Raw genomic sequence first — 46,114 nt, forward strand, 5'->3', positions numbered from 1 at the left:
CACTGCCGGCCCGCGACGTCGTCTACGACACCGGTCAGCCGCCGGTCGTGCCCGCGCGCTCCGGCCCGATCCGGCTCGCGGTCAGCCGAAGCCGCCCGCCGGAGTTCGTCACCGCGCTGGCCGAGAAGCTGGATGCGGTGCTCGTGCCGATGGGCTCGGCCGGCGTCAAGGGTATGGCGGTCGTCACCGGCGAGGCCGACGCCTACGTCCACGCGGGTGGCCAGTTCGAGTGGGACTCGGCCGCCCCGGTCGTGGTGGCCCGGGCCGCCGGGCTGCACACCAGCCGGATCGACGGGTCACCGCTCGAGTACAACCGTGAGGACCCCAAGCTGCCCGACCTCGTGATCGCTCACCCGGACGTGGCGGAGGAGGTCCTGGCCGCGATCGGCACGCTTCAGCAGGGTTAGGCGCCGGCGACGTGTCGCCACCCAGCATGCCGGGCTGTGATGAGCCTGATTTCCGTATGGCGGGCGCGGTCGCCTAGGATTGGCAAGTTGCCTCGGCGAGGGAGACTGCACGGGCCGGACGGTCTGGCAGATCCGTGATCGACGCGGTGGCGCAGGACCGGTGTCCTGCGCGTCCGCACGTGTGATCACTCCCGTGCCGGCCCCCGCGTCGAGGCCCCATGCACCATCTTTCGTGAACCTTTCGTGAACGCAGACCTGGTGTCGGCCGAAATCGGCGGACGCCCGAATCGTAGGAGAGCCACCGTGCCTGAGTACACCAAGCTGACCGCCGAGCTCCGCACCGAGTTCGGCAAGGGCGCCGCCCGCCGCATCCGCCGGGCCGACAAGGTCCCCGCCGTCATCTACGGCCACGGGGCCGCGCCGCTGCACGTGACCCTCCCCGGCCACGAGACCATGCTGGCGCTCAAGCAGTCCAACGCCCTGCTGCAGATCGTCGTGGACGGCAAGGAGCAGCTCGCCCTGGCCAAGGACGTCCAGCGCGACGTCATCAGGCGCTTCATCGAGCACGTCGACTTCGTGACCGTCAAGAAGGGCGAGAAGGTCAACGTCGAGATCGCCGTGCACATCGAGGGCGAGGCTGCTCCGGACACCCTGGTCAACGTCGACCTCCAGGAGATCGAGCTGGCCGTGGACGCGACCAACATCCCGGAGCGGATCGTGGTCAGTGTCGAGGGTCTCGGGGTGGGCGCCCGCATCCTGGCCGGCGACCTGGCCCTGCCCGCTGGCGCGGAGCTGCTGACCGACCCGGAGTACCTCGTGGTCGGCATCTCCCAGACCATCTCCGAGGAGGCCCTGGAGGCCGAGCTGGAGGAGGCCGAGGCCGAGGCCGGCATCGAGCACGAGGAGCCGGAGGCGGAGGCCGAGGGCGACGAGAAGCCCGCCGAGGGCGACGAGAAGCCTGCCGAGGGCGACGAGTCCTGATCCCTTCGCACCCTGCACTGCCCGAAGGGCCCCGTCCGCGCGGACGGGGCCCTTCGGCATACTGACGAGCACCATGGACAGCTGGCTCATCGTCGGGCTCGGGAACCCCGGGCCGACCTACGCGGGCAACCGCCACAACATCGGTGCGATGGTCGTCGACGAGCTGGCCGCGCGGGCCGGGGCGTCGCTGCGTGCGCACAAGGCTCGGGCACAGGTCGCGGAGGTGCGACTGGGGACGTTGCCCGGCGGGGCGCCGGGACCCCGCGCGGTCCTCGCCCGTCCACTCTCCTACATGAACGAGTCCGGCGGACCGGTGGCCGGGCTCGTGCAGTTCTTCAAGATCCCGCTGGAGCGGATCATCGTCGTGCACGACGAGATCGACATACCGTTCGCCTCGGTGCGGCTCAAGCGCGGAGGCGGTGAGGGCGGACACAACGGCCTGCGCTCCGTCAGCAAGTCGCTGGGGAGCAAGGACTACCTGCGGGTGCGACTGGGGGTTGGCCGGCCGCCGGGTCGGATGGACGCCGCAGCCTATGTGCTCAAAGACTTCTCGGGCAGCGAGCGCAAGGAGCTGCCCTTCCTGATCGGCGATGGGGTCGACGCGGTGGACGACCTGGTCGCGCTCGGTCTCGAGACGACGCAGCAGCGCTTCCACTCCCGTCCCTAGCACCCGTCGTCGCTATTGTCGCTCGGCCGAACGGACTAGGTTGACCAGATCTTTACTGTTTGGCTGCGAACCCATGACCATCACGGCTAGCGTCTCCTCAGGCCTTCAACCAGGGGAGCTGAGCATGACAGACACCGTCGACGTGGGAGCGCAGGTGCCCCACGTGACGAGCCTGCCCGGGCAGCCGGCCGAGATGGTCTCCAGCACCGCCAGCACGGGGCTCCTGTCGCTGTCGCGGCCGCCGTCGCCCCCTCGGCGCACGTGGGCCGTGTCCTATCAACGCACCGCCGTGGTCCTCGACGTCACAGCCGCGGCGCTGTCTGCCGTCCTGGCTGCTCTGCTGTCGGGGGTGCTGTCCGGGCTGTTCGGCGAAGGCCATGAGGCCACCGCGCGCCTGTTCTCCCCGACCTACCTGACCATCACCGTCGTCGCCCCCTTCGCCTGGGTCGCGGGAGTGGCCCTGAGCCGTGGTTACGAGCGCCGGTTCATGGGTGTGGGGACCGAGGAGTTCCGGGCCCTGGCACGGGCGGCAGTGCGGTTGCTGGCAATCACCGGCTTCATGTCGTATGCCGTGTACAGCCAACGCCCGTTCCTCTCCCGCTGGTTCGTGGTCGTGTTCTTCCCGATCCTGCTGGGCGTGGCGCTGCTGCTGCGGTTCGCGCTGCGCAAGCACCTGCATCGACGCCGAAGCCAGGGCAAGTCCCTCCAGCGGACCGTCGTGGTCGGACGTGCGGACTCGGTCATCGGTCTCATCCACGAGCTGCGCCGAGTCCCGAGCCACGGTCTCGAGGTCGTGGCGGCCTGCACGTCGAGCCTCGACCTGGACGCGGAGGAGCCCTCGTCGGTGATCGGTGTCCAGATGTTGGGGAGTGTGCGGACCGCGCTGGACGCAGTCGACCTGGTGGATGCCGAAGTGGTGGTGGTGGCCAGTCACTCCGAGATGACGGGACCGGAGCTCCGTCGGCTGTCGTGGGGCCTGGAATCCCGCAATGTCGATCTCGTCGTGTCGCCGGGCATCATCGAGGTCGCCGGTCCGCGCCTGTCGATCCGTCCGGCCGCAGGCCTTTCCCTCCTCCACGTCGAGCGGCCCACGGTGGACGGCGGGCGGCTGCTGGGCAAGATCATCTTCGACCGCGTGATGTCGGTGCTCATCTCGCTGCTCATCCTCCCCGTCGCCCTCGTCGTGGCCCTGGCCATCAAGGTCGACTCTCGAGGCCCGGTCTTCTTCCGGCAGGACCGGATCGGTGCTCGGGGCGAACCCTTCGAGATGTTCAAGTTCCGGTCCATGGTGGTCGACGCGGAGGCTCGGCTGGCGGACGTGTCTGCACAGGGCAACGATGGCAACGGAGTGCTCTTCAAGCAGCGCAACGACCCCCGGGTCACGCGGGTGGGTCAGTTCATCCGGCGCTACTCGCTGGACGAGTTGCCCCAGCTCATCAACGTGCTCAAGGGCGACATGTCGCTGGTCGGCCCCCGTCCGCCGCTGCGCTCCGAGGTGGAGGGCTACGAGCCGGACGCGGTGCGGCGACTGCGGGTTCGGCCCGGGCTGACCGGTCTGTGGCAGGTCAGCGGCCGCAGCGACCTGTCCTGGGACGAGTCTCTCCGCCTGGACCTGCGGTATGTCGACAACTGGTCGATGATTCTCGACCTGCAGATCCTGTGGCGGACCGCGCGAGCTGTCCTCCGCGGATCGGGCGCGTACTGACAGCCGAAAGGGCGACCCCTGTCTCACATTGTGGTCATCCTTGGTGTGTCGTAAGAGACATTTCAGCTTTTCTGGCAACCGGCAGGACCACCCGGTAAGTACGTGCACCCCGGGCGAGTCGAATTGATGCGCACCGCTTCTGGCGCGGCCCTGGCCTGCGGCTCTGTGGCAAAAGAGGAGAATCTTCCGAACTGAGGTTCGGCTAGCAGAAGTTGAGTCGGTTTGGGTCAAAGTGCAGGTATGGACTTGGCAAATGTGATTTTCGCCACACTCCGTTACCGTCTTGTGATGTGTACTGTGCTCCTCCATGACCGAATTGAGCCGCCGAAGCGTGATCAAACTGGCGTCCGTGGCAGCAGTCGGAGCGGCGGTTTCGTCCCCGCTCCAGGCCCACGCCGCAACACGCGCCACAACCCAAGCAACCGCAACAAACACAGCGTCAGGAGCGCGCTGGCCGGGACATCGACCCGGCAAGATCGTCCTTGGTCTGTCGTGCCAGGGAACCCTGGAGGACACCATGCGGCGGACCGGGCCCGTCGGCCTCTACCGGACCTACTACAACTGGGACGGTGGCCGAGGTGAGAACAACCGGATTCGCAGCGACTACGCGGCCGGACGGCTGTCCTGGATCTCGTTCAAGCCGCCGTCGTCCGCACCAGGTGGCTGGAACCAGGTGTCGTCGGGGCGCTTTGACGCGGATCTGCGCGCCCGGGCTCGCCGTTACGCGAGCCTGCCCGGGCCCATCGTCGTCACGTTCAACCACGAACCGGAGAACGACCGGACGGGCACCGGTGCGGAGTTCGCGCGGGCGTGGTGTCATGTCTACGATGTGATGAAGAAGGAGACCGGGCTCAAGAACGTCGCATCGGTTCCCATCATCGGTGAGTGGACCTTCAACCCGCAGAACCGGCGTCAGGACCCCGCCGACTGGGTCACCGGCCCGATGCTGGATCGCTGCGACTTCCTGGGGCTCGACATCTACCAGAACGCGGGCGGTGCTGGGTACGACGAACGACTGGGCCGCATCCTCGACTGGATGGCGGCGCGCGGCCACAGCGACAAGATGGTCGGCGTCGCCGAGACCGGGACGACGGACGCGTACCGCTACGACCAGCCGGGCGAGTGGTGGACCCAGCAGTGGAAGTGGTCCATCGCCAACACGGACAAGCTCGGCGTCATCTCCTACTTCAACAGCCTGCGGCACAACAACTCGGGCAATAACTGGCTGCTGTGGCAGTCCCAGGCCAAGCTCAACGCCTTCAAGGCATCGCTGCAGTCATCGATGTCCGTCGGCCTCGTGTGACCTTCGTTCCTCGCCCGGCCTCCGCCTGCTTGCTGCGGCCGGGCGAGGACGGCCCCTCCCGCGCAGGGCGAGCAGCTCGTGGAGCCGCAGGACCTTTCGGCACCACCGCAAGCCGACCAGGTAGGCGACGAACCCGACCGCTACGCTGAGGAAGAGGGACCACCAGCCGGTGCCGATCAGTGCCCGTCCGACGACGGGAACTGCGCCGAAGCAGACCGAGGCCAGCACGAGCGCCGTGATCGTGCCGGGTCCGAAGGGATGCAGCCGAAGGAAGACCCCCACCTGCAGGAGCGGTATGACGTTCGCCGCCACGATCGCGACGGCCCACCCGATCGCCGCGCCGGTGATCCCGTGTGAGGGGATGAGCAGCAGGTCCAGGCCGAGGTTGATGGCAAACGCGATCAGGACGTTGACAAGGTTCCAGCTGGTGCGTCCCGCCATGGTCAGGACCATGTCGACCATCCCGCAGGCGGTGCCGAGCAGCATCGAGCTGCAGAGAATGATGACGACCATGGAGCCGGCGTCGTACTGGCTCCCGAAGATGTCAAGGACAGTCGGGGCAAAGACGATCAGCAGCAGGTAGATCGGCCAGGTCAGGCACACGAGCCACGCCGTCGACACCTGGTAGAGCTCGGACGCGGCGCCGACATCCTTGCGGGCCAGCGTCTCGCCGAGGTGCGGCTGGACGCTCTGGGAGACCGCGCCACCGGCCATCTGGCCCAGGGCCAGGAATCGGGTTGCCGCGGCATACAACGCCGCTTCGGGGATGCCGGCCAAGGCGCCCACCAAGACGACGTCGAGACGCTGCATCGCGACCTGGGCCACGCTCGCGAGGGCACGCGGCACACTGAACCGCCAGAAGTCCTTCGTCGGCCGGAACTCGTGGTCCACGGTGGCTCCGCCGGCGCGGACCCTCATCGTGGTCCAGATCCGCCACCCCACCCCCGCGAGGATGACGTACGGGACGGCCCAACCCACCGCGAGGACCGCAGACCTGCCGCCGAACACGATGGCCAACAGCACGAGGCCGACTTGCAGGACCGGCCTGCTCATCTGGTCCAGCAGCGCGTTGATGCGCATGGTGCCGAGCCCGCGGGTGCCGGACACGGCCAGGTTGAGCAGCCCGGCGCATGGGATGAAGATGGCGACCGCACGGAGGTAGCTCGTGAACTCGGCCTCGTGTCCGGAGGCCAGTACGCGTGCCAGGGGTCCGGCGAAGACGAACATGGCCACGGCCATCACCACGCCGACGACTAGCACCGGACGGAGCGCAACCCGCATGTAGGAGGCGTAGCGGTGCAGCTCACCTCGTGCCCGCGCCCCCGAGAGGAAATACACCAGGCCCGTGTTCGTCCCCAGCTGCCCGAGGCTGGTGGCGAGCAGGAACAGCGACGTGACGGAGAAGAAGATACCGGCGGTCGACTGTGACGTGAGCCGGGTCACCAGCACTGTCAGGCCGAAGTTCGCCATGGCCGCCACGACTGCCCCGGCCAGGTTGATGGTGCTTCCCCGCGCGACGCGACTCAAGTCGCGAGGGGGCGGGTGCGATGTGCCGTGCGCGGGTGTCTCGGCGGCGGCACGGGAGGCGACGCCGGACGACCTGTGCTTTGGGGAGCGCGTCGGGGGCGGTTTGATGGGGTTCATGGCTGGCCAGGATCGACGGACGGGGCGGTCCGGCTGGATGGGGGACCGGGAAGGTCGACCAGGGACGAGACCAGTTCATCCAGCTCCGAGAGCAGCCAGGTCACCAGCGGCCCCTTCTTGGCGCCGGCCTCCTCCTGGCCGTCACGAACGTGACGATGTCCGAGGTGCAACAGGTAGAGCACCACGACCGCGGGCGCCTCTGCCGTGGCGACGCGGAACGGCTCCAGGAGCTCGGGCGCTCGCACCGCCAGCTGCCTGATGGCCTCGCTGGGGGTGAGACCGTCTCGTCGGACGGCGTGGTGGAAGGTGAAGTGCAGGGCGTCGAAGCCGATGGGCACGTCACACTCGAATCGCTCCCAGTCCCACACCACGGCGGTGTCGCCCTGGGTCGTCATGTTCCACGGCGTCCAGTCGCCGTGCCAGGCACTCGGGATGATGCGGATCCGGTCTGCGGCGGCGTCGACGCGTTCGGCGAATCCCCACAGCCGGGCGCCGCCTGCACCACTGAGCGACTGCAACGAGGAGAGGAGCCGGCTCCAGTACGGAGACTCGGAGAGGGCCACGGCACGGCCCTCGAAGGTCCGAGCCAGTTCGAGCATGGCGGCCCGCCGGGTCCTGACGCCGGGGTCTCCCGACGCAACGGTGTCCACGGGGCTCAAGAGGAGGTACTCCAGACCGTCCCAAGTTCCGTTCGCGAGGACGCGGGGACTGACCAGATGGTGCAGGTGACGAGCCTCGAGCATGCGCAGCGCCTCGGCCTCCTGGCGGACGAGGCGAGCGGTGAGCTCGTTCCATCCGACCTTGGCGAAGGCGATGGTGCGACCACGGCGATCGAGGAGCTCGAGCACCGGCTTGCGGTTGGCGCGGGGTGGACCAAACCGTGCGGAGGCCGTCAATGGCAGGCGCAAGGAGGTGCTGAGGTGTTGGAGGAGGGAGCCTCTCGCGCCGGGATCCTCGACCGTCACCTGGTGGGGCCACAGTCGGAGTGCCCCGGACTGTCCCGCGATCGCGGCGACGACACCACGAACGGTCGTCGGCAACGAGGACAGGCGCGGCAGGCCACGGAGTGCCGCGGTGGTGACCCGCCGAGGTCCCAGTGGAACGAGGAAGGCCGGGCGCTGGGCCGATGGGAGCGCGGCGTAGCGCGTCGTCTCCCCGGTCCACAAGAGGGCGGAGACGGAGGTCAGGCCGTCCGGGAAAGTGGCGCCGGTCAGATTGCCACTCGGCGCGACGTCCTCCGAGGAGGAGGCCCCCCTCATCCCGCCGTCGGATCGACCGCTCGCGCGGTGACTCGGGCCTCGGCCGAGAGCCCTGTCGGCTCGGCCACCACCGTGTCACCTGCCTCGCCCGAATGGTGGGAGTCGGAACGCCGCCGCCGGCGAGGCGCGGCCGGCGCCACGGCGGCGCCGATCACCGAGGCGCCGAGCCGATCGAATCGGCCGAGGGCGTTGGACACCTGACCATGGGTGGTTCGTCCTTCGGTGACGATCATGAGGGTGTTGTCGCAAGCCGTCGCGGCAGCGTCCCCGTCGGCACTACTGGCCGAGGCCGAGGAGACGATGACGTAGTCGTGGCCCGTGGTGAGCTCCTCGATCACCGTACGCAGGCGGGGGCCTGCGTACAGCTCGCGGGAGGACACCGGCTTGAGGCCTCCTCGCAGGATGGTGAGGCCTCTGGCCTGCGTGAGCACCGCACCGATCGGTGCGTCATCTCCGAGCACGTCGGACAGCCCAGGTCCGGCGGGAATGCCCAGCTCACGCTCGATCGCGTCGTCGCCGGGATCGGCCGCGACGAGCGCGACCTGGAAGTCGGACTTGCGCAGTGCGAGCGCCAGTTGGCTGGCTACCGTTGCGGCGCTCTCGTCCGCGGAGACGCAGGTGACTGCAAGTGAGCCGGGTGCTTGGGCGTTGGCCACCACGCCGGCGCGTAGCCTGCGGTAGGCCTCGAACTCCTGCTCTTCCTTCGCCTCGCTTCCGTGGCGACGCCTCGGTTGGCGACGCAACCGGGCGAAGACGGGGATCCCGGCCATCTCGGGACCGTCCTCGGCGCGCACCAGGTCGCGGCGGCGTTCGCGTGTCACGGCCAGCACGGCTCCCATCAGGCCGCCGAGCAGTGTGGTGACGAGGATGATCAACCACGGGTTCAGTCCGTCGCGGTTGGTCGGCGTCGAGGGTTCGGTGATCACCGAACCCGGGTCGGACGCAACTGCCTGTGCGCCGCTCAGGTCATCGTTGAGGGAAGCCAGCCGGTCGGCATACAGCTGGACCTGCTGGGAGGCATAGGAGCGGGTGTCGGTGCTCTTGACCGCCTCGCTCGAAGCGGTCTTGAGGTCGGCCTGCGCGGCGTCGATCTGCTTCTTCAGGCTGTCGATCTCGGTCTTCTGGGTCGTCGCGGCCCGCTCACTGCGGTACTTCAGGTACGTGTCGGCGAATCCCTGCGCACCCTCCCGGGCCCGGTCTGCCGTGGTGCTGGTGAATTCGATCTGGATGATCTGGGCACCGGTCGGGACCTTCACGTTCAGCTGCTCACCCGGTCCGGGGACCGTGCGGCCCAGCTGTTTGCTGAGCTGGGTCGTGACCGCAGGGATGTCCACCAGGCCCGACTCCGTCGCCATGGCGACGGTCAGCTGGGCGCCGTTGGACGTTGCCGTGTCCTGGGACAACGGGTTGCCCGGCAGCGGCTTGATCAGGATCGCCGATCTCGCGGTGTAGCTCGCTGCTTGGGATCCCGTGTAAGCGACCCCGGCCGCTGCCCCGATGACCAGCATGACCAGAAGCAGTAGCACGTTACGGCGCAGGGCCCCCACGATGAGTGGAGAGCGCGTCTCAACCTCGGATGTATCCACAGACTCGGTAGCCTTCCCCAGTGATCCCGTCAGGATTGATCCCGTCAGGATTTCAGCGTAGAGCGCCGACTGATGCCTTGTGGCCGCTTTCGGCAATCCCGGGCGACGCTTGAACACGGCACGCGCGCAGACGGTTACGATGCTGCTGCCTTCACTACATCGACGATGGGAACACCATGCCCGACCGGGAACTCGGCGGCCCTGTGTCGAGCCCGTCGGCGGCGGGCCGACGCGTCCTCTTGGTGAGCTCGAGCGGGGGACACCTGGCCCAGCTGCTCACCCTGAAGCCGTGGTGGGAGACCCTGGAGAGGTCGTTCGTGACCTTCAGCACCCCGGACGCGGTGTCGCAGCTCGGGGACGAGCAGGTCGACTTCGCCTTTCACCCCACGACTCGTAACATCCCCAACCTGATCCGCAACTTCGGTGTCGCGGCGAAGGTGCTCCGGAAGCGGCGGCCGGACCTGATCGTCTCCACCGGCGCCGCTGTCGCCGTGCCGTTCTTCGTGTTCGGGAGAATCCTCGGGATCCCCACCGCCTACATCGAGGTCTTCGATCGCCTGGACTCCAGGACGTTGACCGGCCGGCTCTGTCGCCCGCTCAGTTCCCTGTTCTGTGTCCAGTGGGAGCGGCAGCAGCGCCTCTATCCCGGGTCGACGCTGATCGGACGGTTGCTGTGAGCTTGTCGATTCTGGTGACCGTGGGCTCCGACTACCACCCGTTCAACCGGTTGGTGGGCGGCGTCGAACGCTGGCTGGGACAGCCGTCCGCCGCGGGACTGGAGGTCTTGTTCCAGTACGGCACGGCCGATCGTCCGGGGCGGGGGGAATGTCACGACTACCTTGCGCACGACGAGCTGATCGACCGACTGAGCTCGAGTGACATCGTCGTGACGCAGGGCGGCCCGATGGGCATCCTCGAAGTGCGGCGGTGCGGACGCATCCCGATCGTCATGCCGCGACTGCATGACTTGGGTGAGGTGGTCGACGACCACCAGGTGGCCTTCTGCCGCCAGTTGGCCAGCACTGGTGACATCGTGCTCGTGGAGAACGAGGACGAGCTGGTCGAGGCGCTGGACAAGGCGGTCGCCGATCCGACCCGCCTGGTGCTGACGGGTTCCACGGGTGATACCGACGCCCGGCCGGCCGTGGAGGCGTTCGCCCGAGCAGTGGAGCTGCTGCCGCCTCGGCGTCGCAACCGGTGGCGCCGCCGCTGACGGCTGTGTGTGCTCAGGCCGAGGTGGGTGCCCACCAGTCGTGCCGTGACGGATGCGTGCCACGCTTCTTGAGGCCAGCCCTGCGTAGCCCGCGGGACGCCACGGCCCGTGCCGAAGAGGTCAGCTCCTGCCGGGCGGTCCGCGCCGACTGCAACATGGAGGCGAGATCCGCCGCCATCACGTCCTGTGTCACCGTGAGCCGGGGAATGGCGTACGCGTCGTCGGCTGGGGTGCTAACGAGATCGCGCACGGCGCACGCGTTCGAGAAACCCAGCTGTTCCACCAGACGCCGGACCGTCGCGTTGGCATACCCGAAGGGGTAGGCGAACGACGTCACTGCTCTCCCGAGGTGATCCTCGAGCAGGGCCTTGGACAGGCCGATCTCGCGGGTCATCGCGCGGCGGTCCAGCAGGTCCATCTGCGGGTGGGAGTGGCTGTGCGCCCCGCACTCCACCCCGTGCCCCGAGATCTCGCGCAGCTGGGACCACGACAGCAGCGACCGGTGGTCCTCCGCCTCGTCGGCCAACCAGGCGCTGCGCCCGCCGACGTAACCTGTGGGCACGTACAGCGTGGCCACCATGCCGTGGCTCGCCAGAGCGGGCAGGGCCGCGTCGGCGAAGTCGGCGAAGGCGTCGTCGACGGTGATCGCCACGAGACGCTCAGGCAAGGGTGTCCCCTGCGCGCGCATCTGCGCCAGGGCGGTGATTGTCGTCGTGGAGTAGCCGAGCGAGTGCAGCGCCGCCAGGTGCTCCGCGAACAGGCGGGGAGGGACGACGAACTCACGGAAGGCGTCCGTCGCCTCCGAGCTCACGCTGTGGTACATCAGCACGGGTACGTGCTGGGGGGAGCCGGTCACCGCACGATCACCACGCCCACCGGCTCCAGGTCCAGCCGGCGCAGGTCGCGCCGCATCCGGGCCAGGTCGTCAGCCCTGGTCCGGGGGGACGCAACGATGACCGCGTGCGAGAAGCCGGTGGACAACGTGGCGAACTCTCGATTGAGCGCCGACGCCGCGCGACAGGCTTCCCGATCACGGTCATCGCCCCAGAACGTGGAGATCGGGCTGTGGTGGGCGAGCGGCTCCGCCAGCGAGGAAACACGGGAACAGTCCTCCACCGATGTGTCCGTTCGCCGCAGGTCCACCCGCCCGATCACGGGCAGGCCGCCGAGGGCGACCGCAGACCCGCGCCGTCCCAGCCGCCGCTTGGACCCACCGGCGTAGAAGGCCCACGTCATCCCGACGAGGAGCCCGAGCATCAGGCCGCTCCCCGCCTTCTTGAGGTATCCATCCCTGGGACGGGCGACCTGGACGCCGCTGGTCACCTCACCGGCGACCGGACGAGTGGCCTGGATCCGGGCGATCGTCGCAGCGGCCTTGCGCTCCTGGAAGACGAGGCCGGCCAGCCGCTTGCGCAGCACCGGGTTGACGTTGCTCCCGGCGTCCGCGACGACCTGCCGAGTGGTGCGGACCTGCTCGGTCAGGGCAGCGTCCTTCTGCTGCATGACCTTCAGGTAGGCGCCACTGCTCGCCTTGATCGACTTGTTCCGGCTTTCGAGAACCGCCGCGACGGCGGCCTCGACCCCCGCCGTCGCACGAACGGCGTCCGTGTCCTGGTAGCGGATGTTGAGGATGCGCGTGTTTGTCTGGGCAGTGATCCTGATCCGTTCCCTGATCTGGGAAGAAGGTTCGTCGCTGCCGATCGCTGAGGCGACCGCCTCCACCACGGGGTCGGAGGTGGCGAGCTGGGCTTCGCTGTCCATGGACAGCGAGCGCACGCCAGGGAGGGCGCGTGCCTCGCCGGGGAGGAACACGGACTGCCGGGCGAAGACCGGCGGACCCTGCCAGGCCTGCAGGCCCGCACCAGCGGCCCCGCCGATCGCCGCGAGCAGCACGATGGGCACGAGACGTCTGTTGATGGGGTTGGTGAGCTCACTGAGCGGGCGGTCGATCGGAGCCGCTGGCCGGCGGTTGCGCAGCCGCGGCGCGCGCAACCATGCACCATGGCGCTCGGCGCGTTCTCGCCACAGCAGCCCGACCGCGATCATGCCGAGGAACAGTCCGGGCCCGACGGCGCCGTAGACGGGCATGGTCACGAACTGACAGACGAGGACGCACAGTCCGGCGATCGCCGTCGGCGACGTGAGCCGGATGTGGGCCCAGGCCTGGATGAGCATGAATCCCAGGTAGAGGAGGGTGCCGACCAAGCCGGTCGCGAAGAGCAGGAGCCACAGCTGGCCCTGGGTACCGAGTGGGGGAGGCGAACACTTCGGGCACTGGGCCGTCGCCCCGGCGGCGATCGAGACGAAGTTGCCCTGCACGTCACGGGTGCTGCCGAAACCGATCACCGGGGACCCGCTCAGGGCGCTCTCCGCGGTAAGGGTCCCGAGGTTGGTCCGGCCCTGGTTGCTGTGTGGGGTGTGGATCCGGTCGGTGATCAAGGACCCGAGCGGTGACACCGCGACGAGGCCACCGCCGAGCGCGAGACACACCAGCAGTGTCAACAGGGCGCGCCCACGTCCGATCAGCGCCAGTCGAACTGCCACGAACAGGCCGCTCGCGATCAGGGCCAGCCACATGCCGCGGTTGAGCGAGGACACGATGGGGATCGCGGCCAGCGCCAGGACCGCGGGCGCGGCCCAGCGACGCCAGCCGGCGTCACGGCGGAACCACTCTAGGACCAGGAACGGCATGGTGCAGGCGATTGCCAGGCCCCACTCATTGGTGAAGGTGAAGGGCGCGCTCGGGCGCGGTTCGGCGTAGCCCAGGAAGTCCTGGATCTGTGCGGTCGCCGGATGGATGAGGCTCCTGACGAATCCGTTCGAGGCCAGACCGTGGGGCAGGAGCATCTCCAGCACAGACGGGAACTGCAGGTGGGGCAGGAACACCCCCAGCAGACCGCCGCCCACCAGCACGAGGAACAGGTAGCTCAGAGCCCGGGTGATCCGACGAGTGGGAAGCGTCTTGCGTGTGTTGCCGACGTAGAGCAACGCGACCGTCGCGCACAGGTACCAGAGGGCGCGATAGGCGAACGTCACGTAGCGAGCGCTGCTGTTGCCGGGCACCGCACCCGGTGCGTCCACCTGCAGCACGAAGACGCCACTCACCAGCCAGACGAGGAAGAGCAGCCACGTGCCGAAGCCCTGGGGCACCCGGATCTGCCGCTGCCGCACCAGGTGCAGCAACATCGGGACGCTGAAGATGAGGAACGCGAACTCCTGCAGGCCAAGCAGCCACCACAGCGGCATACCGGCGAACAGGGCGACCAATGGCCAACCGGGCCGGAAGAACTTGAAGCTCGCCCGCACGGGTCGGCTTCTCTGTGGCACCAGGCGCGGGCGTGGCGGCGCCGTGGCCAGCTCGGACGCAGTCATCAGGCCGCCGGCTCGCGCGTGAGGCTCCAGGGCGGCGTCTCGTGCAGCAGCTCCGCGAGGCGCTCGTTGGCTTGCCGAAAGTGGTCCGCGAGCCTCGCGCGTGCGCTTGCGCTCATGTCCTGCACCGCCGGCCGCGCGTTGTAGCGGTCGAACCGCTGCGGGGACACGCTGCCCAGGCCAAGGAACGCGCCAAGCGCGGCGAACTCCTGCCCCGGTTGCTCGAAGAACCGCTCGCTGTACATGATGTGCAGTTGCTCGCGCGGGAAGAGCTGCAGAATCCGCTCGAGCTGGTCCGCGTAGTCACCGCGGCGGCGGTAGGCATGGTGCCGATGGGTGAAGCTCTCGTATGTCGGGTCGCGCCGCATCCGGTCGTACTCACCCAGGAGCCGCTCGTCCTCGAGGGCCAGCGCGGTGTCGAAGTCCTCGCGCTCGAACCCCCGGGCGCTCTCGTGCTTCCACGCGGAGTAGGCCCGCTCCACGGGGTCCCTGAGCATGGCGACCAGCTTGACGTCCGGCATCTCGCGCGCCAGCCTCTCCATCGCAAAGGGATGGAACATGTAATAGCCGCTCGCCTCGAAGACGACGGGGTGACCGTGTTGCCGGGTCCGCAGCCGGGCCGAGGCCCGCAAGGGGAAATGTCCGCGGTACCAGTCGAACCCGCGGTCGTAGTTGACGTCGAAGTAGTTGATGCCCTTGTGGAAGGTCGGCCGCACCACCTGCGGGTGCTCCATCAGCGCCCGGAACAGGGAGGTGGTGCCGCACCGCTGGCCACCGATCATGATGAAGTCGGGCAGCACCCGCGCGCCGGCCGTGGCGCCCCCGAGAGCGACGTATCCCCGGCGGCCGAGTCGTTGCAGCGGTTCGGGGACCGCCTTGCGCACGCTCATGATCCGCTCCACCCCCATCGTTCCATCACCGGGATGCCGAAGTCGGTCTCGAGTCTGCGGACCTCGGAGTCGAGCTGCTCGCGCACGTACATCGCGTCCTCGGCCGACAGCCGCGGGGCCCGGTCACCCAGTTGTTTGTAGAGCAGCCGATGGGTCAGCGGTGACCCCTTGACCTTGCCGACCAGCTTGGCGCCGTCGTGGTCGCGCACCACTCTTGCGGCAGTGCGGATCGCTCGGGCAAGAGGCACGAAACGTGCGCCGCTGGCGGGCAGTCTGCTCTCGAGCGCCGACTCGTCCAGCGTCATGGGGGTCAGGCCGAGCCAGCGGACGACCTGGTTCGTGAAGGCCTGTGGGTCAGCCTTGAGGTCATCGAACAGGGCGATGAGCAGTTGGTCGCGGTCCAGGTGTTCCAGGAAGCGAGACAGCTGGGTTGCGTAGCGACCGTGTTCGAGCAGCTCGGGACGGGTCTGCAGGGTGGCCCGGAACGTCGTCTCACCCTCGCCGTGCTTGAGCATGTAGAGGTAGGACGAAAAGGCCCGTTCGGCCGGCTCCCGCAGGGTCACCATCACACGAGGCCGACCAAGGTCCGCGGTGATGCGTTTCGGAGCGTCCGGGCAGGCCAGGTAATCGGGGCACACCTCGCCGACGACCCGATGCTGCGGGGTGGCGCCGCGGAACTGGGACGCGTACCAGCTCACCCCGCGGTCGTAGTAGCGGTCGAAGTAGTAGAGGTCCTTCGCGGGGGAGAGGAAGATCTGGGGGTGTTGTGCGAGCGCCATGTGCAGCCACGAGGAGCCCGCCTTGTCGGGACCCACGTAGAGGAAGTTGGGCAAGGTGGCCGAATGTGCCATCAGGACAGGCCCCTTCCCGTGAGGCGCGCAGCCTTGAGAGCGATGACCGGCTCCAGGCCGGTCGCCGCCTGCGCCACGGCGAGGTAGGCGTGGGGAGCGAGCGGATAGCGAACCAGGGCCTTCGATGCCGTCCGCAGCGCTGCCCGGCGCCGCCCCAGCGAGGACTGGGCGAACGCTATCTGCCCGAGGATGCGGGCGTGACCTCGGCGGCTCGCGCGCAGTTCCGGGTGGATCGTCAGGAGGTACTCGAGGGCCTGGATGTTGTTGTCCTGACGCGCCAGGAACCACGACTGGACGTTCTTGCGAATGTCGGCCAGCGGCTCCTTGACCACCCCGATCTGGCCAACTCTGGCGACGCGAAGCACGAATTCGTAGTCCTCCCCGTACGCGTGCGGCAGCGTCTCGTCGTAACGTCCGGCCTTGGCGAAAGTGTCCCGCCGCATCATCAACGTGGAGGAGTGCAGCTCCTTCACGCGGTTGTGGACGAGAGTGGACAAGGGGATCCGGGCGGCACGCGCCGGCCAGTCCCTGACCCGGTCGGGGAAGAGCAGTCGGATGCCGGAGCCCACCACCAGCAGGTCGGGCTGCTCGCGCAGCAGCTGCACCTGCCTGGTCACCTTGTCGGTGTGCCAGAGGTCGTCGTCGTCGCAGGTGGCGATGAACTCCCCCTTGGCCACCTCGAGTCCGCTGTTGCGCGAGCCGGCAAGGCCGGGCAGGTGCCTGTTGCTCAGGACCTTGATCTCACGGTCGACCGTTCCCCGCGCCGTCAGCGACTGGTCCTCCGGCTCCTGGTCGTGGATGACAAGGATCTCGATGGGACCGGCATAGTCCTGCGCGACGATCGTGTCCAAGGTCTCGCGGACGAGCTCCGGCCGACCGCGGGTGGAGACCACCACGGAGACCATGCCGGTGATACCGCCGGAGTCAGCTGTTGGCGATTCGGCACCTGCGGCCGGTTCGAGACGACTGTTCACAGTGATCAAGGGTTCCGTTCTCTGGGCAGAATTCGGCGTAGCGCTCGGCGTGGACGGCGACGGGTCACGGCGACTGCCGAAAGGCAGGCCGATCGTCGAGGCGATGAGCCGGTCGCGGCGGGAGAGGTGGTTGCGCCAGGCCTCGTCGAGGCGAAGCTGCACCGTGCCCTCGACGAATCTCGAAGGATTGCCGGACAGTCCGTGGCTGGACCCGAGACTGACCTCACCGTCCCGGACGTGGTCGAGCCAACCGGGCTGAGGTGGGAGGCCGACCTCGGCCAGCACACGGCTGACGTGACCCGGCGCGTCCCGCACGAGGTCCTCGTAGTGGACCAGAGCCGTCGGGATCCGCCTGGTCCGGAGCAGGCCGGTCTCGGCGTGGTTGACCGACCAGCGAGCAGCCGTGATGGCGATGCTCCGGCGTTCCATCTTCTCGACCTCGTGTGTGGCCTGGGGCCGCTCGACATCCTTCTGCATGGAATAGGCCACACCGCGGACGTCACGCACGACGTGGACCACCCGAAGGTTGATCTCGGATCCGCAGAGTGCGAGCGCCTGGGCCGGCCACTTGCTGGCGTCCACCACATGGCTTGCCCCTGCCGTCGCCAGGACGGCGGAGTACAGCGTGGCGTACAGACCGCGGTACTCCGCAGCGCGCGCGCGGAAGCCCGCGGCCCGGATCGGGCTCAGCAGCTGGGCGATGTGCCGCTGCCGCGCCACCCCTGCCTGCAGCGCCCCCATGTGGTCGAGGACGTCGGTGCTCCAGCCGCCGAAGGCACGCTCGCCGACGGAGACCCAGAACGGACACTCCGAGAAGTGCTCGCCGCAGCCGCACCGCTCGTCGCCACGCGCCACCCGGCGGGGTATGTCGATCAGCTCGCCGACGTTGACGAACCCGGGCACGCTGCCCAGCACCCGCTCGAGCAGGGTGCTGCCGGACCGGCTGGCCCCAGCAAGGTAAACGACACTCGGCGGGGCGGTTGCCCCGACGCCCTCCACGCTCATGCCGATCCTTCCCCTCAATGACCCGCCCAGCGTAGGTCGGTCCGGGGGAATTCGAAGGGCGATTCGGCAAAGTGGCACGGACCCCCTGGAAGGGGCCCTCGGGTGACTAGTCAATTCGGGCCATTTTGGGCTGATGGTCGTCTGACTTCCTCGTTTTCCTGACGCGGGGCCCTCCGAGGAGGTTCTCTGGCACCCGTACCGCCATAGGCGGTGGCCGTTGTGGCCCGAAGGGGAAGAGCGGACAAATCAGGGGCTCATGTCGATGAGCCGCTCATGGTGATGAGGTGACTGCCTTGCGCAAGACACGGCTGGCTTTCCTTTCGGTCCTCGCCCTTGTCGCCGCGCTGTTGGGGGTGGTGGCTCCAGTGGCCGTCCCCGCTGCAAGCGCGGCCACAGTGAACGACGTCCCCGGAGCGGTTCCCGTGTCCGGCACTCCGGCGATCGACGACGGCCAGGTGCTGGCCATCACGCAGGTGGGTGACACGGCCTTCGTAGGGGGCAACTTCACGACGATCAGCCAAACGCCCAGCAGTACCACCATCAACCAGCCGTACATCATGGCGTTCGATGCCAACACCGGAGCCCTCCGGACGACCTTCCGCCCACAACTCAATGGTCTGGTGCAGGCACTACTGCCGGGTCCGACCGCGGACACCGTCTACGTCGGCGGCGCCTTCACCCAGGTGAACGGCCGATCAGAGTCTCGTCTGGCCCTGCTCGACGTGAACACCGGTGAGCCGATCACCTCGTTCAACGGACCAAACATGAACGCGGGTGTGCAGGCGCTGGGTCGGCGCGGTGACCGTCTCTACGTCGGGGGCTACTTCGACCAGGTCGGCGGCGACCCGGCGGGTGGCCTCACCTCGGTCAACGCCACCACCGGCGGCGTGGATGGCTTCCTGAACGTGCAGCTCACCGAGCACCACAACACCTCGCCCGGCGGGAAGCAGGAGCCGATCGGGGTGCGGGACATGGACCTCAGCTCGGACGGTTCCCGCCTCGTCGTCGTCGGGAACTTCCGCAAGGCGGACGGCCTCGACCGCGACCAGGTGGTCCTGATCAACACCGCCGGCACGCAGGCAACCGTTCAGCCGGACTGGAACACCAACCGCTACCAGCCACTGTGCTTCTCGTGGGCGTTCGACGCCACGGTCCGTGGCGTCCGCTTCGCGCCCAGCGGCAACTGGTTCGCGATCACCGCAACCGGCGGTCACAACACGGGAACCCTCTGCGACGGTGTCGCACGGTTCGAGACCGCGGCCACGGGCACCGACATCCAGCCGACCTGGTTCTCGGCCACCGGTGGTGACACCCTTCGTGGCATCGCAGTCACCGACAAGGTCGTCTTCGTCGGCGGGCACATGCGCTGGATGAACAACACCTTCGGCAGTGACTACGCGGCGCAGGGTGCCGTCCCGCGGCCTGGACTGGCGGCGGTGGATGCACAGAACGGTGTCCCGGTGGCCTGGAACCCCGGCCGCAACCCACGTGGCGCAGGCGCCTTCGCCCTCTACGCCGGTCCCGACGGGATCTACGTCGGCAGTGACACCGAGTGGATCGGAAACCGGGATTACCGGCGCAACCGGATCGCCTATTTCAAGTTCGACGAGGGCAAGCAGCTGGCATCGACGACGTCCCCCGCGCTGCCCGGCAACGTGATGATCGGTGGTTCCCAGGGCAGCACGGCGAACAGCAACGTGCTCTACCGCGTCAACGCCGCGGGTCCGGCACTGCAAGCGGTGGACTCCGGTCCCAACTGGGCAGTGGACGACAACCCGCAGAGCCCCTACCACAACAGCGGAAACAACGCTGCCACCTATGACCCGGTGCCTTCGGTGGACGGCACGGTGCCGGCGTCGACACCGCGCTCGGTCTTCGACTCCGAGCGGTGGGACGGCGGCGGCGACCCGGAGATGGCCTGGAACTTCCCCGTGCCAGCTGGACAACAGGTCTCGGTGCGGCTCTACTTCGCCAATCGGTGCAGCTGCACCGGCACCGCCGGCCAGCGTGTGTTCAACGTCGACATCGACGGCCAGCGCGTTCTGTCGAACTTCGACATCGTTGCCTCCGCTGGTGACCAGACCGGCACCATGCGACAGTTCAACGTCACCAGTGACGGTTCGGTCGACATCCAGTTCGGACACGTCACCGAGAACCCGCTGATCAACGGCATCGAGATCGTCAAGGCCGGCGGTGGCGGCGCGACGCCGCCTCCGCCGGGTACCCTCAGCCAGGTCACCTTCGACGGCCAGACGGCCGGGACCCTGCAGCCAGTGAACGCGGGCGACCTCGACTGGAGCAAGACGCGCGGCGCCTTCATGCTCGGCTCCACGCTCTACTACGCAGACGTCAGCGGCGCCCTCTACCAGCGGGTGTGGTCGAACGGTTCCTTCGGGGCGGCGACCAAGCTCGACCCCTATCACGACCCCAAGTGGGACGGGGTGCGCACCGGGAGCGGTGACAGCGTCTACGACGGCGTGACGGTCGCCTTCTACGGGCAGTTGAGCAACCTGACCAGCATGTTCTACTGGAACGGGCGCATCTACTACACGCTGTTCGGCCAGAGCACCTTGCGCTACCGCTACTTCACGCCTGACGCGGGCATCGTCGGCCCGGACGAGTTCACGGCGTCGACCGACCCGATGTGGTCGGACGTCGGCGGGGCCTTCCGCGACGGCAACACGCTCTACTTCGTCAAGCAGTCGACGGGAGCTCTCTGGAAGATCTCCCTGGCGAACGGTACCGTCACGGGCTCGGCGACCAAGGTCAACGACCCTGCGTCCGGCGGGATCGACTGGCGCGGCAGGTCCGTCTTCATCGGGCCGCAGGCGCCGGTGAACAAGCCTCCGGTGGCGGCATTCACGTCTGGTTGCACAGCGTTGGACTGCACGTTCGACGGCACCGGGTCCTCTGACCCGGACGGCAGCGTGGCCTCGTGGTCGTGGAACTTCGGTGACGGCACGACCGCCACCGGGTCGAGGCCCTCCCACAGCTACACCAGCCCCGGCAGCTACCCGGTCACGCTCACCGTGACCGACAACAACGGCGCGACGGGCCGGGTGCAGAAGACCGTGCAGGTGTCCGCGCCGCCGAACCAGGCTCCGCTGGCGTCGTTCTCGGTGGATTGTCAGGGTCTGTCGTGTTCGTTCGATGGGTCGGGGTCGTCGGATCCGGATGGCAGCATCGCGTCGTATGCGTGGTCGTTCGGTGATGGTGGGACGTCGACGGAGGTCAAGCCGAGCCATGTGTATGCCGGGGATGGTCAGTTCACGGTGAAACTGACGGTGACCGACAACGGTGGTGCCACGGGTGTGGTGTCCAAGTCGGTGTCGGTGTCGTCGGCTCCGGTGGGTGCCGGGATCGCGTTCGTGGCTGGCCAGAGTGTCACGGTCAGCTCGCGAACGCCGTCGGTGCCGGTGCCGGACGGGGTGTCGGCTGGTGACGTGTTGGTGTTGGCGGTTGACGCGAACAACACGGCGGTGGACATGGACGCTCCGGCGGGGTGGACCGCGGTGGACACGGTGTCGATCGACGGGATGTCCTCGAAGGTGTGGTGGAAGGTCGCCGACGCCGGTGATGCCGGTTCTCCGGTGCAGGTGTCGCTGAGCAAGTGGTCGAAGTCGGGTCTGCAGGTGATGGCGTACTCGGGTGTGGACGCGTCCAACCCGGTGGGTGCGTTTGCCAGCGCGTCGGACACCACTCGGACCAACAGCCACACGGCGCCGGCGGTGTCGTTGTCGCCGGGTGACGTGGCGCTGCGCTTGTGGAGCGACAAGTCGACCAACACGACCTCGTGGTCGGTGCCGGCCGGTCAGTCGGTCCGGGGCGAGGCGTATGACGATGGCAGTGGCTCGATGAGCGTGCTGGCGGCGGACGGCGGCCCGGAGGCGGGCACCACGGCAGGTGCCGTGACCGCCACTGCCAACTCGCGCGGCTCCCAGGCCATCATGTGGACCGTCCCCCTGCGGGAGGCTTCAGCTGGTGGCGGCAACGCCACACCCCTGGCGTCGTTCTCGGTGGATTGTCAGGGTCTGTCGTGTTCGTTCGATGGGTCGGGGTCGTCGGATCCGGATGGCAGCATCGCGTCGTATGCGTGGTCGTTCGGTGATGGTGGGACGTCGACGGAGGTCAAGCCGAGCCATGTGTATGCCGGGGATGGTCAGTTCACGGTGAAACTGACGGTGACCGACAACGGTGGTGCCACGGGTGTGGTGTCCAAGTCGGTGTCGGTGTCGTCGGCTCCGGTGGGTGCCGGGATCGCGTTCGTGGCTGGCCAGAGTGTCACGGTCAGCTCGCGAACGCCGTCGGTGCCGGTGCCGGACGGGGTGTCGGCTGGTGACGTGTTGGTGTTGGCGGTTGACGCGAACAACACGGCGGTGGACATGGACGCTCCGGCGGGGTGGACCGCGGTGGACACGGTGTCGATCGACGGGATGTCCTCGAAGGTGTGGTGGAAGGTCGCCGACGCCGGTGATGCCGGTTCTCCGGTGCAGGTGTCGCTGAGCAAGTGGTCGAAGTCGGGTCTGCAGGTGATGGCGTACTCGGGTGTGGACGCGTCCAACCCGGTGGGTGCGTTTGCCAGCGCGTCGGACACCACTCGGACCAACAGCCACACGGCGCCGGCGGTGTCGTTGTCGCCGGGTGACGTGGCGCTGCGCTTGTGGAGCGACAAGTCGACCAACACGACCTCGTGGTCGGTGCCGGCCGGTCAGTCGGTCCGGGGCGAGGCGTATGACGATGGCAGTGGCTCGATGAGCGTGCTGGCGGCGGACGGCGGCCCGGAGGCGGGCACCACGGCAGGTGCCGTGACCGCCACTGCCAACTCGCGCGGCTCCCAGGCCATCATGTGGACCATCCCCCTCCGCGTCTCCCAGTAAAGGAAGTGTCATGACCAGGCGATCTTCTGCAGTCATTCTCGGATGCGTGGTGCTGACGGCCGTCGCGGGCTGCAGCAGCACTGCTTCGGACTCGGCGAGCCCTGGTCAGTCCGCCGGCGCTGGCGCGAGTGCGCACTCGACTGCGCCGGCGGCCGTGAGCTCCCCGAGCGCCGGCAACAGCACCAAGCCCACCGTGTCGTCGAAGGGGTCCGCCAAGGCCAAGACCTCCGGCAGCGCCACGCACGGCACGCCGCAGGACCAGGGCGAGACCCACGCGGCCAAGGACGATAGCGCGGTGGGGTCGACCAAGCCCGGTGGGGAGCCCTCGCTCACCGCCGCCTCGGTGCTCAACCGCCTGCCCAACCCGGCCGGATCCTGCCCGGCTGTGGGCGGCGGGCGAGACGTGCGCTCCGGCAGCATGGCGGCGGGGCCCTTCGACACGGCCAAGAAGCAGTTCGCGACGAGCCGTTCGACCTCGCCGGAGCCGACCAAGGTCCGTCTCTACTGGATCCCGAAGTCGGGCAAGGCGGTCTCGGGCGGACTGGTGCTGAAGGTCACCAAGGTGGCCGCCGGAGCCAAGACCAACACCGTGCGGGACGGGGTCGTGTCGGACGCTGCCGGGGTCAGCTTCTACGACAGCCAGGTCCCGATCGCGGGACCTGGGACCTGGCAGATCAAGGCGACGTCCGGTCAGGACACCGGCTGCTTCCGCGTCACTTTCAAGCGGTAGCCGACAACCAGATTCGGGCGGTAGCCGACAACCAGCTCGCTCAAGTGAGGAGCCGGAACCGCCGCCGGTTGAGCTCCTCGAGCACGTCCCCGGCGCCCGCTTCCAGCACCGCGACGTCGCCGGCGTCCACCTTGGCGCGCCAGGCGTTCGCGACCACGGCGGGCGAGCGGTCGAGATTGTGCAGGGCAGAGGAGTTCTCGGCCGAGGCGGCCCCACCGCCGAAGAACCGTGCGGCACTGTCGCTCCAGGTCAGTGAGACTGCTGCGAAGAGTGCCTTGGCGGCCGATTCGCCCCCGGTGGCCAACTCCTCGTGCGACACGACCATCGCCGCCGGCAGGCTGGACAGGTCCTCGAGTGCCATCCGGTAGAGCGCGGCCCACGTGGCCCCCAGATTGCCCACCTCGTCGGCCGGCCAGCGCGTGGCGCCGCCCCCGTGCGTGGACGGAATCCGTTCGAGCTGTTGGAGCTCAACGGGGTTCGCCGCCCAACCGACGCGGCGGAAGCTCGCCAACATGGCCCCCGGGTGGCGATAGACGATCACCGGCAGGGCACCCGTCACGGAGGTCAGCATGGGCAGGGACAACAGCGCGAAGGGATCCTTGACGATCATGCGCGTCGAGGGCAGGGGGGCTGCCCACTGCCGGTTGCCGTAGCGGCTGTAGACTAGGGGGTTCAACCCCCGGTATGCCGTGTTCAGCCGGCGACGTTGCTGCCTCGACGGCTCGCGGAGCCGGGTCCAGCCGTCGAGGGTGCCACCGAGTGCGTACTGGGAGCCGCGGGGGTTCATCGGCTCCCGTCCCGCCAGTGCGGTCCCCGCCGCGCAGGAGAGCAGGCGCGCCAACCACGTGGTGCCCGAGCGCGGCATACCCGTGACCAGCAAGGGAGCCGGGCGCGGGCACATCAGTCCCACGTCCATCTGGCGCGGGCGGTGAGGTCGTGCACGTCGTAGCCGTAGTCGGCCATGGCGTCCCCGAACTTGTCCTCGATGATGCGGCGGGAGCGGCGCTGCAGCGGGTTACCGGTGGCCATGCTGTCCCATCGCCGCAGGTAGGGCAACGAGCGTGCCGGGTCGAGGCGATGGTGCGGGATGTCACCAGTCAACCCCAGGAACAGCCGTAGTCGTTCCAAGGTCTCGTGCGGCTCGTGCACCAGGTCCTCGTAGCGAAGGACCAACAGGCGGTCGAGGTGCCGTGCGTCCGCCCGCAGGACCTCGTGGGCCACGACCCAGTGCCGCACGAGCTTGGGCAGGCTCGTCCAGCGAGCCCACTTCTTGGTCGAGAGCGCGACGACGACGGGGTTGCGGATCACCACGACGAGGCAACTGCCCGGGAAGACGCTCTGGAGGAAGCGGCCCATGACCAGGTTGGGCGGCGACTTCTCGACCAGCAGGTCGCGCTCGACGTCCCAGAAGGGCGTCCACGAGCGGAGCAGGTCCGCGCTCGTCGATGCGACGCGAAGGGGAGACTCCTCGGTCACGTGGGCTCGGGGGTCGAAGGCGAACACACCGGCACCGCCGTAGGACCGGGCGATCGGGTAAACGGACTGCAGGTGCTGTCCCTCGTCCTCCTCCACCCCGGTCGCCGTCAGACCAGCCACCTGAGGGTGTTCGGCCAGCATCCTCGTCAGCGGCGTCGTGCCGCTGCGGTGCAGACCACCGACGAAGACGAGTCGGCGCGGATCGATGCTCAGGTCGAGCCTCTGGGAAGCGGTGTCAGAACTCATCGTGTTTCGCCATCCTGGAGGGTCGAGGTGTTGACGTTGAGCCACGGACTGGCCCCGGCGTCGATGACGCCTTGGAGGACCGCACGGTTTCGGCCGAAGCGGTAGTCGCAGGTGTCGCTTGTCTTGCTGTCCCAGAGCGTGATGGCTTTGACCTGCGGGTACTTGCGGAGGACGGAAGGGATGGAGCGATACCAGTTCGCGGTGCGCTGAGCATCGTCCGGATAGAGCACCGAGCCGGACTCGCTGATCATCGCCGGCTTGTCCGGATCGATGCCCAGCGCGGGGCCATGCTCGTGGACCCAGTCATAGAAGGGCTTGAGCCGCTCTTCGAAGGAGCGGTAGGCGTCGTCCTTGATACGACCCGACTTGCAGCCGGACTGGTTGTAGACGTTCCAGCTGATCCAGTCGACGTAGCGGTTGCCCGGCCAGATCGATCCGGCGCGGGAGAGGTTCTGCTCACGGCCGGTCATGACCCAGACCCAGACGGCGTTCGTTGCCCCCGCGCTCTCGTAGACCTGGTGCACGTGTCGCCAGGCCGCCTTGTAGTCAGCTGCGCTGCCACGGGTGCCGAGCTTGCGCTGTTGGTTCCCCTCCTGCTCGAAGGTCAGGAAGACGGGAGTCTTCAGGCTTGCGATCCCCTCGGCCTGGCGTCGCAGCGAGTCGTCGTAGTCGCCCCGGGCGATCGACACATACGAGATCTGCTGGCTGTCGCCATACACGCGCGCCGCGATGCTCAGGTGCAGGATCATGCCCTTGGCCACCATCTGGCGCTCGGCGTCGGTCGGGATCGGTTGCTCGAGGTCGTGGTAGTTGTAGACGAGATCGAAGGGTCGTTTGACCTGCTGCTCCAAAGTCGCGAGCGCCGACTCGGACTTGGGTTGGGTGGAGACGCCCCACAGCGCGCCGCACGACGGCACGAGATCCTTGGAAAGAGTGCACTCGTTGCTGACCGGTGCCGACTGGTCGGAGGAGCAGGCCGCCGCACCCATCAGGACGAGCACGGCCAGCGCTGCCCGCCAGGATCTCTTCACCGCTGCGCCGCCACGGCCTGCTTGGCCTTCACCCGGTGGTGCGCCAGGGCTGGGAAGCCGTAGTGGCGGCGCACCAGCATCCACAGCAGAGGAGCGATGCACAGCACGCCCCCGAGTGCCATCGCCGTGGTCACGGTGGGGAGCCCGAGCATCTTCAGCGACGAGGCCAGCAGCACGAAGGCCAGTGCGCGGCGCACCAGGCCACCGGGGGCCCGGGAGGAGAGGTGTGCGCCGACCCACACACCCGGAATGGACCCCACGAGCAACGACACGGTCACGCCCAGGTGCAGGTCGCCGAAGAAGATGTGGCCCAGGGCCGCCGCCATCACGAGGGGGACCGCCTGGACCAGGTCGGTGCCCACGAGCTGGCTCGCCTTGAGGCCGGGGTAGAGCGCCATGAGGGCGATGATGATCAGCGAGCCGGCTCCCACGGAGGTCAGGCCGACGACCACGCCACCCACGATGCCGACGGCGACGGTGGACAGGATGCGGACCTTGATCACCGGCGGCCCACCGGGGAGTGCCTCGCCCTTGCCGTCCCGACGTCTGGCCCGCTCCAGCAGTCGGAGGTAGGCGCGGATCGTCAAGCCGGTCGCCGCCACGAGCAGCGCCCCACCGAGGGCGACCTGGATGACGTGCTGGACATGCTTTCCGTCTCCGAGGGCCCGCGCGATCAGCACGCCGCCGAACGCAGCGGGGACCGAGCCCACGACGAGCCACTTCACGAGGTTGAGGTTCACCGTGCCGTGGCGGAGGTGGACGAACGAGCCCACCGGCTTCATGAACGCACTGGCAACGAGGTCGCTCGAGACGGCCGCGAGCGGCGGGACACCGAAGATCAGGACGAGGGCCGGCGTCATGAGCGCCCCACCCCCCATGCCGGTCAGGCCCACGATGATGCCGATCCCGAACGACGTCACCGTCATCACTGGATCGATCACTTCACGTCCCTGCCTCCCGACCGAGGCTACGCACCGTCACACGCGGCGCACGCCTTCTCACCACCGTCGTAGAGCACCCCCGGCTCGTCCAAGCTGGCTGTCGGCGCCGTGCTGCCCCACGCAATGACGTTAACGAAATGTTGCGTGAGCGGTGTGGTGAATGCAGAAATCGCCGCAACTTCGCGTGCACGACCGGAGCGCAACCCAGGTAGGGCGTGGGGCCGGGGCCGGTCGAGCAGCTACGAAGGGTCCGTGTGTGTGGCAGAGCGTTCCGCGCGTCGGATGGCTCGTCGCGAACGGAGGTAAGCCCACGGACCCCTGATGATGCCCCTGAGTTCGGTGCGAGTCAGGTCTGCGGGAAAAAACGGGGACTTGCCGGCGTTCTTCTCCGAGCGGGGCGACAAGAGCACACGTATCGATGCCGGTGCCCGCGTGAGGAGATGGGGCAACCGAGCAGGCCGGGTCACGACCAGTTTGGTCATGTGCGCTGTCAGCCCGGTCCCGTAGGCGTAGACCTGCTGACGCAAGTGGCCGTAATCGCGCCGGTGGTGGTGACGCACCACCGCGCCTGGTTGGTAGACCATCGTGCCTCCGGAGAGGTAGATGGCTCGGAACACGTCCAGGTCCTCGCCGGCGCACGTTGATGTGCCCGGGCCCAGAGCGGGGTCGAATCCGCCGATCGCACGAAGGGCTGAGGTGCGGAAGGCCATGGAATTGCCGGAACCGAACTCGGCCGCGGTATAAGGAAATGCCACCCCGCGCCGACCAGTGACGGCAGGGCTGGGGGATCCCGCCTCATGTGCCAGGGTGCTCAATCGATCCTGAAGCGCCACATCGAGTCTGTCGGGAGACCACACTGCCAGCCTGTAACCCTTTTCGAAGCCGTTGAACTCCTCGAACCAGACCTGTTCCACCGTCTCGAGCGACAGGGGCACGACGAGACCGGTGACGCACTGGATTCGCTCATCACAGTCGAACACTTCTGTGATGCGCCGAGCCCAGTCGAGATCCGGGACCGCGTCGTCGTCGACAAAGGCGACGAGTGGCGTCCGGACGTTGGCCAACCCCGTGTTGCGCGCATGCGAGGCACCCAGCCGTGGCTCGGGCAGGATGCGCAGTCTGGTGTCGTCGATCCCCGCCAGCCGTTGTGAGACACCGTGCGACGTCGGGTCGTTGTCCACGACGATGAGCTCGTCGAGCGGCTGGTCCTGGTTCAGCAGCGAGGTCACGGCCTGGCGCAACTGTGGGCTGACCCCGAGCGTGGCCACGACGACCGACAGCCGGCGCGCCGCGGGACCCCCGCTCGTGGTGGTGGCAGCCGGCTCGGACAACGAAGCGGCGTGACTCGGCGGAGCCGAGGTGAGGACGTCAGGGGCCACGCGCCGTACAGCTTCGATCCAGTCGGCGTGGCTTGCCATTGCGCAGAGGCCGGAGACCCGCGCCTGACCCAGAGGCCAGCCATGATGGCGCAACAGCAGGTGCGCCTGGCCGCTCCGGGCCTCAGGCAGCGGTGCGGTCTCGTCGGCGACCTCGAGATCCTGCACCACAAGTGGAACGAATCCATCAGCCGGGCCTCGCGCGTCTGCGTGATGACCTCTGGCGCCCATTGCGTCTCCTCGTAAAGGTGATGTCACCACCCTGTCAGGGCGGAGCCGCCGATGACCTCCAACTACTTCCGATACTAACGTCGCGAGATCCTACGTCGACCGCTCGCGCTTGGCCGCAGTACTCGCTTGTGCTGCATTCACGAAAGCGCGGAAATGTGCAGATGCGTCATGGGACACTCCCTCTGGTCTGCTTGGCATGTCCTCCATGCAGCGGCTCGTGGATCTGACACTGGTGAGGAGGTCCTGGCTGATGCTGTCGCGCTTGCGGCGGTTGCGCGCGATCCGGTCCCTGGTGCGGCGAATCGGCGTGCATCGGGTGGTTACGCTCGCCGCGATCCTCCAGTGGCCGGTCCACCTGGCGTCGCGACGCCTCCTGGCCACGGTGCCACGCGACCCGCGACTGGTGGTCATGGGCTCGCCACTGGACAGGTTTGCCGACAACGCGGCATACCTTTTCCTACACATGTCGGAGCACGCTGACGGGCTGGAGACGGTGTGGATCAGCGGGTCCTCCGATGTGGTGGGTCGTCTTCGTTCGCAGGGCTACCGCGCGGAGCGACGTTGGTCGAGACGAGGTGTGCTGGCCACGGTGCGTGCAGGAACCTTCGTCTACGCCGGCTATCGCTCTGACATCAACGCCTGGTTGTCTCACGGCGCGAGGACGGTGTCACTGTGGCACGGGCTCCCGATCAAGCGCGTCGAGTCCAGTATCGGGAGCCCAGGAGAGTCACAGAGCCGTCTGGCCGCGCGGGTCGCTCGGATCGGGCGAGAGGCCCCGCCCGACTTCTTGCTGTCCTCCAGCGACTTCGTCACCGAGTGCTTCTCCGACTGGTTCAACGTGCCTGCCGACCACTGCTGGGAGCTGGGCTATCCGCGCAGCGATCACCTGGTGGCGGCTCCCGATAGGCCGCCCGCTGCCCTGGTCTGGCACGACGAGGTGTGGGAGCGGCTCACCGCGGGGACGCGAGTGGTCGGCCTCTTTCTTACCTGGCGTGACGACCTCGTCGACGACGTCGTCGACGAGGCCTTGGTGCGTCGTCTGGTGGACACCTGCGAACGCGAGGGAGCCGTGCTCGTCTACAAGGCGCACTACAACGTCGCTCCCACGGCCGTCCCTCAGAAGTGCGTACTGATACCCGGAGACGCCGATCTGCATGCCTATCTCGGCTTGTGCGACGTGCTGATCACCGATTACTCCTCGATCGCGCTCGACTTCCTGCTCATGCGCCGACCTGTCGTCTACTACATGCCCGACCTCGAGCACTACGCGAAGCATCGTGGCCTCGCCATCGATCCCGAAACCCTCCCGGGGATCTTGACCCGCGACCAGTCGTCGCTGCTCAAGGCGGTCGAGTCGGTGGTCCGCAATCCGGACAGTGTGCCTTGGACCGCGGCTGACGAGGGGCTCCTGACCAAGATGTGGGGTGCCTATGACGGGCACGGGTCAGTGGCGATCGTCGAGCAACTCGAGCAAACCATCGCGCCCGGGTCGGCGAACACGTCTTCAGCGATGGGCGGCTGGCCAACTCGGTGACGCCACCTCATCGAGGAGGCTCATGAAGTGACGTCTGACCAGAAGTCTGCGACCAACCGCAAGGCGGGGCGCCCGCTCTGTGATGCCGGCGTCCCGAGTCGCCCACCGGGTGATCAGGCTCAGCACCATGAGCGGTCGCAGGGCGCCCGACCATGGAGCGCCACCGTAGTAGGCATCCAGGAACGTCGCAGTGGCCCGGCGCCGTAGCCATTGGGCCTGACGCAGGCCCCCACCCGCCACGAACAGTGGTGCGTCAAAGAGCATCAGGAGGAAGCGCACCACATCAAGCTCGGCCCAGTCCTCCTGTGTGAGGTCTGGGTCAAGGCAGTACACGGTGGCCGAAGACAGAACTACGTTCTCCGGAGCGAAGTCGCCGTGCAGTAGAACCCGAGACCCCGCCGATATCGGGGTGAGTTCATGCGTCCTGGCGAACCACTGCCCATGTCCGGGCAGTCCGGCCGACTCCAGCAACCGAGCGCCACGGGCCAGCGCACGACGCTCCAGATCAGGCAGGTCCAAGTGGCTGGACTGCGGTGCCTGGATGGAATGCACCGCCCGGAGGGCCCCTGCCGCTGCACCGACTGCACGAAGCAGAGTGTCGTCGTCCAGGAGTGCGCGCGGCCCCATGAGCTCGGTGATCGCGTGGCCCGGAACGTACTCCATGGCGAAGGCCTCGATCTCGGCGAGATACGCCAGCGGGCGGGGGGCCCGGACCGCTCCACCCGCACGAGCGAGGCCATCGTGCAGACGTCGTAGGCCCTCATATTGGGCGGTTGCGTGCAGGGGTGATGCGAGGTCATCCTGTCGGATGGTGACGTTGGGCCGCTTGACGACCCAGCGACAGCTGGTCGGATCGCTGGCGAGGCCGACAAAGTACAGCACGGACCGTCGCCTCGAGCTGGTGCGGATGACCACGAGGCGCTCAAGATCGCCGTGTTTGACCTCCTCCGACAAGGCCGTCTGCAGGGAGCCAAGGACGACATCCTCGGCCACGGTGTCAGTGATCATCGAGGGCCGACCGGACCCGGGCCCGGACCAGCCCGGCGATCTCGTCGCTCGGTTGGTGCGCATCCAGCGTCACCACGGGGAAGGCCCCGGCGGCGAGGTGGTCGTAGAACTGTGCCTGCCTGGACAATTGGGCGACAGACCATTGTTCCGGCTTGCGCGCATAGGCGACCTCGGGATCAACCCGCAGGAGGAACTCGACGTCGGGTGCTGGCGCGATCAGGCCGACCACGCGGGACAGCCATGCCGCAGGCACGTCCGCGTACCAGAACTGGAGTTTCACGATCGTGTCGAGGCGATACCGGTCGAGCACGAGGAACTCCGCCTGGCTGCCCGCTGCCCGCCGGCGCAGGCTCAATCCAGCAGAGACGGCAGACAAGGTGGCCACGGTGGTCCACACGACGGACTTCACGACCTGGTGGCGCCTGCTCGCGCCCACCGCCTCAGCTCTTTCCCCTGATGCTGCCGTCCTGCGTTTGGGCCCCAGCCTGCTGCGGAAGTTGGCCGGCAGGCGGTTCAACAGCGGCTCCGGCCAGATCTTGAAGGGGATCCACAACACTTCGACAGAGTGGTCCTCTCCGACTGTGGCGACAAGCGAGTCAATCTGTCGGGTCTTCCCTGCGCCGTCGAGCCCCGAGAACGACACCCGCACCTGCCTCCTGGGAGATCCGGCGGCCGACCTGCCGACGCCTCTCATCCGTGCCGCGCCCGCCGTACTCGCCCTTTGCCAGCCCTCATACGATCGTCGGTGCGCGCGCCACAGCGCGGGGTAGATCGACCTGGCTGCCGCCCGTACCGGTTGAGCTGGTGCCGCCCTGAGCCACTCCCGACGGCGGGTCGTTCCGGCGGGTGCAGCCGATGGGGCCAGCTGCTGCCCGAGCCGGTTGAGCGCGTCCCAATCCTCGCGGCCTACCGCCTCAAGGACTCGCTCGGCGGACCAATTTGCGGGGCAGAGTCCCTCGAAGACCAGTTCACCGAGGCGGCCGCGGCTCACCTCATCGACGACCGCGACCAATTCCGCACGTCGACGGTCGTTCACGTGCTGCTTGTCGAACACACAATGCAGCAGCACCGTCCAGAACATGTCGGTGGGATCGAGGACGTTGATGCCATCGCGGCTCCTACGTCGGTCGAGGCAGGCGTCTTCCAGTCCAGTATGGATCGGTCCATTGCGTCGGTAGATGAGCTTGGTCACGACGTCGAGCTTCACGCCACGCCCGGGACGCATGCTTCCCAGGACGTAGAAGCGGTGCCAAGGGTGCATCATCCCGGGCAGCGCCACGGCGCCGAGACTATAAATGATCTTCTCCATGGAGCCGAGGTCATCTGCGCTGACAAGGAGGTCGATGTCTCGTCCCTCCTCGCCGAGCCCCGTCAGACCCCGGAGCAGCGCCCACCGGATCCCTGCCTCGTCGAGCGCCCCAAAGACCTCGGCAACCTTCGATGAGTTGGGGTTCGTCACAGTCATGAGGTGGCTCCGATCGCCGTCACGGTTTTGCGCCAGACCAACAACAGTGCCGCGGCCGCGCCGGCGACCTGAGCGACCAGCCAGGCGATCGCCATACCCTCGACACCAAGGCGCGGAGTCAGCAAGAGGCACAAGCCGATGGTCAAGGCGGCATTCTGCGCCCGGAGCCAGACGATGATCCCAATGCGGCGATGTGCCCGCGACTCGGCGATCGCAAAGGTGACCACCGCTCGCGGCACGCTGGCCAGCAGCAAGATCTGCAGTGTGAGCACTCCCTGAGCGGCGTAGCCCGAGCCGTACAACTTCAGGATGAGGGGGGCCGAGACGAGTCCGAGCAGGACCACAACACCGACAAACGGCACAACGCTGCGCAACAGCGTGCGTCGCAGCGCAGCGGGATCTCCACCGTATGACGTCTCCACAGTCAGTGCCGTGCCGACGTTGTTGGCGAGCAGGTCCATCGTGGAGGAGACCAGCCACGCTACCGCGAAGACGGATGCACGAACCGGGCCCAGGAGCCCGAGCGCCAGAACCGGCAGCAGCAGGGTCGATGACGCCTGGAAGAGATAGCCGAAGTAGTCCAGAGCCAGCTTGCGTGATGACTCCCCCCTGAGCGGGGCCGTTGCTTGTGTGCGGGGCCGGCGCCCCTGGTTGCGGAAGATGAAGCAGGAGACCACCGGCACGATGAGGAGCAAGGGAATCAACCAACTCCCGAAGATCCCGACCTCGGGCAGGCTCGCCGCAAGCAGCACCAGCAGGCCGATCTTCAGGATGCCGAAGACTGCGTTCTCGATGGGAACGGCGACTCCCCACCCGGTTGAAGCCAGGACGGCGTCTTGTAGGGCGAACATGTTGAAGGCCAACACCGCAAGGGCGAACAGCAGCATCCGGTTCGTGGTCCCCAGGATGTCCGACAGCCCGCTCAGGTGTGGAAGCACGAAGGTCAAGAACACACTCAAGATGGCGAGGGAGTACACCGTCACGACTGCGTAGATCCGCAGAACCACTCGGCGACCGTGTTCACCGGCGCGCGGCACCAGCACACTGATGCTTGGTCCCAGATTGAGCTGGGCGAAGCCTGAGAGCGTCGTCATCAGGGCGATCAGTGCGGTGTTGGTTCCGACTGCTTCCTGGTCGTAGGCGCGGGCCGCGACCACCCAGTAGGCGATGCCCAGGAAACCGTTCACGCCGGTGTTCACCACGAGGGGAAGCGAGGTCCGGACCAGGCCATCTCGCCTGAGTCGCACGGCTTGAGAGCGGAGCCGTTCGGTGGTGCTGATCTGCGTCAAAGGAGGCTCCTCCGAGGTCCTCGATGTCACAACGGTCGTATGGCGGTGAGCCAACCGGCCCACTCACGGCTTTGTGAGAATTGCCAGGTCCGGGGGCCGGTTGGTCCGGCTTGGGACAGTGGGGCGTCGTCGAACTCCTGCCGTTTCCCGTCCAGGTCCCACACCTGGGTCATCTCTTGCGGTGCCGTGATCGTGATCGATGTCGCCCCGGTGTTCAGGCCCATGCAGCCGAGGAGGACATCGTCGGCAGCGGTGGTGGTGATGCCGGGCAGGGTGGCTGTGTTTGCCGATGGGCCGGACGCGATGGACACCTCGGTCTCCGGCGCCGACGCTCCGGTGTATCGGGCGATGCCGCCCGAGCTCGTGACACTCTTGGAGTAGCCCCAGTGGTAGCTGCTGGGTTCCGAGGCACCGGCGATCTTGTAGTAGCCGTAGACGCGTGGGTTGGACTGGCTGGTCCCGGTGGTGGTGGCGATGCGAGTCCACCCGTCGGGCACGCCGGTGCCGCTGACCGAGGTGCCGTTGAGGGCCAGGCACGCCACGAGCACGTCACCGGCGGAGGTCCCGGCCGGTGGGTCGATCGTGAGTCCGTCGGCTGCTGTCGTGGCCACAGCGGTGCTGTCGCTCCCGCGGATGATCCCGGTCGATGCGGGTGGTTGGTCCACGGTCACCGTGGTGCTGGCCGGCGTGGCACCGGTCCCCGCAGCGTTGGTCGCGCTCATCTGGACGGTGTAGACACCCCCGGCCTCATAAGTCACGGACGGGTTCTGCTTGTTCGAGGTCTCACCGTTGCCGAAGTCCCACGCCCACGAAGTCGGACTCCCCGTCGAGGTGTCTGTGAACGTCACGGTCAACGGGGCGGTCCCCGACGTGGGCGACGCAGTGAAGCTCGCGACGGGGGGCGCCACGGGCTGACTCGGCAACGTCTGGTCGGCGGGTCGTATGGCGGTGAGCCAACCGGCCCACTCACGGCTTTGTGAGAATTGCCAGGTCCGGGGGCCGGTTGGTCCGGCTTGGGACAGTGGGGCGTCGTCGAACTCCTGCCGTTTCCCGTCCAGGTCCCACACCTGGGTCATCTCTTGCGGTGCCGTGATCGTGATCGATGTCGCCCCGGTGTTCAGGCCCATGCAGCCGAGGAGGACATCGTCGGCAGCGGTGGTGGTGATGCCGGGCAGGGTGGCTGTGTTTGCCGATGGGCCGGACGCGATGGACACCTCGGTCTCCGGCGCCGACGCTCCGGTGTATCGGGCGATGCCGCCCGAGCTCGTGACACTCTTGGAGTAGCCCCAGTGGTAGCTGCTGGGTTCCGAGGCACCGGCGATCTTGTAGTAGCCGTAGACGCGTGGGTTGGACTGGCTGGTCCCGGTGGTGGTGGCGATGCGAGTCCACCCGTCGGGCACGCCGGTGCCGCTGACCGAGGTGCCGTTGAGGGCCAGGCACGCCACGAGCACGTCACCGGCGGAGGTCCCGGCCGGTGGGTCGATCGTGAGTCCGTCGGCTGCTGTCGTGGCCACAGCGGTGCTGTCGCTCCCGCGGATGATCCCGGTCGATGCGGGTGGTTGGTCCACGGTCACCGTGGTGCTGGCCGGCGTGGCACCGGTCCCCGCAGCGTTGGTCGCGCTCATCTGGACGGTGTAGACACCCCCGGCCTCATAAGTCACGGACGGGTTCTGCTTGTTCGAGGTCTCACCGTTGCCGAAGTCCCACGCCCACGAAGTCGGACTCCCCGTCGAGGTGTCTGTGAACGTCACGGTCAACGGGGCGGTCCCCGACGTGGGCGACGCAGTGAAGCTCGCGACGGGGGGCGCCACGGGCTGACTCGGCAACGTCAGGTCGGCGTGCCAGTACCGGTCCGTTGACGTGTTGCTCGCGAGGATCACCAACCCGGTGGCGCTGTTGACGCTCTGCTTGGTGGAGGTCACGTTGTTCATGCCCGCCGAATCCGCGTCCCGGATGACTGGCGTGCCTCGGCCCGGAGGGAACACCGGGTTGTCCATGGAGGCGACCTTCTCGTAGATCGTTCCCGGGGCGCCGGCGTAGGGGCACCCAGACGCCGTGGGAGCCGTAGCGAACATCCGGACCTGGTCGTCCTCACCGTCGAGCATCACGATCGGGCGGGTGTGGCAGTCGGCCACCGTGCCGAAGGTGGTGCTCGTCCAGGCGCCCGTGCCGGGCTTGAAGACGAGCAGGTTGAGCTGAGGGCTCGAAGTGGGCGCGCCGGCCGCCTCGTCGAGACTTGTCTTCACGGCAGCGTAGACCCGCCCCGACTGGTCAGCCTGGAGGGTTTTCAGATTGATGTGGTCGTCGGCCTGGTGTGACCCGCGGACCGCGATGCTACCCGACCAGTTGGTGACTGGTGAGCTGTCGGGACGAACGGCCCAGTACATCGTGTCATCGAGCTGGTTGCTCCACATCACCCCGACCTTCCCGTTGAACGCGACCACGGCAGAGATGTCATCTGGCGAGGGATGCGCACCCGTGACGGGGAGGACCGTTGGTGCGACCCAGGCTGCACCGCCCATCGAGTAGTTGACGTAGACGGCGGTCGTGTAACCCGTCAGGGCGGAGCCGCTGACCTGTGTCCAGGTCGCCCAGATTCGGCCAACCGAGTCCTCGTCGATGGTGAGGGACTCGCTGGAGCTGCCGTTGATCTGTGACGGGAATCCGTAGTCCAGGGTGTAGGCCTTCGTGGCAGCGTTGTAGGAGTAGCGGTAGAGAAGCGTTGGCTTGCCGCTGATCGACGCCTTTGCGGTCGTCTGGCTGCTGGTGGTCACCCAGTGGGATGCGATGTACAGGTGCTGTCCGTCCCACAGAGCGTCCGAGAGGGTTTGCGGACGGTCATCGACGGGAGTGCCCGTGTCGATCCATGTCTCACTCGTGCGGTCCAGACGGTAGATGCGCCACGTCAAGCTCACGGTGTCGAACATGACGGCCCACCACGCGCTGTCGTTGAACCACAACTTGCTCTGCGGCTTGTCGGAGGTCGGCGGGTTGGTGACCCCGCTGAAGCTCTGGTCCTGGATGCCAATGTCCCCGGTGTCGGCGCTGGCTGGCTGAGGCACGGCAGTGACCACCAGCGCCAAGGCGATCACCAAAACCCCGGTGATTCCTCGATGTACCCACTGGCGGAAGATCATTTCAACCGACTTCATCGCGGACCTCGCCTGTAGTGCATCAGGACGACAACAAGCATCACGCCGATCGGCATGCTCCGTTTCGTGACGCTACGCCGACACGGCCCGGCACGGGACCGTTTCGGGAATGTTCTGCCAAACCGCCGCGCTCGACGCGCGGTTCGCGTTAGCCTCACCCTGCGACCGATTGGTACGACCTGGCAGTCAAAGGGGGACGCCTGTATGCCCTCGAACGGCACCACCGGGGATGGCCGCCAAGCGGTCATGGAGCGCGCGCTGCCCCAGACCAGCCGCACCGACCGCTCTGCTGTGCCCCTCCTGTGGCCACTGCTCCCCCGCTTGGTCCTCCCGATGCTGATGGTCGTCGTGAGCTGTGTTGCAGCCAGCCGTGGTGACCAGGGGCGGATCGGTGACTGGGGCCTGATCCAGGCACTCCCACCGCTCTACTTCGTCGGCGCGGCCGGGCTCAGCGTGTCCTTCGTGCTCGAAGCGTTCCGCCGGGCCCGGCGGAACACGGCGGTGCTCTTCGCCCACGTCCTCGGCGCGGTGATAGTGCTCCATGGTGCTCCAGCGTTCGTCGAGCAGGAGCCACGTTTCGCGACCGCGTGGCTCCACGCCGGCTTCACGAACCAGATCCTGGACCACGGCGTCGCCGTGCCCGGGTTCGACGCCAGGTTCAACTGGCCAGGATTCTTCGGTGCGGCAGCGGCAGTGACCGGCTCGGGCGGGCTCGAGAGCGCGGTCTCGTTGCTGCGGTGGGCCCCGGTCGTCATGGTGCTCCTGACGCTGCCACCGCTGTACCTGATCGGTCGGCAGTTGACCGGCTCGGTCAGGGCGGCGTGGCTCGGGCTGTGGTTGTACCTGACCGTCAACTGGGTGGGCCAGACCTATTTCGCTCCCCAGTCGATTGGCTATGTGCTCTACCTCGTCGCGATCGCGATCCTGGTGACCTTCTTCAGGCAGGGCACTCCCCACTGGCTTCGTCCGCGCCGACCGCGCCATGAGGCGGAATCAGTCGAGGGGTTTCCGGACGTAGGCGTCCAGCCGGGCACCCGGGTGGCCTTGGCAGTCCTCCTCGTGGCGCTGAGCGCCGCCTTGGCGATGACCCATCAACTCTCACCCGTCATGCTCGTGCTCGCCACGGCGGCGCTCGTCGTCGTCGGGCGGTGTCGGCTGATCGCGTTTCCCGTCGTGGCGGCGATCCTGACGCTCGGGTGGATCAGTGTCGGTGCGACGGCATACTGGAGCGGGCACCTGGACGTCATCTTCGGCAACCTCGGGCATATCACGAGTGTCTTGGAGACGTCGGTGGGTGACCGGGTGGGGGGCTCGCCGACGCACCTCACGATCGTGAGCATTCGCCTCGTCTTCACCGCGGCCGTCTGGGCCGCGATGGCCCTGTCCGCAGTCGTCCTGTGGTTCCGCGGCCAACGGCCTATCACGCTGTTCGTCCTCGCCGTGGCACCGCTCGGTCTGGTCGCGCAGAACTACGGCACCGAAGGGGTGCTGCGCATCTTCCTGTTCTCTTCCCCCTTCGCGGCAATGCTCGTCGCCCAGTTGCTGGCCAGCATCAGGATCGGCCACCCGATGCGGCTCTTCGTGACAGTCCTCGCTCTGGCCCTGATCCCGACCTTCCTCATCACCCGCTACGGAAACGAGTCGTACGAACAGACACGCGTCAACGAGGTTCAGGCCGCGGAGGCGCTGAACAAGATCGCACCGAAGGGCTCCAAGCTGATCAGTGCCACGACGCAGGTGCCGTGGGGCTTCGAGTTCCTGGTGGACTACAGGTACGTCCGACCGACCCACCAGCGGGCCTTCCGCGACGGGAACCTGCATGCCGTTCGCTATCCCGTCAACGCGGCGGCCCACCCCGACCGGGCGAACTACTTGATGATCACCACCGGACAGGTCGTGTACGCCAGCCAGGCCGAGGGAGATCCACCTGACTGGTTCGCCCGGCTCAGAGCAGAGCTCACGCCGACAAACGGCTACCGGCTCGTCTACAGCAACCCGGACGCGTGGATCTATGAGTACGAGGCCCCGAGATGATCCTGATGAGACTTCGGCTGCCACAGCTGGCCCTGCTCGGGTGGACTCTGGCGAGCCTGGCGCTGTCGCTCTTGCCGGCCGGGGCTCTGGGGCCACCCCGCGCTGTCAATGCCGTCGTATTCGTCGGGTTCGGTCCGGGGTGCGCCCTGATGGTTCGCCTGGTGGGCTCGTGGTCTGTCTCCGTCTGCAGCGTCCTTGCGATCGCGGTATCGCTCACCGTGCTGATCCTGAGCAGTCAACTGCTACTGATCATCGGTGCTTGGTCGGTGCCGGGCGTCGCCGCGTTGGTTGCGCTGGTCACGGTGGTGCTGACGGTGACTCCGTCCCGGAGCAGGGAAGGGGTGCTCGACTAGCATGCGCGAGACGATCCTCGATCTGGTCTCCACCGTCGCTGCGGTGGTCCTCGTCGGCGTGGCCTGCATCGCACTCCTTCTGTACGGCGACCTTGGTCGCGAGCTGGGCCGCCGGACTGACCGCTCGGATGTCCGGGGGAGCGACCGTCACGGTCGCTCAGCCATGAGGGCGCGGATCGCGACATTTGCCCTGACAGCGATCTTCGTCGTCTTCGTCGTCGTGCGCTTCACCGTGAGGGGTTGAGGGCTGACTCTTGCGGCTGAACGCGCGCTCGTCGGCTCACGACGGTCAGCGCCCATCCCGAGGTCGAATGTTTACCCTCTGGGAACCTCAATTTTACTGTTTTGGGGTTGCGGTGCTTGCCAACGTGACACGCTACGTGCATTGAGCGGGTGTCCCGGCCTCCCGGTCACGACCGTAGACGCTCCACTCACTCACCGAGCGCTGTGAAGGAGCCATCGTGAGTCCTGACAACCGTGCCGAGAGTTTTGCTGCGCCGCGAAGGGAGGTCAACCCATGACCTCCACCATCTCCTTTGCCCCGGGCTACTCGGAGCAGGAAGACGATCAACCCGTCGAGGTCGCGCACGCCGCTGTCGACATCGTGGCAATGGCGCCGAAGTCTCCACCTCGGGTCAGCCTGGTGATCCCGACGAAGAATGAAGCGCGCAACCTGGCTTGGGTGTTGAACCAGGTGCCTGCATGTGTTGACGAAGTTGTCCTCGTTGACGCTTCCACGGATGCGACGAGAACCACCGCCTTCGCATGTCGACCGGATATCCGGGTCGTCGACCAAGCGCGTCCGGGTAAGGGCAATGCCCTACGAGCTGGCTTCGCCGCTGTACGCGGCGAGCTTGTCGTGATGATGGATGCTGACGGGAGTATGTCGCCCTCCGAGATCAGTCGCTTCGTCTACTTCTTGGACAATGGGTTCGACTTCGTGAAGGGGTCGAGGTTCATGAGTGGGGGAGGATCGCTGGACATCACGCGATTCCGCCGGGCCGGCAATCGCGCTCTCCTTTGGGCCGTCAATTCGATGTATGACTCGAACATGACGGATCTTTGTTATGGCTTCTGTGCCTTCAACCGCAGATACCTGGACCACTTGGACTTGAGCGCCGACGGTTTCGACATCGAGGCACAGATGGTGGTCCACGCGATACAGGCGGGGCTCAGGATCGCGGAGGTGCCCAGCCTGGAGACACAACGGCTCAGCGGTCGCTCGAACCTGAGAGCGGTGTCCGACGGGACGCTCGTCCTCAGAGCCGTGCTGCGTGACCATCACCGTGGGATTTCGGGGCGCGTCGTGCAGAGCGTGCGCCGACTTGAACGGAGTCACCGTGCCGTGAGGGCAACATCCCCGCTCGAGGCTGACGTGGTATCGAGAAGTGACTGACTCAGTCCTGCACCCGACTGCCACAGAGCCGCAGTCGGGCACGGCCTCCATGGTGCTGTCGGTCGTGATCTGTGCCTTCACGACCCGGCGATGGGAGATGCTCCAGTCCGCGGTCCAGTCCGTCGTGGAACAGAAGCCGGCACCTTACGAGACCATTGTGGTGATCGACCATTGTGGGGAGCTCGAGGAGGCTGCGATCGGCGTCTTCCCGCCGATGGGTGTGCGGGTGGTGACGAACGAGGGCATGCGGGGCCTCTCCGGCGCGCGGAACACCGGCGTTACCCATGCCAGAGGGGACGTGATCGTCTTCCTCGACGACGATGCAGTGGCGGCCCCCGGCTGGCTGGCCGCCCACGCGAAGCACTATGCGAACCCGGATGTCCTTGGCGTCGGTGGACGGGTCATCGCCGATTGGGAAGATCGGGCCCCAGCCTGGTTTCCGACCGAGTTCGGGTGGGTCGTCGGCTGCTCATATCTGGGCCAGCCGACCACTGTCTCACCGGTTCGCAATCCGATCGGCGCCAACATGTCGTTTCGACGTCCCGTCATCTCGTCTGTCGGCGGGTTCTCCCAGTCGTTGGGAAGGGTGGGCGCGACGCCGATGGGTTGTGAGGAGACCGAGTTGTCCATCCGGGCGACCGCTGCCTACCCCTCAGGCTCGATCCTTCACGATCCGAGATCTTCGGTGCGCCACCGAGTTCCAGCCAGCCGCGGCACATGGTCATACTTTCGTCGGCGCTGCTGGGAAGAAGGACGAAGCAAAGCAAGGGTGACCGGGCTGGCGCGGACCAGCGCCGTCCTGTCGTCCGAGCGAGTCTATGTGCGCAAGACGCTTGCGCAAGGCGTACGGCGCAACCTTGCGGAGGCTCAACGGGAACGGAGCTGGGAGGCGGTGCTGCGCGCCTCGGCGATCTGCGTAGGCCTGGCGATCACGACCGCCGGCTACGGCGCAGGCCAGCTGTCCCGATCGCTGCGTGGTGATGAAGGGTTGGTGCGGACCGGATGATCGGCATGATTCTGGCAGCGGGCATGGGCCGCCGCCTTCGACCCCACACCGACGCCTTGCCCAAGGCATTGATCCCGGTGGACGGTGACAACACGATCCTGGACATCTCCTTGGCCAATCTCTCCAAGGTGGGCATCACCGATGTTGTCCTCGTCCTGGGGCACGCGGCGGAGGCCGTGCACTGCCAGCGGGACGACTTGGAGCGGCGACATGGCGTAGACCTCACCCTGGTGCACAACGACAAGGCCGACGAGTGGAACAACGCATACTCGCTGTGGACCGCTCGTGAGCACCTTTGCACGGATGTCTTGTTGCTGAACGGCGACACGGTGCACCCGGTGTCCGTAGAGGAGACGCTGTTGTCGAGGCGCGAACCTGGCGTGTTGCTGGCCGTCGAGCTGTCTGACAGCCTCGGCGAAGAGCAGATGAAGGTCACCGTCGACGGCCACGGTGCCTTGGTCCAGATCACCAAGTTGATGCCCCCCGCCACCGCTGACGGAGAGTACATCGGCGCATGCGTGATCGGAGCGGGCGCAGGTCCTCGTCTGGTCGAGGCGCTTGAAGTGACGTGGCGTCGCGACCCTGACTTGTACTACGAGGACGCATACCAAGCGCTGGTCGACGGGGGAGATCCGGTTTGGACCACGGCCATTGCCCAGGGGACCCCATGGGTTGAGGTCGACGACCACCGGGATCTGGCAAAGGCACGGGAGATCGCATGCCTCTATTGACCCGCATGTTGGCCAGCCCGCTCTTCGTCGAAGTGCGTAGGGGGGCGCTGGATGGGTTGGCAAGGCTTCTGACCGAGCGTCACGTGTCCGCCAACGGCACCGTGATGGTTGCACTGGGCCCTGATCAGGGCCAGCAGATTTGGGGCGCTCTTGCTCCGTCCCTTCCACACTCCGACGCCTTCGTCGTACGACGACCCAGCCTCGAGGTCGCGTGGGACCTCCAGGAGCAGTTGCTGCGACACGACTATGACGCTGTGGTCGGGATCGGCGGCGGTCGAACCATCGACGTTGCGAAGTACGCCGCGACGCGCGCGGGAGTGCCGATGGTGGCGGTCGCGACGAATCTTGCCCACGACGGCATCTGCTCTCCTGTGGCGTCGTTGGAGAGCGAGGTGGGTAAGGGCTCTTATGGGGTTGCCATGCCTCTCGCTGTGATCATCGACCTTGATCGCGTGCACCAGGCACCTCCCGTGATGGTGCGAGCGGGGATTGGCGACGCGGTCAGCAACCTGTCAGCCATCGACGACTGGAAACTGGCACACCGCCAACGGGGCGATCCCATAGATGGGCTGGCAGTGGCGTTCGCCAGTACTGCCGCCCACTCGATTCTCCATTCCGAAGGCGGGATTGGTGAGGACGACTTCCTCCAGACGCTCGCCGAGGCACTGATCCTCTCGGGGATGGCCATGTCGGTAGCTGGGACGTCGCAGCCGTGCAGCGGAGCGTGCCATGAAATTGTTCACGCTGTGGACGCTCTCTACCCTGGCGTGTCCAACCACGGTGAGTTGGCCGGCTTGGGCGCACTCTTCGCCATCCACCTCCGGGGCGACTCCCTTCGCTTCCAGGAGGTGCTGCGCTGCCTGCGTCGGCATCACCTCCCAGCCGCACCCGCTGAGATCGGCCTCGACGAGGAACAGTTTGTTGCGGCGTTGATGCACGCGCCGTCCACCCGACCCGATCGATACACCATCCTGGAGCACCTGGACCTGAACCAGGGCGAGATGCGCACCCGTCTGGCGGAGTTCAATGCCCTTGTGGGGTGTGCCCGCTCCAGCACCCACCCTGCGCGTGTTGCCGCTGACATTTCGCCCGAACCATGGAGGCCGGCGCCACAGCGCCTCGGACTCGGGGCTGGTGCGGGTCTCGTAGCCGAAGTGTGACCTGGGCAAGTCTCTGCTGTGGAATGGTTCCGTGGGTGACCCACAACCTTGTCGTTCGACGCGAGCCCCACCTGCGGTCGAATCAACCACTGTTGGAGCCCTTCTTGGCCGGCCAGCCCAACGTCAATCCATCGCCCGCCAACGGGACAATCCGTTCCCTGACAGAAGTTCGCGGGTCCGCTAGGCTCCCTCAGGCGGAGGGCCGGCAGACGACTCGGCCTTGCTTCAGGAGGCCGAGATGACTAGGAAGTTCCTCTGTGCCCTGGGTCTGGCGGCGACGCTGCCTCTCTCGCTCGCACTCGTCGGCCCCGCCGTGGCAGCGCCCTCCATGGCAGCTGCTGACCAGGCGGCACCGTATGCCCTCCGTTTCACCTTTGACAACGGTGAGACGCTCAGTGCCGGCAGTCGGGTGATCGATTCGTCCGGGCTGGGGAACAACGGCACGGTGCGGGGAGTCAACGGCGGTCGGCTCAGGTCGGTCAAAGGCTACAGCGGGCGCTCTGCCCAGTTTCCCACTCCGTGCCGCGAGTCGACCTGTCCCAGGGCCGTGATTTCGGTCCCCAACGGGTCCGGGCTCAACCCTGGACTGGCCGACTTCTCTTTCGGGGTCGCGGTGCGGGTCACCCGGAGCCAGGTGGCGAAGGGGTACGACTCGAACCTCATCCAGAAAGGTTTGTGGTCCAGCCCCTCGCAGTGGAAGCTGCAGCTCGACGGCGCGCGCGCTTGGCCGGTGTGCGTCTTCGCCGGGATGCGCGACGGTGCCTTTCGTCGGGTCTCGCTCATGTCTGGCTCCGGCATCGCGGACGGCGAGTGGCACAAGTTGAGCTGCGAACGGACGGCCACGACCGTCCGCCTCGTCGTGGACGCGAAGGTCACGGTCCGCGTCTCCTTCAGGGCGGTACGGCTCAGCGACAGCAGCGCGGTCACCATCGGCGGCCGGGCGCCGGTCAAGAGCGACAATGACCAGTTCTTCGGCACCATGGACCGCGTCTTCGTAAGCCGAGGGTGAGTAGTTCGACAAGGTCGACGCTCGCGATCGGCCGCGCGGTGTCCGGGCCGGCGATACGGTCCGACGGTTTTCGCATTTCTGCCAAAGAGGCACCGTCGGGGCGCTGGGAGGCCTACCCTCTCTGGGAAGTGGCTTGTGCCGGCCGGAAGGAACAGGACGATGAAGACACGCAAACTCCTCCCTCCGCTGTTGCTGGCTCCGCTGGTCGTCGCGGGCCTGACGCCGACCGTGGCACAAGCGGCCAGTGAGCCGTTGTCTTCCGTGGCCACGTGGGAGATGAACGAGGCGCCGGGTGCGTCGACGATGCTCGACTCGAGCGGGCACGGTGTCACCGGCGAGATCGGCAGCGTGGTCAAGACCGGCGTCAGGGTCCACGGCGCGGTGGCCTACCGGTTCCCCTACGGCGCTCCCAACAAGACGCCGGCGGACACTCCCCGGCTCGTGACGGTGAACAGCTCCGCCCTGAACCCTGGGGGGCGCGACTTCTCGGTCACGATTCGCTACCGCACGACGCACGACTTCGGCAACATCATGCAGAAGGGGCAACACGGCGCCAAGGGCGGCTACTGGAAGCTCGAAGCACCGCACGGCAAGCTCACCTGTCTGTTCCGGGGCCTGGTCAACGGCAAGCTCGTGGGCAAGACGGTCAACTCGGGCGTGGCACTCAATGATGGAAACTGGCACACCGTCACCTGCCTGCGCACCGCGACCAGGATCACCATGACCATCGACGGCACCAAGACCCGTCGCGCCTACGGCACGACCGGCACGATCAGCAACAGGGTGCCCATGACCATCGGTGGCAAGGTCAACTGCGACCAGGTCAAGATCACCTGCGACTTCTTCACAGGAGACATCGACCGGATCTCCGTCGACGCCGGCTGAACGGAGCCGCCGTGCCGGAGTCGCCCACGCCGTAGACAGCTGGCCGGCCGGGCTCCCCCGCAGGCGTATCCTTGGGCGCGGACCCCTGCCGATTCGTCGGACAGGGGCTTTCGTGCTGTCCATCGCCGTGAAGTCACAGGAGCGCCTTCCGCATGAGTCTCACCCCGCTGCTCGACGTCCTCGCGCAGGACCCGGATGTCCGCTCGACCCTGGAGGCGGCCGAGGCCGGCCTGCCCCTGGTCGACGTCGCCGTCGCCCCGGGCGCGCGCGGACCTCTGGTGGCGGCGCTGGCCGGCGCGCAGGACCACGTCAAGGGCCATCCCGTGCTGG

Annotated in this window: 37 protein-coding genes and 1 pseudogene; 21 read left to right on the top strand and 17 right to left on the bottom strand. The window is 67.3% G+C overall.

Annotated elements, in window-relative coordinates:
• The 6 genes and pseudogenes from FRW57_RS00625 to FRW57_RS00645 form a co-directional block, all read left to right on the top strand.
• Nucleotides 1-407: inositol monophosphatase family protein (locus FRW57_RS00625; protein WP_338055332.1), on the top strand; the 407-nt coding region annotated here is incomplete at its 5' end.
• 303 nt (nt 408-710) lie between these two features.
• Nucleotides 711-1,388, top strand: a complete 678-nt coding sequence (locus FRW57_RS00630) for a 50S ribosomal protein L25/general stress protein Ctc (protein WP_137119932.1) — start codon at nt 711-713, stop codon at nt 1,386-1,388.
• 73 nt (nt 1,389-1,461) lie between these two features.
• On the top strand, nt 1,462-2,055 hold the full coding sequence (gene pth / locus FRW57_RS00635) for an aminoacyl-tRNA hydrolase (RefSeq protein WP_152185012.1): 594 nt from the start codon (nt 1,462-1,464) through the stop codon (nt 2,053-2,055).
• A gap of 124 nt (nt 2,056-2,179) precedes the next feature.
• Entirely contained in the window at nt 2,180-3,760 is a 1,581-nt protein-coding gene (locus tag FRW57_RS00640) for a sugar transferase (RefSeq protein ID WP_162308113.1), read from the top strand.
• A 307-nt stretch (nt 3,761-4,067) separates the two neighbouring features.
• Nucleotides 4,068-4,145 (top strand): annotated as a pseudogene (locus FRW57_RS24955) (twin-arginine translocation signal domain-containing protein); the annotation flags it as partial.
• A gap of 132 nt (nt 4,146-4,277) precedes the next feature.
• Complete coding sequence (locus FRW57_RS00645) at nt 4,278-5,063, top strand: hypothetical protein (RefSeq protein WP_238384460.1); 786 nt, start codon at nt 4,278-4,280, stop codon at nt 5,061-5,063.
• On the opposite strand, the gene FRW57_RS00650 is transcribed toward FRW57_RS00645, so the two are convergent.
• The 3 genes from FRW57_RS00650 to FRW57_RS00660 all read right to left on the bottom strand — a co-directional run bounded on the left by FRW57_RS00650 (nt 5,037) and on the right by FRW57_RS00660 (nt 9,492).
• Complete coding sequence (locus FRW57_RS00650) at nt 5,037-6,590, bottom strand: lipopolysaccharide biosynthesis protein (RefSeq protein WP_162529206.1); 1,554 nt, start codon at nt 6,588-6,590, stop codon at nt 5,037-5,039. The two genes, FRW57_RS00645 and FRW57_RS00650, sit on opposite strands and share 27 nt — an antisense overlap.
• A 113-nt stretch (nt 6,591-6,703) precedes the next feature.
• Complete coding sequence (locus tag FRW57_RS00655) at nt 6,704-7,966, bottom strand: hypothetical protein (RefSeq protein WP_152185014.1); 1,263 nt, start codon at nt 7,964-7,966, stop codon at nt 6,704-6,706.
• Nucleotides 7,963-9,492 (bottom strand): hypothetical protein, encoded by a 1,530-nt coding sequence (locus tag FRW57_RS00660; RefSeq protein ID WP_152185015.1) that lies wholly within the window; start codon nt 9,490-9,492, stop codon nt 7,963-7,965. Before FRW57_RS00660 ends, FRW57_RS00655 begins: the two co-directional genes overlap by 4 nt.
• Nucleotides 9,493-9,728: 236 nt before the next feature.
• Here FRW57_RS00660 and pssD point away from each other — a divergent pair, with 236 nt between their 5' ends.
• Together pssD and FRW57_RS00670 are read left to right on the top strand one after the other, a co-directional pair.
• A complete protein-coding gene (gene pssD, locus FRW57_RS00665; protein ID WP_137119925.1) occupies nt 9,729-10,229 on the top strand; it encodes a PssD/Cps14F family polysaccharide biosynthesis glycosyltransferase in 501 nt (166 codons plus the stop codon).
• Nucleotides 10,226-10,765, top strand: coding sequence for a glycosyltransferase (locus FRW57_RS00670; protein WP_162308110.1), 540 nt, complete (start codon nt 10,226-10,228; stop codon nt 10,763-10,765). Before pssD ends, FRW57_RS00670 begins: the two co-directional genes overlap by 4 nt.
• 13 nt (nt 10,766-10,778) lie before the next feature.
• On the opposite strand, the gene FRW57_RS00675 is transcribed toward FRW57_RS00670, so the two are convergent.
• The 5 genes from FRW57_RS00675 to FRW57_RS00695 all read right to left on the bottom strand — a co-directional run bounded on the left by FRW57_RS00675 (nt 10,779) and on the right by FRW57_RS00695 (nt 17,854).
• Nucleotides 10,779-11,621, bottom strand: coding sequence for a polysaccharide deacetylase family protein (locus FRW57_RS00675; protein ID WP_137119923.1), 843 nt, complete (start codon nt 11,619-11,621; stop codon nt 10,779-10,781).
• Nucleotides 11,618-14,071, bottom strand: a complete 2,454-nt coding sequence (locus tag FRW57_RS00680) for a hypothetical protein (protein WP_152185016.1) — start codon at nt 14,069-14,071, stop codon at nt 11,618-11,620. The genes FRW57_RS00675 and FRW57_RS00680 overlap by 4 nt, the downstream gene beginning before the upstream one ends.
• Nucleotides 14,072-14,136: 65 nt before the next feature.
• Nucleotides 14,137-15,024 carry a sulfotransferase domain-containing protein gene (locus tag FRW57_RS00685; RefSeq protein WP_137119921.1) on the bottom strand — a complete coding sequence of 296 codons (888 nt, stop codon included), beginning with the start codon at nt 15,022-15,024 and terminating at the stop codon, nt 14,137-14,139.
• On the bottom strand, nt 15,021-15,875 hold the full coding sequence (locus tag FRW57_RS00690; protein ID WP_137119920.1) for a sulfotransferase family protein: 855 nt from the start codon (nt 15,873-15,875) through the stop codon (nt 15,021-15,023). Before FRW57_RS00690 ends, FRW57_RS00685 begins: the two co-directional genes overlap by 4 nt.
• A complete protein-coding gene (locus tag FRW57_RS00695; protein WP_152185017.1) occupies nt 15,875-17,854 on the bottom strand; it encodes a glycosyltransferase family 2 protein in 1,980 nt (659 codons plus the stop codon). Before FRW57_RS00695 ends, FRW57_RS00690 begins: the two co-directional genes overlap by 1 nt.
• A 293-nt stretch (nt 17,855-18,147) precedes the next feature.
• Between FRW57_RS00695 and FRW57_RS00700 the strand changes: the two genes are divergently transcribed.
• Together FRW57_RS00700 and FRW57_RS00705 are read left to right on the top strand one after the other, a co-directional pair.
• On the top strand, nt 18,148-22,731 hold the full coding sequence (locus tag FRW57_RS00700; RefSeq protein WP_152185018.1) for a PKD domain-containing protein: 4,584 nt from the start codon (nt 18,148-18,150) through the stop codon (nt 22,729-22,731).
• A gap of 154 nt (nt 22,732-22,885) precedes the next feature.
• The gene (locus FRW57_RS00705) at nt 22,886-23,461 is read left to right on the top strand and encodes a hypothetical protein (protein ID WP_137119917.1); all 576 of its coding nucleotides are present in this window, start codon (nt 22,886-22,888) and stop codon (nt 23,459-23,461) included.
• A 40-nt stretch (nt 23,462-23,501) separates the two neighbouring features.
• Here the strand turns inward: FRW57_RS00705 and FRW57_RS00710 are convergent, their stop codons facing one another.
• The 5 genes from FRW57_RS00710 to FRW57_RS00730 form a co-directional block, all read right to left on the bottom strand.
• Entirely contained in the window at nt 23,502-24,362 is an 861-nt protein-coding gene (locus FRW57_RS00710) for a sulfotransferase (RefSeq protein WP_162308109.1), read from the bottom strand.
• Nucleotides 24,362-25,183, bottom strand: a complete 822-nt coding sequence (locus tag FRW57_RS00715; protein ID WP_137119915.1) for a sulfotransferase family protein — start codon at nt 25,181-25,183, stop codon at nt 24,362-24,364. The genes FRW57_RS00710 and FRW57_RS00715 overlap by 1 nt, the downstream gene beginning before the upstream one ends.
• Complete coding sequence (locus tag FRW57_RS00720; RefSeq protein ID WP_137119914.1) at nt 25,180-26,214, bottom strand: glycoside hydrolase family 26 protein; 1,035 nt, start codon at nt 26,212-26,214, stop codon at nt 25,180-25,182. The genes FRW57_RS00715 and FRW57_RS00720 overlap by 4 nt, the downstream gene beginning before the upstream one ends.
• Nucleotides 26,211-27,155, bottom strand: a complete 945-nt coding sequence (locus FRW57_RS00725) for a sulfite exporter TauE/SafE family protein (protein ID WP_238384459.1) — start codon at nt 27,153-27,155, stop codon at nt 26,211-26,213. The genes FRW57_RS00720 and FRW57_RS00725 overlap by 4 nt, the downstream gene beginning before the upstream one ends.
• A gap of 239 nt (nt 27,156-27,394) precedes the next feature.
• Nucleotides 27,395-28,384 (bottom strand): glycosyltransferase family 2 protein, encoded by a 990-nt coding sequence (locus FRW57_RS00730; protein ID WP_238999229.1) that lies wholly within the window; start codon nt 28,382-28,384, stop codon nt 27,395-27,397.
• Here FRW57_RS00730 and FRW57_RS24275 point away from each other — a divergent pair.
• Entirely contained in the window at nt 28,341-28,499 is a 159-nt protein-coding gene (locus tag FRW57_RS24275; RefSeq protein WP_238384477.1) for a hypothetical protein, read from the top strand. The two genes, FRW57_RS00730 and FRW57_RS24275, sit on opposite strands and share 44 nt — an antisense overlap.
• A gap of 459 nt (nt 28,500-28,958) precedes the next feature.
• Nucleotides 28,959-30,296, top strand: coding sequence for a CDP-glycerol glycerophosphotransferase family protein (locus FRW57_RS00735; protein WP_137119912.1), 1,338 nt, complete (start codon nt 28,959-28,961; stop codon nt 30,294-30,296).
• Here FRW57_RS00735 and FRW57_RS00740 read toward each other — a convergent pair.
• From FRW57_RS00740 to FRW57_RS23895, 4 genes are all read right to left on the bottom strand, one after another.
• Nucleotides 30,267-31,304: an aminoglycoside phosphotransferase family protein gene (locus FRW57_RS00740; RefSeq protein ID WP_162308107.1), complete on the bottom strand. Its 1,038-nt coding sequence runs from the start codon at nt 31,302-31,304 to the stop codon at nt 30,267-30,269. The two genes, FRW57_RS00735 and FRW57_RS00740, sit on opposite strands and share 30 nt — an antisense overlap.
• The gene (locus FRW57_RS00745) at nt 31,294-32,769 is read right to left on the bottom strand and encodes a nucleotidyltransferase family protein (protein WP_152185020.1); all 1,476 of its coding nucleotides are present in this window, start codon (nt 32,767-32,769) and stop codon (nt 31,294-31,296) included. The genes FRW57_RS00740 and FRW57_RS00745 overlap by 11 nt, the downstream gene beginning before the upstream one ends.
• On the bottom strand, nt 32,766-33,971 hold the full coding sequence (locus tag FRW57_RS00750; protein WP_152185021.1) for a lipopolysaccharide biosynthesis protein: 1,206 nt from the start codon (nt 33,969-33,971) through the stop codon (nt 32,766-32,768). Before FRW57_RS00750 ends, FRW57_RS00745 begins: the two co-directional genes overlap by 4 nt.
• 113 nt (nt 33,972-34,084) lie before the next feature.
• Nucleotides 34,085-37,210: a PKD domain-containing protein gene (locus FRW57_RS23895; RefSeq protein WP_203230161.1), complete on the bottom strand. Its 3,126-nt coding sequence runs from the start codon at nt 37,208-37,210 to the stop codon at nt 34,085-34,087.
• A 204-nt stretch (nt 37,211-37,414) separates the two neighbouring features.
• Between FRW57_RS23895 and FRW57_RS00760 the strand changes: the two genes are divergently transcribed.
• From FRW57_RS00760 to FRW57_RS00800, 9 genes are all read left to right on the top strand, one after another.
• Entirely contained in the window at nt 37,415-39,244 is a 1,830-nt protein-coding gene (locus tag FRW57_RS00760) for a hypothetical protein (protein ID WP_137119908.1), read from the top strand.
• Nucleotides 39,245-39,249: 5 nt separating this feature from the next.
• Nucleotides 39,250-39,597 carry a hypothetical protein gene (locus FRW57_RS00765; protein WP_137119907.1) on the top strand — a complete coding sequence of 116 codons (348 nt, stop codon included), beginning with the start codon at nt 39,250-39,252 and terminating at the stop codon, nt 39,595-39,597.
• 1 nt (nt 39,598) lies between these two features.
• Nucleotides 39,599-39,841, top strand: coding sequence for a hypothetical protein (locus tag FRW57_RS00770; RefSeq protein ID WP_137119906.1), 243 nt, complete (start codon nt 39,599-39,601; stop codon nt 39,839-39,841).
• A 273-nt stretch (nt 39,842-40,114) separates the two neighbouring features.
• Nucleotides 40,115-40,993 (top strand): glycosyltransferase family 2 protein, encoded by an 879-nt coding sequence (locus tag FRW57_RS00775; RefSeq protein WP_137119905.1) that lies wholly within the window; start codon nt 40,115-40,117, stop codon nt 40,991-40,993.
• A 49-nt stretch (nt 40,994-41,042) separates the two neighbouring features.
• Complete coding sequence (locus tag FRW57_RS00780) at nt 41,043-41,999, top strand: glycosyltransferase family 2 protein (RefSeq protein ID WP_137119904.1); 957 nt, start codon at nt 41,043-41,045, stop codon at nt 41,997-41,999.
• Nucleotides 41,996-42,730 (top strand): phosphocholine cytidylyltransferase family protein, encoded by a 735-nt coding sequence (locus tag FRW57_RS00785; RefSeq protein ID WP_137119903.1) that lies wholly within the window; start codon nt 41,996-41,998, stop codon nt 42,728-42,730. Before FRW57_RS00780 ends, FRW57_RS00785 begins: the two co-directional genes overlap by 4 nt.
• Nucleotides 42,718-43,890, top strand: coding sequence for an iron-containing alcohol dehydrogenase family protein (locus FRW57_RS00790; RefSeq protein WP_137119902.1), 1,173 nt, complete (start codon nt 42,718-42,720; stop codon nt 43,888-43,890). The genes FRW57_RS00785 and FRW57_RS00790 overlap by 13 nt, the downstream gene beginning before the upstream one ends.
• Nucleotides 43,891-44,128: 238 nt before the next feature.
• Nucleotides 44,129-44,899 carry a LamG domain-containing protein gene (locus FRW57_RS00795; RefSeq protein WP_137119901.1) on the top strand — a complete coding sequence of 257 codons (771 nt, stop codon included), beginning with the start codon at nt 44,129-44,131 and terminating at the stop codon, nt 44,897-44,899.
• 159 nt (nt 44,900-45,058) lie between these two features.
• Nucleotides 45,059-45,784 (top strand): LamG domain-containing protein, encoded by a 726-nt coding sequence (locus tag FRW57_RS00800; protein WP_152185022.1) that lies wholly within the window; start codon nt 45,059-45,061, stop codon nt 45,782-45,784.
• Nucleotides 45,785-46,114: the final 330 nt, after the last annotated feature.

The organism is Segeticoccus rhizosphaerae (assembly GCF_009192725.1).
Classification (GTDB): domain Bacteria; phylum Actinomycetota; class Actinomycetes; order Actinomycetales; family Dermatophilaceae; genus Segeticoccus; species Segeticoccus rhizosphaerae.

What these genes read in the sequence shown, in the direction of transcription:
- FRW57_RS00800 (WP_152185022.1), top strand. Translation starts at nt 45,059, where the DNA reads ATGAAGACACGCAAACTCCTCCCTCCGCTGTTGCTGGCTCCGCTGGTC.
- FRW57_RS00690 (WP_137119920.1), bottom strand. Translation starts at nt 15,875, where the DNA reads ATGGCACATTCGGCCACCTTGCCCAACTTCCTCTACGTGGGTCCCGAC.
- FRW57_RS00735 (WP_137119912.1), top strand. Translation starts at nt 28,959, where the DNA reads ATGTCCTCCATGCAGCGGCTCGTGGATCTGACACTGGTGAGGAGGTCC.
- FRW57_RS00775 (WP_137119905.1), top strand. Translation starts at nt 40,115, where the DNA reads ATGACCTCCACCATCTCCTTTGCCCCGGGCTACTCGGAGCAGGAAGAC.
- FRW57_RS00740 (WP_162308107.1), bottom strand. Translation starts at nt 31,304, where the DNA reads ATGATCACTGACACCGTGGCCGAGGATGTCGTCCTTGGCTCCCTGCAG.
- FRW57_RS00760 (WP_137119908.1), top strand. Translation starts at nt 37,415, where the DNA reads ATGCCCTCGAACGGCACCACCGGGGATGGCCGCCAAGCGGTCATGGAG.
- FRW57_RS00790 (WP_137119902.1), top strand. Translation starts at nt 42,718, where the DNA reads ATGCCTCTATTGACCCGCATGTTGGCCAGCCCGCTCTTCGTCGAAGTG.
- pth (WP_152185012.1), top strand. Translation starts at nt 1,462, where the DNA reads ATGGACAGCTGGCTCATCGTCGGGCTCGGGAACCCCGGGCCGACCTAC.
- FRW57_RS00785 (WP_137119903.1), top strand. Translation starts at nt 41,996, where the DNA reads ATGATCGGCATGATTCTGGCAGCGGGCATGGGCCGCCGCCTTCGACCC.
- FRW57_RS00780 (WP_137119904.1), top strand. Translation starts at nt 41,043, where the DNA reads ATGGTGCTGTCGGTCGTGATCTGTGCCTTCACGACCCGGCGATGGGAG.
- FRW57_RS00770 (WP_137119906.1), top strand. Translation starts at nt 39,599, where the DNA reads ATGCGCGAGACGATCCTCGATCTGGTCTCCACCGTCGCTGCGGTGGTC.
- FRW57_RS00685 (WP_137119921.1), bottom strand. Translation starts at nt 15,024, where the DNA reads ATGAGCGTGCGCAAGGCGGTCCCCGAACCGCTGCAACGACTCGGCCGC.
- pssD (WP_137119925.1), top strand. Translation starts at nt 9,729, where the DNA reads ATGCCCGACCGGGAACTCGGCGGCCCTGTGTCGAGCCCGTCGGCGGCG.
- FRW57_RS00745 (WP_152185020.1), bottom strand. Translation starts at nt 32,769, where the DNA reads ATGACTGTGACGAACCCCAACTCATCGAAGGTTGCCGAGGTCTTTGGG.
- FRW57_RS00765 (WP_137119907.1), top strand. Translation starts at nt 39,250, where the DNA reads ATGAGACTTCGGCTGCCACAGCTGGCCCTGCTCGGGTGGACTCTGGCG.
- FRW57_RS00640 (WP_162308113.1), top strand. Translation starts at nt 2,180, where the DNA reads ATGACAGACACCGTCGACGTGGGAGCGCAGGTGCCCCACGTGACGAGC.
- FRW57_RS00655 (WP_152185014.1), bottom strand. Translation starts at nt 7,966, where the DNA reads ATGAGGGGGGCCTCCTCCTCGGAGGACGTCGCGCCGAGTGGCAATCTG.
- FRW57_RS00795 (WP_137119901.1), top strand. Translation starts at nt 44,129, where the DNA reads ATGACTAGGAAGTTCCTCTGTGCCCTGGGTCTGGCGGCGACGCTGCCT.
- FRW57_RS23895 (WP_203230161.1), bottom strand. Translation starts at nt 37,210, where the DNA reads ATGAAGTCGGTTGAAATGATCTTCCGCCAGTGGGTACATCGAGGAATC.
- FRW57_RS00645 (WP_238384460.1), top strand. Translation starts at nt 4,278, where the DNA reads ATGCGGCGGACCGGGCCCGTCGGCCTCTACCGGACCTACTACAACTGG.
- FRW57_RS00715 (WP_137119915.1), bottom strand. Translation starts at nt 25,183, where the DNA reads ATGAGTTCTGACACCGCTTCCCAGAGGCTCGACCTGAGCATCGATCCG.
- FRW57_RS00695 (WP_152185017.1), bottom strand. Translation starts at nt 17,854, where the DNA reads ATGAGCGTGGAGGGCGTCGGGGCAACCGCCCCGCCGAGTGTCGTTTAC.
- FRW57_RS24275 (WP_238384477.1), top strand. Translation starts at nt 28,341, where the DNA reads ATGAGCTCGTCGAGCGGCTGGTCCTGGTTCAGCAGCGAGGTCACGGCC.
- FRW57_RS00710 (WP_162308109.1), bottom strand. Translation starts at nt 24,362, where the DNA reads ATGTGCCCGCGCCCGGCTCCCTTGCTGGTCACGGGTATGCCGCGCTCG.